The organism is Fundidesulfovibrio soli (assembly GCF_022808695.1).
Taxonomy (GTDB): Bacteria; Desulfobacterota; Desulfovibrionia; order Desulfovibrionales; family Desulfovibrionaceae; genus Fundidesulfovibrio; species Fundidesulfovibrio soli.
Map to the genome: position 1 here is coordinate 1 of NZ_JAKZKW010000012.1, position 56,771 is coordinate 56,771.

Sequence of the window (56,771 nt, forward strand, 5' to 3'; positions counted from 1 at the left end):
CCGGTCGATGTTCTTCAAAACCATCGGCAGGCTCCCCGGCGCGCTGGCCCCTCCCCAAGGCTGGCTGCCCTATGGTCCGCGAACACGGCCGGATAGGCTCCGGCCTGGCTGCCGGCCGCCCAGGCCAGCCAGACCGCACTTGATTTTTTCGCCAGTGGGGCTACACCCCGAAAGCCCCGCGGGGCGCAACCATTCACCCAAGGAGACCGCAATGGCCCGCAAAGCCTTATTGACCGCCCTGGCCCTGATCCTCGCCCTGGCCGTGCCCGCCTTCGCCCAGCAGAAGGCCGGAGACAAGAAGCCCGCCGCTTCGGGCGCCGCCTCAGGGGCCGCCGCCTCCGCCGCCCCCCGCGCCACCGTGAGCAACTTCGGCCAGCGCTGGAACGGCATGACCGACAAGGAGCGCGAGTTGTACCTGGAGGGCATGGCCTTCGCCTTCCGCACTGTCTGCATGAGCGCCGTCATGACCCTGGATTCTTCCAAGACCAGCCCCCAGGAAGCCGACAAGGCCTTCCGCGAGTGCTTCAGCGGCTGGTTCCCCTATCGCCCCTACGACGTGAAGCAGGCCATGAACGCCATCTACCAGGACAAGGCCAACAACATCATCCCCTTCGACATCGCCTACGGCCAGGCCCTGCTCAAGGTGAAGGGCGACCCCATCGAGGAAAACCTGAACAAGCTGCGCCAGGATCTGGCCAAGCGCGCGAAATAGCCGAAGGCCCGCAGCCGTGACCGCGCTGGATCTGCAGGTGGGCCAGGCCCTGGGCATCAGGCCCGAGGGCGAAGGCCCGGCCCCGGTTCTGGTGGGGGGCGGCTTCGAGGTGTTCTTCTTCTACGGGGGCCTCTCGCGGGAGGAGGTGCTGGGGTTCGCCACCGGCGCCGTCTCCTGCGGGGTCTACGTTGAGGACGCCATCCCGGTGCTGGTGCTTGATATCGAGAACTTCGGCGGGCTGGAGGTGGCCTTCAACATCTTCGTCGAACCCGAGGAGAAACGCCGCCAGTTCTTCGAAGCCACGCCCGCCGGGAGCACGGCGCACATCGTGCTCTGCGACCATCCCGGTTCGGTGGTGCAGGCCGTGCGCCTGATCCGGCCAGGGGTGCATGCCATCTCCGAGATCAAGAAGGCCTGTTTCGACCAGCTCACCCTCTACAGAAACCTCTCCCAGTGTTTCCAGGCCATGGGCCGCATCTACGAGTCCATCAGCCCGGAGGAGATGCGCCGCATGGTCACCATGCGCCCGGCCTGACGCGCCGGCGGGGCTACCAAAGACAGGACCCGGTGCGGCATCAACTGCCGCACCGGGTCCGTTTTTTTGTTCGCGGGTGGTGTCTTCCGGCGGCCTGGGCTGGCCGGAGTCAGCCCCATCAGGCCGTTTGCGGACGCCTCTGCCAGGAAGCTGGGGAGGCAGGCCGGGCCAGCGGAGAAGGCGCTCCGGGGAGCCCGGGGATCATGCGTTGGCCGAAACCTGAGGGTCCGTCGGGGCGTCTGGATTCATGGGCTCTCCAGTCCGGGGGGCCTCTGGAGGCTATTTGCCCTTGTAGGAGCGCTGCTGCTGGCGCAGGGCCTCGCGCATCACGTCCTGGTTGACGCGGTGCTCTTCAGCCTCGCGCACCAGGGTATCGAATTTGGCCTTGTACTCGGGGGAACTCTTGTCCATGCCGCTGTTCTCCAGCGCGTGGAGACGGTTCATGGCGTCGCGGTAGCTGGCGCGTTCCATGCGCATGGCCGCCTCGATCTGGTCGGGGAGCATGGAGGAGTAGTCCACCGTGTCGGCGAAGGCGGCGGTGGAGAGGGCCAGGGAGGCCGCGATGGCGGCGGCGATGAGCAATGTTTTCGCGGTGCGCATGGTATCCTCGTGAATGTCGGCGGTGCCCCATACTACCAGATAACAGCCTGCTCGGACAATGCGTTTTTTCGCCGCGCACGGCCCCGCGTCTGCGTTGCCCCGGAGGCAAGACCCCTCCTGTTCCTAATGATTGCGCCGAATCGGCCCGGCATGTTACCGGGAAATCGCAAACCGCAGAGCAAACGTTCTCGACCTTGACGTGGAGGTGTTCCGTGCGTCGCTTCATGACCTGCCTGCTGCTGGCGGGAACCTGCGTTCTGTGCTTGGCCCAGCCTCCGTGCTGCGCGCAGAACCGGATCACGCAGGCTCAGCTTGAGAAGCTGGCCGACAAGGTGAAGGCCCAGCGGGACGCCTACCTGCGTTTCGAGGGCGCCGAGCAGGAGGCCCTCCAAGACGGCCTGGCAGAGCGCGCGGCCGTGTTCCGCGAAGCCAAGCTCAAGGCGAAGGCGGCCTACCTGGCTCTCGACGCCGACCTGAAGAAGTCGCTCGAAGCCAAGAACGCCCAGGACAAGGCGGACCAGCGGGCGGCCATCGAGCACTGATCCCCCCGTCCCGCCGGGTCAGCCTTGCCGGGCGGCTTATGCTCCCGCCCGGCTCCCCCCGTCCCCCATCCGATGGGCCTTCGCCATCGTGCCATCTTTGCATCTTCACTGTCTTTCAGCGCCGGGCGTGACGCGTCCCATGCGCAACCGGACCGCCCCCGCTGCCGTTCCATCCGCTCGGGAGCCCGATCCCGGCCTGCGGACGCAACAATGGGGCGATGGTGATCCATTTGCCCAGGAACGACGCAATTGTACAATTTTAGGAATGTTTCGTCCGTCGCAATCCCTGCGTCAGTGGCGAGCTCTGGCTGGCAGCGGTGCTGCGCCGCATCGATCCAGACGATTCCGGGAGGATTTTGCGTCCTCATGGCGCTGCGAACGATTTCCCTTGCGTCCCTGTGGCAGGCTGCTAATAGTTCGGAAAAACATGTTTGTTTGCGGGGCACTGCCCTGCCATTAGTGAGGAGGGGAGGTTATTTTTCGCCCTGTTTGTGATCCAGGTCACATTTCCCGGGGGGCCCTTGAGCTAAGGTGTACACCAGTCGCAACCGCCCGGAGACAGGCCCGGGCAAGCCCAGAGGAGGACGCCGCATGAGCAATTCGCCGCCTAAGCATTCAGGGAAAACAAACTGGTTCGCCGTGGCCATGGTGCTGGCGGCGGTCATCGTGCTGGGCGCGGGCGGAGCCTACACCATGCAGGCCACGGATACGGCCGCGTTCTGCTCCAGTTGCCACACCATGAGCGAGGAGACCTGGACCTACCAGAACTCCGGGCATGTGAAGGTCACCTGCAACGACTGCCACGCCCCCAACAACCTGGCCGCCAAGATCCCCTTCAAAGCCGCCGCCGGGGCCAGCGACGCCTGGAGCACGGTGACCAAGAATATTCCGGACGTGATCCACGCCAACAAGCTCCACAAGGACGTCATCCAGGCCAACTGCCTGCGCTGCCACTCGGCCACCGTCTCCACCGTGGCCATGGACTCCAAGCCCTACTGCGTGGACTGCCACCGTTCCGTACCGCACAAGTCCCGCTCCCCCATATCCACAAGGAAGGTCGCCGATGGCTAAGAACAAGCTTTTGCTGGCGTTGCTCGCTGCTGCGGGCCTGAGCGTGATCCTGGTCGGCTGCGGCCAGCAGGCCGAGGCCCCCAAGCCTCCCGTATACAAGACCGGGCTCAAGAGCGAGGAGACCTCCAACAAGGCCTTCGAGAAGCTCTTCCCGGCCCAGTGGCTCACCTACCAGCGCAACAACCAGGACGACCTCAAGCAGCTCACCGACTACGGCGGCCCCGTTCCCTGGGACAAGAACGACACCGTGCACCAGCCCCCCAAGGGCAACCCCAAGGCGGGCCAGCCCTACCTGAAGAACCTCTGGCTGGGCTACCCCTTCAGCTTCGAGTACAAAAAGGCGCGCGGGCACACCTACGCCATACAGGACATCGAGAACACCGACCGCATCAACCGCTACTCCGAACAGGCGGGCCTGCCCACAACCTGCTGGAACTGCAAGACCAACAAGATGGCCGGGTGGGTGCAGGAATACGGCGACAAGGTCTGGACCATGGAGTTCAACTCCTTCCGCCAGAAGCAGGACATGAAGGACAACACCATCGGCTGCCCTTACTGTCACGACCCGGCGGACATGAAGCTGCGTATCTCCTCCATTCCGCTCAAGGAAGCTTTCAAGAAGCTGGGCGTGGATCTGACCAAGGCCACCCGAAACGAGATGCGGTCCTACGTGTGCGCCCAGTGCCACGTGGAGTACTACTTCCAGGAGGCCAAGTTCGGCGCGGCCAAGATGCCCGTGTTCCCCTGGACCAGCGGCGCCACGCAGGACAAGCCCTTCGCCGGCGTGGACCCCGAGAACATGTACGAGTACTACAAGGATCACGGCATCGTGGAGGACAAGGGCATGGAAGGCTGGTTCGCCGACTGGGTGCACCCCGTCTCCAAGACGCCCATGCTCAAAGCCCAGCACCCCGAGTTCGAGAACTTCATCAACGGCCCCCACGGGGCGGCCGGAGTGGCCTGCGCGGACTGCCACATGGCCTACACCCGCAACGTGGACCCCGATAAGAAGAAGATCAGCAACCACCAGTGGACCTCGCCGCTGCTCAACATCGATGGCACCTGCAAGCAGTGCCACCAGGACAAGACCGCCGAATACCTCAAGAGCCGCGTGCTCTTCGCCCAGAGCAGGGTGCACGACCAGCTGAACAAGGCCGCCGAATACGTGATCCGCGCCCACGAGGCCGTGCGCCAGGCCAACGAGTATAAGGGCGAGAAGAACCCCAACGCCGAGGCCCTGATGATCCAGGCCAAGGAGAACCTGCGCCACGCCCAGTGGATGTGGGACATCATCTCCGCCGAGAACTCCATGGGCGCGCACAACCCCGTGAAGTCGCTGGACACCCTGGCCCGCTCCCAGGAGTACGCCCGCCGCAGCGCGGATCTCTCCCAGCAGGCCACTAACTACGGCATCAGCAAGACCCTGGAAGGCGACGTCAAGACCCTGGTTCCGCCCATCCTGGAGTGGAGCCGCAAGATGCAGATGGACCCGGAAAATTTGAAGAAATACACCTGGACCACCTACCTCAAGGCGCTGCCCAAGGCCGATCAGGTCTGGGACGGCGACAAGAAGCTCACCGCCAACTAGCCCAAGAGTCAGCCTGAACCCGAGGCCCCCCGCGCAAGCGGGGGGCTTTTTTACGACTCTTCAGGTCGACAACCAGGCGCAAAAAAGTCATAGTCAATGGGAAGTTCCAGCGCCCCCGCCCCCCGAGGAGGCCGCGGCCGCGCAACGCATACGACGGGAGCAGGCTCACGGATGGAAAACAACGCGCACTCAATCCGCCTCTGGCTGGGATGCCTGATAGGCTCGGCGCTGCTCACGCTCTACGGCGGGCACGTCTGACCTTTCATGGAGTCTCTGCCCCCCGTGGAGCTGGGGGCGATCATCTTCGGGGCTTTCGCCGCGACGCTGTGCCTGCGCGGCCCGCTGCTCAGGCTGCTGGTGGACCCGCGCCACATCTTCGTCCAGGTCGGCTGGCAGTTCTGGGTGGACTTCGGCCTGGGACTGGCGGCGGGGCTCATGGCCATGGCCTTCAACACACTGGTCAAGGGTTTCCCGGTCTTCAGCGGGGTCAAGCTCTTCCTGGGCATGACGGCCGTGGCTTTCTTCCTTTCCATGGACGCGGCCCTGGGACGTCAGCGGGACATCATCGCCACGGCCTGCCGCAAGAGCTGGCACAAGCCTCCGGCGCGGGTGCGGCCCCTGGCCCGCAAGCTGGCCGTGGTGGCAACGGGCTCCACCCTGTTGGTGGCCGCGCTGCTCACCCTGATACTGAACAACGCCGTTGACTGGCTGGCCACGCACGCCGGCGGGGCCCAGGCCCTGGCCGTGGCCAAGCGCTCCGTCATGGTGGAGGTGGTCTTCGTGACCGCGGTGCTGGTGGGCGGGGTCATCGGGTTGATCCTGCGCTATTCCGAGAATCTGCGCAGGCTCCTGCAGGAGCAGACCGCGGTGCTGGACTCCGTGAGCCAGGGCCTGCTGGACCGCTTCATCCCCGTGGCCACGGCCGACGAGTTCGGGGTGATCGCGGCGCGCACCAACTCCATGATCGAGAGCCTGCGCCACCGCGTGAGCCTGATGAACGCCCTGGACCAGGCCCAGGCCGTGCAGCGGAGCCTGCTGCCGGGCAAGCTCCCCGTCCGGCCGGGGCTGGATATCGCCGCCGCGGCCGTCTATTCCGGCCAGACCGGGGGCGACTACTACGACTTCCTGGAGTTGGCGGGCGACAGCCTGTCCGTGGTGGTGGCGGACGTCTCCGGCCACGGCATGGACTCGGCCCTGCTCATGGCCTCGGCCCGTGGCTTTCTGCGCCAGGCAGCGCTGTGCCTCTCCGACACGTCGCGCATCGTGACCACCCTCAACCGCCATCTGGCGCGGGATGTGGCCGGGTCGGGCCACTTCATCACCATGTTCATGCTCGTGCTGGACCCGGCGCGCAAGACCCTGGAGTGGGTGAGGGCTGGGCACGATCCGGCTATCGTCTACGACCCCGCCACGGACGTTTTCAGCGAGCTCAAGGGCCGGGGTCTGCCCCTGGCAGTGGACCCCGAGAGCGCCTACCTGCCCGAGCGCATGACGGGCTGGCCCACGGGCAGCGTGCTGGTGCTGGGCACCGACGGCCTGTGGGAGGCCTTCGGCCCGGACGGCTCCATGTACGGCAAGGACCGGCTGCGCGCCGTGATCCGCGCCAACGCCGCGCTGCCCGCCCAGGCCATCATGGAAGCCATCGCCGAGGACTGGCGGCGGTTCCTGGACGGCGCGCCCCAGGAGGACGACGTGACCCTGGTGGTGATCCGCTTCGAGGGCTGACCGCGCCCCGTTTGACCGACACACCCAAGCCGCCAATTGAATCGGACGTAACACCAGGAGCCCAGAGCGTGAAGAAAGACATCCCGCAGCTGCACTTCATCCGCGCCATCGCCATGATCGGCATCTTCCTGCACCACCTCTTCCAGGGCATCGGCCCCCTGCGCGACGCCTACGCCGGGACGCTCCTGGGCGAGCTGTTCGTGGACCTGGCCCTGGGCGTGGTGGTCTTCAACGTGATGACCAGCTTCCTGCTGGCCATGCCCTACGTGGGGGAGAACCCCGCCCCGGTGCCCACGTTCAGGAGCTTCGTGCCCAGGCGGCTGTGGCGGCTGTGCCCGCACTACTACGTGGCCGTGGTGCTGGTGGTGCTGGGCAACGCGGTGGTCTACCGGGTCACCAACCCGGCGGACTGGCTGCCCTCGGCCCTGTACCACCTGTTCTTCCTGGACCCGCTGCGCACGCAGTCCTTCATGTCCAACACGGCGGCCTACTGGTGGCTGGGGCTGCTCATGCAGTTCACCCTGGCCTGGCCTCTGATCCTGAAGTTGGCCCGCCGCTACGGCCTGCCCAAGCTGACCATCTGGGCGACCCTGATCGCCTGGCCGCTCACGGAGGCGCTCAAGATGTGGGGCAGGGCGGCCCCGGGCGGCATCGGCGACACGCTGGCCTTCCTCTCCAGCTTCAACCTGCCTTCGCGCCTGCCGGAGTTCCTGATGGGCATGTGGATGGCGCAGCTGTGGAAGGAGCGCCCTGGCCGCACCTGGATCGTGGACAGGAACCTGGGCGCTTTGATTTTCGGCGCGTGCGGGCTGTGCCTGGTGTGGTCGCTGCTGGGATGGACGAAACCCTGGTTCGCCTCCCTGGCATGGACGCTGGCATTGTTTGTGGGGCTGTTCGCCACGCCCGTGGCCGAGCGCCTTGGGCAGCGGGCCTGGGTGCTGTGGCTCTCGGGCGCGTCGTACGCGATCTATCTGGTGCACCAGCCTGTTCTGAGCTACCTGGACGTGGCCTTCGCGTCGTTCGCGCCGTGGCTGAAGTTCGTGGCGCTCGGGGCGGTGGGCTGGCTGCTGAGCGTGAAGGAAGGGGCCTACGTGGACAGGGCCGCCGCATGGCTGACCGCCACGTTCGAGCCGAAGAAGGCGCGCTAGGGCGCGAATGGCCGGAGGCGATCCCCGCTCAGGCTTTTGAGGCGGGGGCGATGGGGAGCTTGGGATCCTTGGCTTTCTTGTTCCAGTGATCCTTGACCAGGCGGCAGGCCTCCTTGGGGAGGGTCCGCTCCATGAGAGTGAAATATCGGGAGCGGAATACGGCCAGCTCGTGGTAGCTGGAGGCCTGATCGATCAAGCTCATGAAGTGAGCTGCGTTCTGGGTCTCTTCCATGTCCGGGCGATATCGCAACCGGCGCGGCAAAGCAACAGTCCGTAGCGAACCTCTTGAATTGCGGGGCGTTCTTGACTATCGTGCCAGGCCTGCGGCATATGAGCGGCGACCGGTTGTTGTTTTCTTCCCCTTTATCGAATCCACGGCGGATCAAGATGCGTATCCAATGCCTGATGGCTGCCCTGGCGGCGCTGTTGTTCTTGCCTGCCCCAGGATGGGCGCAGCAGCTCTACGTTTCCGACGTGCAGGAGATCACGGTGCGGACCGGGCCCTCCATGGACAACAAGATCGTCCAGATGGTCAGGAGCGGGTCACGTATCGAAAAGATCCGGGACGAGGGCGAATGGGCCATGGTGCGCACGGACACCGGCAAGGAAGGCTGGGTGCTCAAGCGCTATCTTTCGCCGGACGCGCCCGTGAAGGTCCAATTCGAGGACTTCAAGGCCCGCAACGCCGACCTGGTGGAGAAGGCGGGCAAGGTCGAGGCCATCATCGGCAAGTACGAGGAGGAGAACAAGAACCTCCAGAAGAACCTGAGCGCCAGCCAATCCGAAGCCGCCAGGCTCAAGTCTGAGTACGAGGCACTCTCCAAGGCCAACGCCAACGTGGCCGAGATGACCAAGAGCTTCCAGGAGATGCGTGCCGCCCATGACGCCGCCAAGCAGGAGATGGAGCGCTTGCGCCGCGAGAACGAGACCCTGCGCGACATTTCCGACGTGAAATGGTTCCTGGCCGGGGCCGGCGTGTTCTTCGGCGGCTGGCTGTTCGGCTACCTGCTGGGCCGCTCCGCCAGGAAGAAGGCCAACCGGGCCTACTTGTAGGTTTTTCTCGGGGACCGCGCAGGCGGTCTCCGTTCCCACCCGTTCAGAAAGCGTTCCGCCCCCTGCGCGAAGCCAAGCGGGAGTGCAGAGGGCGAAGCCCTTTGCCCGCCGGAGGCCCCTCCCCCCACGTTTCCTCTCTAGCTCCCAGTTGGCTCCAACCACGCCGGGCGGACCTTGTACACGTCCGCCAGCAGATACAGCGACCCGCAGACCAACACCGTCCCCTCAAGTCCTCGCACCCGCTCCAGGGCTTCGCCCGCGTCCGCCACGGGCGTGGCGCTCGGCCCCAGGCGTGCGGCCAGTTCGTCCGGGGGCAGGGCGCGGCCGTGGGCGTCCAGCGCGGGCACCAGGATGGACCCGTCCGTCAGGGCGGCGGCCAGCGGCAGCATGGCCTCCAGGTCCTTGTCGGCCAGGCAGGCGAAGATCATGGCCGAGGGCCTGACGCCCAGGCTCTCAAGCGCGGCGCGCAGGCACTCCAGCCCGGGCAGGTTGTGGGCGCCGTCCAGCAGGAAGTCCGGCCCTGAATCTGTCGTTACCAGTTGCAGCCTGCCCGGGATGAATGCCTCCCGCGCGGCCCGGCGCAGCGCCGCAGGGTCGGGCTCCAGCACGTGCAGGTCCGCAAGGGAGCGCACGGCGGCCAGGGCCAGGCGCAGGTTGCCGCGCTGGTGCGGGCCGGGCAGGGCGGGCGCGTCCGGCCAGTCGGGCGGGATGGCCATGTCGGCAGCCCTGGTCAGGGGCGCGCCCGTGGCCTCGGCGTGGTTCTCGAGGATGGCCGCCGCCTCGGGAACCTGCTCCCCGGCGATGACGGGCACGCCCGGACGCATGGCCCGGGCCTTGTCCTGGGCGATGTGGGCCAGGGTGGGGCCGATGACGCGCTCGTGGTCCAGCCCGATGGGCGTGACGAGCAGCAGGTCGTGCCTGATGGCGGACGTGGCGTCGTGCGCGCCGCCCAGCCCGGCCTCGAACACGGCGGCGCGGCAGCCGGCGGCGCGGAAGATCCAGGCGGCCATCACGGTGAGCAGCTCGAAGTAGGTCAGGCGCAGCTCGGGCGAGACATCCGCCGAGACGCGCAGCACGGCCTCGGCGGCCTCCAGCCAGAGCTCGTCCGGCGCGGGTGCGCCGTCCACGCGGATGCGCTCCCTGGGGCTGACGAAGTGCGGCGAGGTGTACAGCCCGGCGCGCAGCCCGTGGGCCTTGAGCATGGCGGCCAGCATGGTGGAGGTGGAGCCCTTGCCGTTGGTGCCCACCACCTGCACGCCGGGGCAGGCGGGCCGCGTGAGCCCCAGCGCGGCCAGGGCGCGCTCCATGCGGGAGAGGCCCATGTCCATGTGGAAGAGTCCCAGGGAGTCCAGGCAGGCCTCGAACTCCGGGAAGGAGGAGAAACGGCGGGTGCTCAGGGCGTGCTCCGGGCGCGGCTAGAACTCGAAGGAGTCTTCCTCGCGCATGAGGTGGAAGGAGTAGCCGTCCAGGGCCAGGTGCAGCTCCTCCTGAATCTGTTCGGAGAAGGGGGCCTTCATGTGGTAGATGAAGACCTTGGGCTTGTAGGGCAGCTTGGCCAGCTCGGCGCGCAGCATCCTGGGCGTCAGGTGCTTGGAGATGCGGGCCAGGTCCTCCAGATGGTTGGGGAAGGACGCCTCGGTGACGATGTTCTTCACCGGCCGCTGCAGCGCGGCCAGGAAGGCCCACCAGCCGTCCGAGGGGCCGGTGTCCCCGGTGTAGGCGAAGGCCTCGTCCTCGCCGGGGCCGTGGATGATGAAGCCGCTGGCGTGCTTGGCGTGGTTCACAGGGCAGGCGGTCACGGTGAGGCCGCCGACCACCACGGGCACGCCCGGAGACATGGGCGCGTAGCTGAGCACCGGGGAATTGGCCGGGATCACGGTGAAGTCGGGCCAGATGGTGTCGTTGAGCAGATGCGTGGAGATGGCGTCCAGCACCTCGGGCATGGCGCGCAGATTCACCGGGGGGTGGTTGTGCTGGGCCACGAACTCGATGAGGTTGTCGGCCAGGAAGAGGATGTCCTTGATGTGGTCCAGGTGCGGGTGGGTGACGAAGATGTCCGTGATGCGCACCTGCTCCTCGAGGGAGAGGCTGGAGGTGACGGAGCCCGCATCCAGCAGGATGTGCCCGTTCACCAGAAAGGACGTCAGGTGATGGCCCGGCAGGTCGGACCCCGAACATCCGAGGACGCGCAGCTTCATGGAGCCTCCGTGAAGGAACGTTATGGGCGTGTTGTGAATCCTGGCGGGGCAAGTGTCAAGGCGGCGCGCCTTGACCAAGCCCTGGCCTGCGGGTAGGAGTGTGGCCCTGCGCGCCAGTAGCTCAGGCGGATAGAGCAGCTGCCTTCTAAGCAGCCGGCCGGGGGTTCGAGTCCTCCCTGGCGCGCCAGCCAAACCACGGGCTGCGATATAACGATCGCAGCCCGTTTTTATTGTCCTTCAGGGTGCAATTCGGGAAATCCGCATCGGGATTCTGGATCGCCAGCTCACGAACATCCGGCAGTGCGGAATATGGCTTTCCAGAAGCGCGCCAAACAGATAAGGCTTTGAACGCGCATTCCAGGGATGCCTGGGGCCGGTTACCCCACCTGTATTTACTGTGAAACGAAAGGAAAACGGCCCCATGATGAAGCGGATCGCCCTTGCTCTCGCATTGTTCGCGTTCGCCCTGGCCCACGCTGCCGCCCCGGCGGGCGCGGCGGGGTTCAATCAGTACGTCGGCTTCGGCGACAGCACCCTGGACAGCGGCTACTTCCGCTACCACACCACGGGCAGCGCGAGCATGGACCAGTCCGTGGCCGTCGCCGTGGCCAACGGCGCCACCGGCGGATGGGCGGGGCCCGGGCTCATGAACTCGCTCATCCTCGCGGGGAAGTTCGGCGTGTTCGGCGGAGCCATCGGGGGCGGGGGGAGCAACTACGCCAACGGCGGAGCCTTCACCCAGCCGCTGCGCGCCTCTGACAGGGACCCCTACCTTTCCGGCGTCGGCGCGCCCTCCAACGTCTCCACCATCCATCAGATCCAGAATTTCCTCGCTTCGGGGCCGGTCAACCCCAACGCCCTCTATGTCGTCAAAACCGGCGACAACGACACCACCTTCGTGCGCCTGATGCAGGCCCTGAACCCCAACTGGCTGGCCGAGAACCCGGGCTTCCTCCACGCAATCAGCACCAACCTGGCGGTGAGCGTCGCGACGCTGCAGGCCGCGGGCGCGCGCACCATCATGGTGCCCAACTCCTACAATTACGCCGAGAACGTCGGCCTGGGCGGAAACCTTCTGCCGGGCGTCAGCACCGAGCTGTACCTGCGCTCCTACGGCTACATGCTCGACCACTGGGCGACCCTGACCGCCGCAGGGGTGCGCTACATCCCCGCCGACATCGACAGCCTGACCAGGCTCATCGTGCGGCATCCGGCCCTCTTCGGGTTCACGCCGGCCTCGGTCCTGCCTTCCAACACCCTGGCCCCCACGCTCGCCCCCCTGATGGTGAGCTGGGCCGACGTCACGCCCGCCCAGACGCAGAGCACGCTCTTCATCGGCCAGAACGGCGTGCACTACACCCAGGCGGGCCAGCAGATCGAGGCCGACTACGAGCACAGCCTGCTCACCGCGCCGGTCCAGATGTCCCTGCTGGCGGAAGGCCCGGTGCAGGGAGGGCTTGCGCGCGCGGCCACCATCCAGGGGCAGATCGACCTCGCCGGGCGGCAGCGCGGGCCAAGCGGCGTGAACGTATGGCTCAGCAGCGGCGCCGGAGCCCTGAACATCAAAAATACGCCGGGCTTTTCAGACCAGTCCGGCACCCCTTTCACGGGCACGGCGGGGGCTGACTACCAGACGTCGTTCGGGCTCGTGCTGGGCGCGGCCTTCACCGCCGGAACCCAGACCCAGAATTTCTCCCAGAACGGCTATTACGACCAGAACGACCAGACCTTCAGCCTGTACACGGCCTACAAGGCCGGCCCAGTCTGGGGCAGCGTGGTGGGGAGCTACGGCCTGATCCAGGACAAGATCAACCGCCCGGTGACGCTGGGCATCTTCACCGACCAGAACAGCGCGAACACCACCGGCGATTCCCTGGCGCTGGCCGTGCGGGCCGGAGGCGACATCTGCCTGGGGCCCGTGACCACCGGCCCGGTGGCCGGCCTGGTGGCCCAGCAGGTGCGCATCAAGAGCTTCACCGAGTCCGGCACCAGCGGCGTCACTGCCCTGGCCTACGGGGAGCAGGTCAGGGATTCCCTGGTCGGCCAGCTCGGCTGGCGCGTGCTGGCCGACGTGGGCAACTGGCAGCCCTTCGCGGAAGTGAAATGGAACCACGAGTTCGCTGACAGGAACCGCATGGTGAAAGCCTCCCTCACCACCATCGTGGCCCCTTCCTACAAGCTGGACGCGGCCCCGGTGGCGGCCGACTGGGGCAGCGCGTTCGCGGGCGCATCCTACAAGATCAACGACCAGTGGACGCTGCGCGGCACGGCCTCGACCGTGTTCGGCAACTCGCAGGTGACCACCTACGGCGGCGAGCTGGCGGTGAGCGTCAGCTTCTAGCCGCCGACCCGCCAGCGGCCGGACGGCCCGGTCTCCCGAGGGCGCGCCATGGCGCGCCCGTCCGGGGAGGGCGCGGGCGCTGCCCCGGGGCCGGAGCCCCAATTCCTTGACTTTGCCCGGTGCCTCGTCCAAAAAACGGCTTCGCGGCCACGGCCCTGATGGCCGGCAGCCCGCCGGACCGTCCCCGCCCGCGGCGCCCGCTCCCGCGTGGCAGCCCCCCGGCCCTGAGCACGCCCTGTGATGAAGGATCGCGATGCTTTTCTCCTCCATTGAATTCATATTTTTCTATCTGCCCATCACGCTGGGGCTGTATTTCGTCCTGAGCCGGTGGTCCCACAAGTGGGGCATCGCCTGGATGGCGGCGGCCTCCATCTTCTTCTACGGCTGGTGGAAGGCGGGCTACCTGGTGCTGCTGGGCGCCTCCATCCTGATGAACTACTTCGTCGGGGAATCCATTCTGGACAGGAAGGCCGCCGGGAGCCAGCGCCAGGCCAAACGCATCCTCACCCTGGGCGTGGCCCTGAACCTGGCCCTGCTGCTCTATTACAAGTACACCAACTTCCTGGTGGGCGCGGCCAACGCCCTGCTGGGCGCGAACCTGCCCAACCCGCCCATTGAGCTGCCCCTGGGCATCAGCTTCTTCACCTTCACCCAGACCGCCTACCTGGTGGACTGCTACGCCCGGCAGGTGCACCGCTACGGCCTGCTGAACTACGTGCTGTTCGTCTCCTACTTCCCGCACCTGATCGCGGGGCCTATCCTGCACCACAACGAGATGATGCCGCAGTTCAACACCCGGAAGCGGCACTATTTCAACATGATGGACTTGGGCGTGGGGCTGACGCTCTTCGCCATGGGCCTGTTCAAGAAGGTGGTGGTGGCGGACAACATCGCCTACATGGCCAACATCGCCTTCAAGGAGAGCGCCGGCAAGGAGCTCATCCCCTTCTACATGGCCTGGAAGGGCTCCCTGGCCTACACGCTGCAGCTCTATTTCGACTTTTCGGGCTATTCCGACATGGCCCTGGGGCTCTCGCGCATGGTGGGCATCAAGCTGCCCGTGAACTTCCACTCGCCCTACAAGGCCCGCAGCGCCGTGGACTTCTGGCAGCGCTGGCACCGCACCCTCTCGCGCTTCATCCGGGACTACCTCTACATCCCCCTGGGCGGCAGCCGCAAAGGCGCGGTCCGCAAATACGTGAACCTGGCAGTCTCCATGTTCCTGGCCGGGGTCTGGCACGGCGCGGGCTGGACCTTCATCGTCTGGGGCCTGATGCACGCGGCCTACCTGATGGTCAACCACCTCTGGCGCGACCTCAAGAAGCTCCTGGGGTTCGGCCCCAGGGCGGGGGGAGGGCAGGGCAACCTGGTCACCAACGCGCTCTCCTGCCTGCTGACCTTCTTGGCCGTGAACTTCGCCTGGGTCATGTTCCGGGCGGACACCCTGCAGAGCGGGACCACGGTGATGCGCTCCATGCTCGACTTCGGCAAATGGCGGGACTACGCGGCCCTGAACGCCATGGACATCCGCGAGATGGCGGCGCTGGGCCTGCTGCTGGCGGCGGTGTTCATCCTGCCCAACACCCAGCAGGTGCTGCGCCGGTATTCGCCCGGCATCGGGCTGTACAGGGGCGAGCGCCACTTCCTGCTGCGGGGGCTGGTCTGGAAGCCCACGTTGGGGTGGGCCCTGGTGGTGGCGGTGCTGCTCACCGCGAGCGTGCTCACGGTGTTCACTTCCTTCAAGAGCCTCGAATTCCTGTACTTCCAGTTCTAGGACAGCCATGAAGCTCCGCCGCTACCAAGTGTACATGACCGTCGTGCTGCTGGTGTTCGCCGCCGCGGTCCTCTTCTTCACGGGGGCGTTCAACTTCGGCGGGGGGCGCACGCCCTACCTCTCGATCAAGCCCACCCCTCCCGGCGCGGACTGGTACATCGACCTGCAGTGGGGCCTGACCGAGACGCACTACTACGTGCTCTACCACGGCATCGGGCCCTCCGTTGACAACGCCCGCCAGGCCGACATCGTGCTCCTGGGCGATTCGCGCTCCCTGCTGGGCTTCGACTGGCGGCAGGTGGAGGCCTTCTCCAAGGCCCACGGCGTGCGCATCTTCAACCTGGCCATCGACGGGGCCACCGGCTGGGAGTTCCCCCTGGCCATCATGAAGAAGCACGGCATCCACCCCAAGGCCGTGGTGTTCACGGTGCCCTCCTTCGTGGCCAACGCCATGTTCCAGGCCGCCAAGGAGGCCATGGAGACCAGCTGGCTCACCAGCTTCAAGTACGTGCTCTCCGGCGAGACCCTCTGGCGGGTCAAGAACGCGGCGGCCCTGGTCTCGCAGCCGATGTACTCCTGGCTCTACCCGCGCCAGTCCTTCAACGCCACGTACCGCTCCACCATCAACGGCTGCTGGTTCCGCGACGACTGGCTGGACACCCCCCACATGCCCATCAAGAAGGCCGACGAGCCCTGCGTGCAGCAGTACGCCATGCCCGGCGAGCTGACGGAGGCCTTCAGGCAGTGGGGGACGTCGGTGGTCGTGGGCAACATCCCCAGCGGCGGCTGGTGCCCCGGCCAGGAGCAGGCCCTGGCCCGCCAGATCGGCGGGGAGGCCGTGGGCGTGGAGACGGACGACCTGCGCACCTACGACGGCTCGCACCTGGACAAGGCCAGCTCCGAAGCCTACACGAGGCGCTTCCTGGAGGGACTCGCGGGCACGGACGCCTTCAGGCGCATCGTTGCCGGGCGGCAGAAGTCCCAATAGCGCGGGCCAATAGCGCGGGCCAATATCGCGGGCCAAGAGCGTGGGCCGAGAGCGTGGGCCAAGAGCGCGGGCCGAGAGCGCGGGATTGACGCCCGGGGGTGAGATGATATGTCTCCCCCTGGCGCAGCGCCCGCCCCGCGCGCGGCGGCCCGCCAACACCACACCGAGACCGTAAGGACTTATGAACACGACAGCACCCCGGTCCCTCTCCGAGCAGGACCTCAAAGCAGCGTTGTCCGGCAAGCGCGTCCTGATTCTGGGCGGGCTGGGATTCCTCGGCTCCAGCCTGGCGGTGCGCCTGCACCGGCTCGGGGCGAAGCTGACCCTGGTGGACGCCATGATCGAGGAGTACGGCGGCAACCCCTTCAACGTGGCGGAGCTGGGCGAAGCCTGCGCGGTCAACTACTGCGACATCCGGGACCGCACCGCCATCGAGTGGCTGGTGCGGGGCCAGGACTACGTCTTCCACTCCGCCGCGCAGGTCTGCCACCTGAAGAGCCTGTGCGACCCCTTCCCTGATATCGACATCAACATCACGGGCACGGCCGTGCTCATGGAGGCCCTGCGCAAGCACAACCCCAGGGCCAAGGTCATCAAGCTGGGCTCGCGCGGGCAGTACGGCCCGGTGCTCAAGCTGCCCGCCACCGAGGAAAACCTCTGCCAGCCCAAGGGCATCTACGAGATCTCGCTGCTGGCGGCCGAGCACATCATCGGCTCCTACCAGCGCAACCACGGCATCCCCTGCGTGCTGGCCCGGCTGACCAACATCTACGGCCCCCGCGCCCAGATGCGCCACAACAAGTTCGGCGTGGCCAACTGGTTCATCCGCCTGGCCCTGGAGGGCAAGCCCATCCCGGTCTACGGCGACGGCCGCATCATGCGCGACTTCCTCTACATCGACGACTGCGTGGACGCCCTGCTGTACCTCTCCATCGTGCCCGAGGCCGAGGGGCAGACCTTCAACGTGGGGCACTCCAGGCCGTCCTCCTTCCTGGAGCTGGCCGAGGTCATCACCTCCATGACCGACACGCCCTGGGAGTTCACGCCCTTCAGCGCCGAACGCAAGACCCAGGAGCCGGGCGATTTCTTCTCCGACATCACCAAGATCCACAGCGTCACGGGCTGGTCCCCGGTGACGGAGCTGCGCGAGGGCGTGGCCAGGACCCTGGAGTACTACAGGGAGCACCTGCCCAAATACCTCTAGCAGCCTGTTGAAAGATTCCCGCTGGCTGCGTTGCCTCGAAAAAGCCAAACCCTCGCGTATGACAGATACGCGTCGGCCTTGGCTTTTTCGTGCGCCTTGCCAACGGGCTTTTTGAACAGGCTGCAAGATGCCCGGATGTTGCGGAGCGGGCCGATATAGGGCACTCCGTTCACACCAATTATGAAGAACCTCACCTCCCCGCGCGTCTGGCTCCCCGCACTGCTGTGCGTGGCGGCCGTGGCCGCGGGGCTCACCCTCTATTCGGATTTCTTCCTGGCGGTGCGCTGCTCCTGCGTGGAGCCGTTCAAGGCCACGCCCCTGGCCAAGGGGCAGCTGCTCTCCTGCTCCAACATCGCCCAGACCATCAGCTGGGAGAGGTCGTCCAACGTCACCCTGGCCAAGGGCGACGCGGAGGGCTGGGACGTGATCAGCCCCACCGACCCGCAGCAGCCCGCCGTGCTGGCCGTGGAGGTCTCGCGCGACCGGGACAAGGCCGTGTGGTTCCCGCGCATGTCCGGCGAGGACTGCTCCATCACCGTTCTCACCGAGGGCAACCGCCCGGTGGACCGCCTGCGCGGCTCGGCCGAGTGGTCGCCCATCGGGGCCAGGCGCTGGCTGAACCTGCGCTGCCTGCGCTACGGCGACGTGGACCACGACGACGTGGTGGAGCTGATCCGCATCCAGATGTACGGCAAATGGGCCCAGGTGTGGTCAAAACAGGGCAAGGTGTTCTTCTGATGCGCCACCTGAGGGAAAGGCTCGGCGCGTACGCGCTGTGGGCGATGCTGTGCGCGTTGCCGTTTCTGGGCGTGTACGTGCTGGTCCACCACGTGCTCAAGGCCTCCATCGCCGACCACTTCCCCTCCAACGGCGACCCCTGCGTGTTCTGGCACGAGATCGCCACCCTGGTGAGCGTGGGGCTCAAGGGCGGGTACTACGGCTACGAGGAGCTGACGGCCCCGGCCGCCAGGTTCGGCGTGGGCACCTTCGCCGCGCACAGCATGTGGTTCCAGATGCTCTACGCCGCCATCGGCAAGGTGGCGGGCTGGAAGCCCCAGACCCCGGTCTGGGTCAACATCGGCTTCCTGACCGCCGCACTGGCCCTGCTGCCCTGGCTCATGCGGGCTGGCGCGCGCTACATTCTGTTCTGCCTAGCCTTCTTCGGCACCTGCCTCTACCTACAGATGTTCACGCCGATCATGATGTCGGAGGCGTTCCAGTTCTCCGTGGCCATCGCGCTGGCCGGGCTCTTCTTCAGGCACATCGAGGCCGGCGGCAGGGCGGGTGCGTTCAGCGCTGCGCTCTGGCTGCTGATCGGCTGCGCGGGCCTCACCCGCTACAGCTGGGCCCTGCTGTTTTTCGCCTTCCACATGCCTTTCGACCGGATGCGCAGTCCCAGGGCCTGGGCCGTGGGCATGGCCAAGGCCGTGGGCGGCTTCGCCCTGTGCTTCGCGGGGTACGTGCTGTTCGCGGCCCCGTACCCCTACGAGCCCTTCCCCGGCAGCCGCTTCGGCATGGCCGTGTACTCAAGCCTGCTGCGCGGCGACGCCGGGCCGCTGGCCGCCCTGATCAAGACCAACTTCCTGGGCGTGTTCGAGCCGGAGCAGTTGAGCGCCCAGCTCATGCTCTTCTGGATGGTGATCGCCTACGCCTTCGCCGCGCCCCTGCTCACCCTCAAGGAGCGGACCGCCTCCGCCCCGGACGGCGGGAAGCTCGCCGGGCTGGCCGTCTTCCATGTCGTGAACCTGGGGAGCATCCTGGCCGCGTCGTTCTTCTACTACTACGCCGCCGTGGGCATGACGGGCCTGCGCCTGGGCATGCCCCATTTCGTGTGTTCGCTGCTGATTATGGCGCGCACCGTGCGGCTGCGCTGGCTCATGCCCGTGCTGGCGCTGCAGCTGGCCCTTGCCCCCGCGCTCATGACGGACATGCGCATGGTGGGCGGCACCGAGTACAGCGGCGTCACGGCCCGGGCCGGTGCCCACGAGCACCGGGAGCTCTTCAGCAAGATCACCTACCGCAAGGGCGCCCCCTCGCCCTGGTGCAACACGGCCCTGGTGTTCGGGAGCTACTCCACGGGTTCGGCCTTCATGTTCATCCCCCCCGAGATGGGCATCAACGACATGCGCTTCCCCGAGGACAAGAACTTCGCCGGGCCGCTCAAGTCGGGCTGGGTCCTGACGCGGGTGCCCGAGGCCAGGAAGATCCTGGAGCGGATTCCCGGCCTGGAGTTCGTGGGCGAGCAGGGCGCGTGGTCGCTGTTCCGCAACACCGCAACCGCGTGCGGCCCCGCCGGCGGCGCGCAGTAGCCCCGTCCCTCGCGCTCAACCCTCAAAGCGCGGCAACGGCATGAAGTTCCTCTCTCTTCTGAAACGCCACGCGGGCCTGATCATCAGCCTGGCGCTCTTGGCCTGGGTGCTCCACGTCGTGGGGCTGGAGGCCATCGTCCAGGGGTTTGGCAGCCTGAGCCCCGGATGGACCGCCGCGCTCTTCGGCCTCTACGCCCTGGGCCTGGCCCTGCGCGCCGCGCGCTGGTCCCGCCTGTTGGAGCCTGTGCTGTCCGTGCCTCTGCCTGCCTCCGCCCACATCATCCTGGTGGGCAACCTGGTCAACAACATCCTCCCGGCCAAGGCCGGGGACGTGGCCCGGGCCCTGCTGCTGAAGCGGCTGCGCGGGGTGGCCCTTTCCGCCGGGATCATGTCCGTGCTCATCGAGCGCATCTTCGACGTGCTGGCCCTGCTGCTCATCTTCCTGCTGGCCATCCTCTCGGTGCATGTGGAGCCGGGCTACCAGGGCGTCGCCCTGGGCATCCTGCTGACCGCCTCGGCCATATTCCTGGGCGCGTTGGCCGTGCTGGTGGCGCTCAAGACCGTGCCCGGAGTCACCGGCCTCTTGCTCTCCCTGGCCGCGAAGCTGCCCGCCGGTCCGGGCGCGAAGCTGGAGGGCCTGATCGGCTCCCTGCGGGACTCGCTGGCCTTCGTCCGCGCGGACGCGAATTTCGCCTGGTTCACGGCCCTGGGCCTCATGGTCTGGCTCGTGGAGGGCCTGACCTTCTGGGTGGGCTTCCAGGCTTTCCATGTGCCAGGCGGAGTGATGGAGGCCCTGCTCGTCTTCTCCCTGGTGAACTTCGGGGCCTTGCTGCCCTCCGCCCCCGGCAGCATCGGGGTGTACCAGGCCAGCGTGGTCTACGCCTTCGCCATGCTCGGGCTGCCCCTGGAGCCCGCGGTGCCGCTGTCGCTGGTGCTGCCGCTGGCGCAGATGCTCTTCAACTCGGCGCTGGGCGTGCTCTCCATGCGCGCCCTGGGGCTGGACGGCTCCTTCCTGCGCCTGGCCAAGGCGGAGCGCCGGGAGCGGTAGGCCCCGCGCCGCTGGACAAACCCGGGGCCGGGGTGCATACCGGCCCCGCGCGGAGGTTGCCAACTGCGCCGCGAATGGCATAAAACCGCACGCCAGCATGGGCGCCCCGCCCGCCCGCCCGCTGGCTGGCCGCGGCGCCGCCGCCCCGGAACCCATCGCCACTCTCCAAGGACACATGTTGTGAGCACCGCCCCGGACTATTTCGTGCATCCCCAAGGCATCTGCGAGAGCCCCCACGTGGGGGAGGGATCGCGGATATGGGCCTTCGCACACGTGCTGCCCGGGGCGCGCATCGGGCGCTTCGCCAACATCTGCGACGGCGTGTTCATCGAGAACGACGTGGTGCTCGGGGACAACGTGACGGTCAAGAACCACGTGGCCCTCTACGACGGCCTGCGCGTGGAGGACCAGGTGTTCATCGGCCCCGGCGTGAGCTTCGCCAACGACACCTACCCCCGCTCCAAGCGCTTCGTGGAGCATCCCCTGACGCGCCTCATGCACGGCTGCTCCCTGGGCGCGGGCTCCATCATCCTGCCCGGCGTCACCGTGGGTCCGTACGCCCTGGTGGGCGCGGGGGCCGTGGTCACGCGGGACGTGCCGCCCTTCACCCTGGTCAAGGGCAACCCGGCCCGGGCGGCCGGGCTGGTGTGCATCTGCGGCGCGCCCTTGAAGGAAGGGCCGGACGGATATTTCTGCACAGCGGGCGACTGGCGCGGGTCCGCCCCCAACCTGGACATGAAGTGCTCCCAATGCTGAATCTTCGCCCGCGAATCGCCGTCGTCGTTCCGGTGTACGGCAACGAGCAGAGCCTGCCCGAGCTGTACGAGCGCATCGTGGCCGCCTGCGACAAGGCCAACGTGGAGCTGACGCTCCAGTTCGTCAACGACCGCTCCCCGGACAACTCCCAGGCCGTCATCGAGGAGCTGGCCCGGCGCGACCCGCGCGTCTGCGGCATCCTGCTCTCGCGCAATCACGGCTCCTTCGTGGCCATCTCCGCCGGCCTGGCCCAGGTGGCGGGGCACGACGCGGCCGTGATCCTCTCCGCCGACCTGCAGGACCCGCCCGAGCTCATCGAGGACATGGTGGCCCACTGGCGCGAGGGCAAGAAGGTGGTGCTCTGCTCCCGGGCCGGGCGCGACGACCCTCTGGCCTCCCGCCTGTTCGCGCAGACCTTCCAGTGGCTGTTCAGGCGCATCGCCCTGAAGGACATGCCCCCCGGCGGCTTCGACTTCTGCCTGCTGGACCGGGCCGTGGTGGAGGTGCTGCTGCAATCCGAGGAGAAGAAGACCTCCCTGATGGGCCTCATCGTCTGGGCGGGCTTCGACCGGGCCGTGATCTCCTACCACAGGGCCCAGCGCAAGCACGGCAGGAGCATGTGGAGCCTGGGGCGCAAGATTTCCTACGCCCTGCAGTCCATCGTGGCCTTCTCCAGCTTCCCCATCAAGATTTTCGGGCTCATGGGCCTGGGGCTCACCGGGCTGTGCCTGGCGGCCATGGTCTACATCGTGCTCGGCTCCATGGCCGGGCTGATCACCACGCCGGGCTGGCCCTCCATCATGCTCTCGCAGCTGGCGGTCATCACGCTGCTCTTCGTGGGCTTCGCCACCATCGGCGGCTACCTCTGGATCAACCTGGAGCAGACCCGCAAGCGCCCCCTGTTCATCATCGACAAGACCGTGGGCCGCACGGGCCGCCCCGCGCTGGGCGAGGGCAGGGTGGCCTTCTTCGACATGGCGGCCGTGTCCCAGCCCATCGCCCCGCAGCTGGCCAAGGCCGCCACGGACGTGCTCGTAAGCCCCCAGATCATCCTGGGTCCCAACGTGGCCCGCTTCGAGCGCGAGTTCGCGGCCTGGCTCGGCGCGCGGCACTGCGTGGGCGTGGCCAACGGCACCGACGCCATCACCCTGGCCCTGTGGGCAGCGGGGGTGAAGCCCGGCGACAAGGTGGTGGTCCCCGCGCTGACGGCCCCGCCCAGCGCCGTGGGGGTGCTGCGCGCCGGGTGCGTGCCCGTGTTTGCCGACGTGGACCCCAGGACCCTCACGTTGGACCCCGACTCCCTGCGCCGCGCCGCGGCCCTGGGCGCCACGGCCGTGCTGCCGGTGCACCTCTACGGCGTGCCTTGCGCCATGGGCCCCATCCTGGGCGCCGCCTCGGACCTGGGCCTGACCATCATCGAGGACTGCGCCCAGTCCACCGGCTCCGCCATCAACGGCGTGTCCTGCGGGCTGTTCGGCAAGGCCGCCGCCTTCAGCTTCTACCCCACCAAGAACCTGGGCTGCTACGGCGACGGCGGCGCGGTCGTCACCGAGGACGGCGACATGGCCGAGCGGTTGCGCCGCATGCGCTTCTACGGGCAGGACGCCTCTGGCGAGTGCGTGATGACCGGCTTCAACTCCCGCCTGGACGAGATGCAGGCCGCGCTGCTCTGCGAGCGCCTGCGCGTGCTGGACAAGGACAACGCCGCCAGGAACGTGGTCGCCGCGTACTACGCCGACCGCCTCCAGGCCCTGAACCCCGTGCCCATGGTGCGCGGCCGCGCCGCGCACCTCTTCGTGGTGCGCCCGGCGGACCGCCAGGGCTTCAGGGATCACCTCAAGGCCAAGGGCATCGACACGGGCGTGCACTACCCCCTGGCGTTGAACAAACACGCCTACCTGGCGGCCAACTCCCTGGCCGTGGACTGCCCCAACGCCGAGGCCGCGGCGGCCAGCGTGGTCAGCCTGCCCTGCCACCCGGCCATGCACCAGGTGGAGGCCGAGCGCGTGGTCGCGGCCTGCCTGGAGTGGAGCGGAGGCGCCGGTGCCTGATCCGCAGGGCCAGGGCGGCGGCCGCCGCCAGGACGTGCTGGGCAACTACATGGCCGAATCCTCGGCCGGGGCCCTGGGCAAATACCTTGAGAGCCGCGCCCGCACGCCCCTGCGCTACGCGGCGGAACAGCTGGCCCAGTACCTCGCGGGCTGGGTGCCCGGCCTGCCGGGCATGGCCCTGCGCCAGCTGCTCTACCGGCCGCTTCTGGCCAAGGGGTCGAGCGCCCCGGTGATGGAGAGCGGCTCCGAGCTTCTGCACATGGACACGCTGCGCTTCGGCGGCAGCGTCTACGTGGACCGGCTCTGCCGCATCCACGGCTCCCGCGCGGGGATCACCCTGGGAGACTGCACGCGCGTGATGCGCGGGGCCTACCTCTGCGCCTACGTGTCCAACGCCCGCGAGGGCGAGGGCATCGTCACGGGCAAGCGCTGCTGGGTCGGCGTCAACGCCGTGCTGGCCTCGGGGCAGGGCGGCCTGACCCTGGGCGACGACGTGCTCATCGGGCCGGGGGCCGTGCTGGTCACCGGCGACCACGATTTTTCGCGCTGCGACATCCCGGCCACCAGCCGGGCCTACACCGGCACCCCCATCACGGTGGGCTCCAACGTCTGGATCGGGGCGGGCGCCATGATCCTGGGCGGGGCGCGCATCGGGGACAACGCGGTGGTGGCCGCCGGCGCGGTGGTCCACTCCGAGGTGGCCCCGGGCACGGTGGTGGGCGGGGTTCCGGCCAAAGTGATCAAAACCATAGCCACAGAGAGCAAGTGATGCGCGTTCTGCTCATGAACGTCCCCGACGCCAACGTCGGCAAGACCACCGACGACTGGGACATAGAAGCCACCGACATCGGCGTGTTCCCCCCCATGGGCATCCTCTACCTGGCCGGGGCCATCCGGGCCCTGGGCCGCCACGAGGTGAAGCTCGTCGACTGCATCCTGGACAAGCTCACCCCCGAGCAGGCCTCCCAGCGCGCCAAGGACTACGCGCCGGACGTGATCGGCCTCACGGTCTACACGCCCAACCTCTACGACGCCCTGATGCTCACCCGCAGCCTGCGCGCCGCGCTCCCCAAGGCGACCATCGTCTGGGGCGGGCCGCACACCATGCTCTTCCCGGCGGAGTCCATGGCCCAGCCCGAGGTGGACTACCTCATCACCGGCGAGGCCGAGGAGACCTTCCCCGCCTTCCTGGACGCCCTGGAGGACGGCAAGCCCCTCGACTTCATCCCCGGCGTCTGGATGCGCAAGGGCGGGGAGGTGGTCAACACCGGCGCCCCCGGCTACGTGCAGGACATCGACAAGCTGCCCTTCCCGGCCTTCGACCTGGTGGACTTCAAGCGCTATTTCAGCGCCATAGGCACGGGCCTGCCCGTGGGCACCATCTGCAGCTCGCGCGGCTGCCCCTTCCACTGCACCTTCTGCTGCAAGCCGTACTCCACCTACCGCTCCCGCAGCGTGGAGAACATCCTGGCGGAGATGGAGCTGTACCACGCCCAGGGCATCCGCGAGTTCTTCTTCTTCGACGACCTGTTCAACGCCTCGGCCAAGCGGGTCAAGACCATCGCCGAGTCCATCCTGGCCAAGAACTGGAAGGACGTGGTCTGGTCCTTCCGGGGCAGGGTGGACGCCGTGGACGAGGACATGCTGCGCCTGGTGAAGAAGGCGGGCTGCCGCCAGATCCTCTTCGGCGTGGAGGACGCCAGCGACGAGGGCCTCAAGGCCATCAACAAGAAGATCAGCGTGGCGCAGGTCTTCCGGGCCATGCGCCTGTGCCGCAAGGTCGGCATCACGACCTCCACCAACTGGATCATCGGCTTCCCCCACCACAAGACCCGCGAAGACATCGTGAAGCTGATCGACAACGCCGTGGCCATCGACTCGGACTTCGCCCAGTTCAACATCTGCATCGTCTACCAGGGCACGGCCATGTTCGACCTGGCCGTGGAGAGGAAGCTCTTCGACCCCGACATCTGGCGCAAGCACGCCCTGAACCCCATCCCCAACTTCGTGGAGCCCATCTGGGAGGAGCACCTCTCCCGCAGGGAGCTCTCGGAGCTGCTCAAGCAGTGCTACAGGCGCTTCTACTTCCGGCCCATGTCCATCCTGCGCAAGGTCTTGCGGGTGCGCCGCCTCTCGGAGTTCATGCTCTTCGCGCGCGGGGCGCTGACGCTTCTCGGCATCAAGGGCTACGCCCGCAAGAAGCACGTCCAGGGCCAGGAGAGCACGGCGCGCTAGCGCCCTCGCCTGGCGCTGCTGGTGTGAACCATGTGCGGTATCTGCGGCTTTCGGGCTGACCCCGGCTACGACCTCGACGCGATGCTCGCGTCCATCGCCCACCGCGGGCCGGACGGGCGCGGGGCATGGCGTTCGGGCGGCGTGGCCCTGGGCCACGCTCGGCTGGCCATCATAGACTTGGCCGGGGGCGCGCAGCCCATGCACAGCCGCGACGGGGCCGTGAGCCTGGTCTTCAACGGGGAGATCTACAACTACCGCCAGCTGCGCCGCGAGCTCGAGGCGTCCGGCCAGAGCTTCGACACCTCCTCGGACACCGAGGTCCTGCTGCGCATGTACGAGGCGCACGGCGAGCGGATGCTCTCGCGCATCGAGGGCATGTTCGCCTTCGTGCTGCACGACGCCCGGCGCGACCTGCTCTTCGGCGCGCGCGACCGCTTCGGCATCAAGCCCCTCTATTACACCTGGGACCAGGGCCGCTTCGCCTTCGCCTCCGAGATCAAGGCCCTGCTGGCCTGCGGGGCCTGCCGCCCGGTGGGCAACCCCAAGTCCGCCGCGCTGTTTTTGACCTTCCGCTTCATCCCCGGGCCGGAGACGGCCTTCGCCGACGCCTTGAGCCTTCCGCCCGGCACCTTCTTCCGCCAGAAGGGCAACCGCGCCCCCATTGTCGAGCGCTACTGGGACCTGCCCGAGGTGGAGCCCCGGACCAACGAGGAGGACGCCTTCGAGTGCTTCTCGGGTCTTCTGCGGGAGGCCGTATCCTCCCACCTGATGAGCGACGTGCCCCTGGGCGCGTTCCTGTCCGGCGGGGTGGACTCCACGGCGGTCACGGCCGCCATGGCCGCCTGCGGGCACAGGCCCCTGGAGACCTTCACCGTGGACTTCCGGGGCGCGCCCTCGGAGTCCGTGGAGGCCGAGCGCACCGCGCGCCACCTGGGCTGCGAGCAGCACACCGTGCTTGTGCCCCCCGAGAGCCTGGAGATGTTTCCCGAGCTGCTCTACCACCTGGACGCCCCCTTCGGGGACGCCATCCTGCTGCCGCTGTACCTGGTCTGCCTGGAGGCCTCCAAGCGGGTGAAGGTGGTCATGAGCGGCGACGGGGCCGACGAGACCATGCTGGGCTACATCCACCACGAGGCCCTGGCCAAGCTCGCGAGGCCGAGGATGCGGGCGCTGGCCCCGTTCATGGGCCTGGCCGCGCCCCTGGTGAACATGCTGCCCGTCTCCCTGCTGGACAAGGCCTTCAACTACCCCGACTCCATGGGCGTGCTCGGGCGCGAGCGCCTGGCGCGCCTGCTTGCGCGGGCGGGCTCCCCGGGCGGGGTGTACCTGCTGTTCGCCTCCGTGTTCGGTGAGGACGAGCGCGAGGCCCTGCTGGGCCCGGCCCTGGCCGGGGGCGAGGCCGACGCCCGCCGGGAGTTCCTGGAGCCGCTGCGCCGCCGCATCGACCAGGCCCCGGACCCGCTGGAGGCCGCCTACCGCCACGACCTGCGCCACTGGCTGCCCGACAACATCCTGACCAAGCTCGACAGGATGACCATGGCCGTGGGCATCGAGGGCCGCGTGCCCTACCTGGGCGACAGGCTGGCCAGCTTCGCCATTTCGCTGCCCAAGGCCCTCAAGATCAGGGGCGGACGCGGCAAATTGCCGCTGAGGACCCATTTCCAGCGCAACGTGGTCATCCCCGGGCGGCCCGAGGGCGGGAAAAAGGCGTTTTACTTTCCCCTGCAGGGCGCGTATCAAGACGCCTTGAACAATCTGGTCGCTAAATATCTGTCTCCAGGCGCGATCAATCCACACATCCTCGATCCCCGCGCCGTCGGGAGGGTCGTCGCCCGGGCCGGCTCCTCGCCGCTGCTCGGGTTCAAGCAGGTGTTCACCCTGCTTGGGTTCCAGATGTGGCAGGAGCGCTTCGGAATCCGCTGGGAATGACCCGGCGTAAGCGGGACCCATCCGAATGAAAACCCTGCTGCTCAACCCCATGACCAGCCAGGCCGGCAACGTCGTGCGCGACGTGCTCTACGGCTGCTGGTGCAAGGGCAACCGCATCGGCGGCGGCACCGTGCCGCCCTTCAACCTGCTGGTGATGACCACGCTTCTGCGCCGCGAAGGCCTGGAGGCGGACTTCCTGGACGCCCAGGCCCTGCAGATGAAGCCCGAAGAGGTGGGCACGCGCATCGGGGCCTACGGCCTGGTGCTCATGACCACCTCCACCATGAGTTTCCTGGAGGACGCCGGGTACCTGGCGCAGCTCAAGAAGCGCAACCCCGGCCTCGTCACGGCCGTGTTCGGCTCCCACCCCACGTTCATGCCCAGGCCCTGCCTGGAGCACCCCGGCGTGGACCACGTGGTCATGTTCGAGCCGGAGGAGACGGTGCTGGAGCTGGCCCGGGCCGTAAGCGACGGCCTGCCGACCGGTTCCATCCTCGGCCTGGGTTCGCGCGGGGCGGACGGACGGCCCCTGCTGAACGAAAAGCGCCCCTTCCTGGAGAACCTGGACTGGCTGCCCCACCCGGACGTGGACCTGCTGCCCAAGGGCATCCACTATTTCAACCCGCTGGTCAGGCGCATGCCCTACATGACCACCACCACCAGCAAGGGCTGCCCGGGCAAGTGCATCTTCTGCACGGCCCCCACCTTCGACGGCAAGGTCTTCCGCCGCCAGAGCTTCGAGCACGTGATGGACCAGTTGCGCTCCTTCGCCTCCAAGGGCGTCAAGGAGGTCTACTTCCGCGACGACACCTTCTTCGTGGACCGCCAGCGCGACCACGCCATCTGCCGGGCCATCATCGACGAGAAGCTGGACCTCACCTGGATCGCCAACGCCCGCGTGAACATGATCGATGAGGAGACCATGGCCCTGGCCAGAAAGGCCGGGTGCCACACCCTGAAGTTCGGGGTGGAGTCGGGCTCCCAGGAGGTCCTGGACGGCATCCGCAAGGGCTACAGGCTGGAGCAGGGCCTGGCCATCTTCAAGGCGGCCCGCCGGATCGGGCTCTCCACCCACGCCCACGTGATGATCGGCAACCCCGGCGACACCCGGGAAACGATCGAGATGACCATCGACTACGTGCTGGCGCTCAACCCCACCACGGCCACCTTCGGCATCTGCACGCCCTATCCGGGCACGCCCCTGTTCGAGCGCGTGCGCGAGCTGGCCCCCGAGATCGCCGACGGCAGCGCCACGGACCTCGCCCGGCTGCACACCGAGGGCATGTTCAACAAGCATTACTGCCGCGTGGACCAGGACGAGCTGCCCAAGCTGGTGCGCCGCGCCTACCGCCGCTTCTACCTGCGCCCGGGCTACTGGCTGCAATGCGCCCGGGAGCTCCTGCGCAACACCGACGACCTCAAGCGGGTGGCCCTGTCCTCGACACGCCTGTTCGAGTTCATATTCCGAGGGAAAGACTGATGGTGCCATTCAAAGAAGTCTCGGTCGTCATTCCGGCCTATAACGAGCAGGAGTCCATCAGCGGGATCATCGCGCGCATCCGCGCCGTGTCCGAGGATTTCGAGATCGTGGTCTGCTCCGACGGCTCCACGGACGACACCGCCCGCCTGGCCCGCGAGGCCGGGGCCGTTGTGGTGGAGCACCGCTACAACCTGGGCAACGGGGCCACCGTGAAGAGCGGGGCCAAGCGCGCCACCCGGCCCTACATGGTGGTCATGGACTGCGACGGCCAGCACCAGCCCGAGGACATCCCCAAGCTGCTGGAGCACCTGCCGGACTACGACATGGTTGTGGGCTCGCGCACCAAGCAGTGCCGCACCGACCCCGTGCGCGACTTCGGCAACGTCATGCTGCGCAAGGTGGCCGAGATCATCGGGGGCACCCCCATCATGGACCTGACCTCCGGGTTCCGGGCCGTGAAGCGCGAGCTCTACTTCCTGTTCGCGCCGCTGTACCCCATGCGCTACTCCTACCCCTCCACCATCACGCTGGCCTTCATCAACTCGGGCTACTTCGTGAAGTTCCTGCCCCTGCACACCATCGTGCGCCGGGAGCAGGGCACCAGCAACATCCAGCCCATGCGCGACGGCCTGCGCTTCCTGAAGATCATCTTCCGCCTGTTCATGCTCTTCAGGCCCTTCAAGATTTTCTTCCCCCTGGCGCTGTGCATGTTCGTGCTGGGCGTGGGCCTGGGGCTCTACCAGCTCATCATGACCTCCGGGGTGCACAGCATCGCCGTGGTGCTCCTGCTGGGCGGGCTGCTGTTCTTCATCAACGGCCTGCTTGCCGAGCAGATATCCCAGATACGCCTGAGCCTGCTCAACCAGCCGGGGCAGCACCCCATGGCCCGTTCCGACAGTTCCGGCGGAGCGCCCGATGCCTGAGCCGCGCGAACTGGAAGCCCTGTTCGCGGCCCCGGCCCTGGCCACGCTGCCCAGGGTGCTGGGCTTCATCGACCGCGACCCGGATTCCCCCACCTTCGGCTGCTGCGACAGGGCCTTCTGGCACTACCGCCTCACGGACCTGCCCAACAGCCGCGCCCAGGAGGCAGGGCTGCTCCTGGCGTTGGCCTGGGCCTACCCCAGTGAGGACAACCTTTTTCACGGTCGGGATGTGCTGCCGCAGTGGGTGCGGGGCGTCTGGAGCCACTGGCTGGCCACCCGCAACGCCGACGGCTCCACCCGCGAGATCTACCCCTTCGAGCGCTCCTTCTGCGCCACGTCGTTCTCCTCGGCGGCCTTCGTGGAGTGCGCGCGCCTGCTGGGCGCGGACAGCTTCGAGCGGGAGCTGCGCGAGGCCGAATCCACCTTCCTATGGCTGGGCTCCAACGCCAACCCGGACGTGGCCAACCAGATGGCCGCCTCCCTGCACGCCCTGCACGGCTACGCCGCCCTCACCGGGGACGGGCGCATCCGCAAGCTGGCCCGGGAGCGGGGGGAGGCCCTGCGCCGCCTCACGGACTCCTCGGGCACGTTCATCGAGTACGGCGGGCTGGACGTGGGCTACCAGACAATTACGCTGAGCAGCCTGATCTCGGTCATGGCCCTCACCGCTGACGAGGCCTGGCTGCCGGATGCCGTGCTAAAGGGCCTTGCCGCCGTGGAGCCGCGCATCGGGGAGCTGGGGCATGTGGACTGGCGGGGCAACAGCCGCCGCACCCAGTACGTGTATCCGCGCGCCCTGGCCGCGCACCAAAGCCCTGCCCTGGACCGGCTGGCCGACGGCCTGCGCGCCGGGACCCTGCCCACCCCCTGCTGGCTGGACGACCGCTACACCACGGCCTTCGCCGTGGACTACCTGCTCGCCGCCTCGGAGTTGCGCCCATGCTCATGAGCACGCCCAAACTCGTCGCCCTGCGGCTCTACAACATCACCCTGGGCCGCTTCGAGATTTGCACGCGCCTGCTGCGCAAGGCCCTGGTCTGGCGCTACGTCAAGACCAAGGCCCCGGGTTCGCGCTACTCCCCCACCTCCAAGTTTTTCGACATGTCCGAGCTGGGAGGGGACTGGCGCGGCCGCGCCGCCCCCAGGCGTTCGGGGAGCGGGGCCGGGGAGGGCAGGTGATCAAGGCCCCCTTCTGGAAGTGGGCCCTGTTCGCGGCGGTGCTGGGCCTGGGCGCGAATCTGCGCTGGAAGCTGCTGCCGCAGTCCGTCATGGACGGCTTCGACGTCTGGACCTACGCGCGCATCTCCTGCGAGTGGGCCCAGGGGCTCATCGCGCCCGAGGGCGCTTGGTCCAAGCCGGCCTACATGCTTTTGGGGGCCGGGGCCTCCAGGCTGCTGGGCTGCGGGGACGCGACCCTGCCCATGCTCTCCGCCGCGCTGGATACCCTCAACATGGCCCTGGTCTTCGGGGCGGCCCGGCTGGCGGGCCTGTCCTTCCTGCCGGCGGGCCTGGCCATGCTGCTCTACGCCTGCTGCCCGGCCATGGTCCTGCAGGCCCGCGACGGGCTGCCGCACATCAGCTCCATCACCTTCGTCCTGACTTCCTACTGCCTGCTTCTGCGGAGCACCCGGCTGGCCCCCGGGCGCGTGGCCGCCAGATACCTGGCGCTCCTGTCGGGGGGCTTCGCGGGCGGCTACGCCGGGCTGTGCCATCCCACGGTCCTGCTCTGGACGGTGTTCCTGCCCGTGGTGCCCGTGGCCTGGCACCTGCTGAACGGGCGCCGGATCGCGGCCGCCCTGGAGAGCGGCACGCTCTACGGGCTGGGCGCTGCGCTGCCATTCCTCGGCTTTTCGGCCCTGGTCAAGGCGGAGACGGACTTCGTACCCAGGATGGCCACCCTGTGGACCAGCATCTTCGGGCACGGCGACGAGCAGGTCTACATCAAGCAGTCCGTGAGCCTCACCTGGGACAAGCTGGCCCACTACGGGCGCGACATGGTCTACGCCCATGTGCTCACCCCGCCCGTGGCCTGGACCCTGGCGGGCATGCTGGCGCTCGGCGCGCTGGCGGCGTGGCTGCTGCGGGCCAGGGGCCTGCGCTGGAGGGCAGTGCCCGCCGTCATGTTCCGCCGCCCGGCCGCGCTCTTCGGCACCGCGCTGCTCACGGCGCTGGTGTTCGTTGGGCTGGTGGCGCGCATCAACGGCTTCGAGCAGTGGTTCATGGGCGACAGATTCTTCCTGCCTCTGATGCCCTTCGCCGCGCTGCTTGGCGCGGCGGCCCTGGAGGGCGCGGCCCGCGTGCTCTCCCCTTGGCTTGGCGGGCTGGCGGGCGCGGGGGGGGCGGCCGTGGCCGTGGCCACGTTCTTCACCGTGTTCCCCGCCTACATCTATGGGACGCCGCCCTTCCACAAGGCCCTGCGCGCCGCCTTGCAGGGGCAGGGCCTGCGCGTGGACGGAGACAGCCGCCTGCTCGTGTTCCCGGACCGTGGCGTGAGCCCCATCTCGGTGGATAGCCAGCTCACGCGCTCCGACGTGTTGACGTTCAAGCCCTCCACCCTGGACGAGGCCGGGTACGCCGAACTGGACGCCTTCATCCAGGTGAAGCGCGTGGGCCTCATCCTGTACTCCCCGGTGGTCTACACCTTCATCGCCGCCAGCGAGGGCCAGGCCCCCGCCTCCGAGTGGGACAAGCCGGAATTCCGCGCCCAGATGGAGGCCCAGGCCCAGTGGCTCTGGGGCTACCTGCGCTCGCGCGGCATCGCCCCCGCCTACTGCCAGGGGGAGGTCTCCGGGGATGGCGGGCCGCTGGTGCGGCCGGTGCGTGTCTTCTCCATCGGCAACCACGACTTCACCGCCCACCTGGACCTGCGGCAGGGACGCGACAACGCCTTCTGCCTCTTTGAAACCGGAGCGGGGAAATGACGGAGACCTTCGGCAGGGATGCCGACCATCTGGTGCGCCTGTGGCTGCGCGCGGGGAGCCTGGAGCGCTCCGGCAGGGCGGATGCGGCGGCCGAGGCCTGGAAGTGCCTGGCGCTGGCCGCCAGGGACCTGCTGGCGAACGGACCCCAGACCACGCCGGTGCGCCGGGCGCGCGCCCTGGCCGAGGAACTCCTGACGGAGCCGGGGCGGGCCGCCGAGGTCTCGGCCCGGTTGATCGAGGCCGTGGCGGGCCTTCGCGCCGCCGGAGACGAGGCCGACGCCCAGAGCGAAGCCCAGGCCCGGAGCGAGGCCGGGCGCTTCCTGCTGGGAGTGCTGGCCGTGCTGGTACTCGGGGGCTCCGTGCTCTTTTTCTCCAGATTCTACGAGCCGCTGCGCATGGCGCACACACGGGCGGACATGGCCGAGGTCGCGGCCTTCCTCGTCAAGGCGGGGCAGGGCGCCCCCAGCCTGGAGCAGCTCACCGCCAACGGCTGCAGCGAGTGCCCCTGCCGTGGGCGCGGCCCCGTGGGGGCGATGCCCCGGGGCGACATCTGCCGCACCAACTGGGACAAGGCCCTGCGCGAGGCCTACCGCGCCGTGCACGGCGGCGAGCCCGCCGGGCCGCACGGGGAGGACCTGATCCCAAGCTCCTGGAAGCGCGACGGCTGGGGCGGGCCCTACCTGCTGGACGAGAACGCCGGGACCCTGCGCTCGGCCGGTCCTGACGGCATCCCGGGCAACGCCGACGACCTCGTGCTCATGCTGCGGCAGCAATAACGGGCGGGCCGAGCCCTCTTCAGCCGGGGAATCCCCCGGAGCCACCCCCAAACCCCGACGCCCCCTCCTGGCGCGCCGCCAAGACGCAATAAGGGCCGGACCAGCCGGCCCGGCCCCATCAGCCTTGATTCATCCGTGCGCCGCCGTTCAGTCGTCCGCGCTGTTCAGCCCCGCTGCGGGTTGCGGATCTTCTGGTCTGAGCCCGAGTCCTTCTTCTCCATGTGCAGGTAGTCGTTGCGGGCCTTCTCCGCGAAACGTTCCAGGATGTTTGACAGGTCGGAGCTGGAGTTGACCTCCACGAAGCCCGGGTCGCCAAGCAGCCTTGTGCTCAGCGTGTAATAGGGCTTCACCTTCGGGGCGAGGCTGATGTCCTCGTTCTCGACCTCCACCAGGCCGCCGAGGGCCTGGCGCATGAACTCGGCAACCACCCGCGAGAATTGCCGCTCCAGGTCGAAGGTGTCTTCGCACTTGTCCAGCTTGTCCCGCAGCTCGTGGCGGAAGTCGTGTTCGAGGGAGGTGAAGGACATCTGCTTGTTCATGGCCCCTCCTGGAGTTTGTTCCCGCGCCGTCCGGGCGGGAAACTGGGTTTTCAACCAGAATAATGCTTACGGCCGGTGCGCGGCCATGTCAACAAGTGCCGAAAACGGCGGAAGCCCCCGGCATTTCGGCCGGGGGCTTCATGATGACGGCCCGGGAGGGAAGCTAGTTGCCCTGCAGGAGCAGCAGCTGGCTGGCCGCGCTGGAGAACCTGTTCCAGTTCTGGGAATTGAAGACGTTGATGCGCGGGCGGTAGCCCCCGTCGGGGCAGGCGGTCTGCACGGAGACGCCGCCGTTGGTCAGCCGCGTCTGGATGGCCGCCACGCCTTCGGAGGGGGCGCGCTGGCGCATGAGCGTCCAGGTGCCGGTCACGTGGGGTGTGGCCATGGAGGTGCCGTTCCAGGATTCGTAGCTGGTGTCAGAGTCTCCCGTCGATGAGGTGATGGAGCTGCCGGGAGCCCAGAAATCAACCAGGCCGGGGCCCCAGTTGTTGTACGAAGCCTCGAGGTCGCCCTTGGTCACCGCGCCCACGGTGATGGCCGTGGAGATGCAGCCCGGCGCGCCCACGCTGTCGCAGAATCCATCATTGCCCGAGGCGATGCAGGTGGCGATTTTCACGGAAACCAGGTTGTCGATGGCGGCCTTGCGGGGGGCGTTGGCGATGTCGCAGGCCGCGAAATACTGCCCGCCTCCGAGGCTCATGTTCACCGCGCCGATCTTGTAGGTGTTGCGCAGGGAATAGATGTATTCCAAGCCCAAAATCTGGTCGGAAGTGTATGACCGGACGTCCGACGTGGCCGGGAAGATCGAGAAGACGTTCACCGCGATGATGTTGGCGTCCTTGGCGATGCCGGAGAGCGTTCCGTCGGGCTTCTTGCCCGCCGCGATGCCGGAGACGTGGGTGCCGTGGTCCCACCCGGCGTAGGCGCTGCTGTAGTGGGCGGCCGCACCTGTGCCTGACATGGAGGCCTGCCCGTTGGGGCAGTTGGCCGAGGCCGAATAGCAGGCCTCCTGGATGGTCTTGCCTGTGAACATTTCATGGGTGCGGCGGATGCCGGTGTCCAGGATGGCCACGTACCAGCCCTGGCCCCGCCAGCCCTTGGCCCATACCTTGTCCGCGCCGATCATGGGTGCGGACTGGGCCAGCTGCGGGGTGTCGGGCGGCAGGTCGGCGGCGGGGGCGTCCAGGGCCCCGGCTTTGCTGCCGCTGCCCTTGACGGGCGGGATGAGGGGAGCCGCCTCGTCGATCTGGATATGCAACACGCGCGGGTCGGCCTTGAGGGCTTCCAGCGCGGCCTCGCTCACGGTCATGGCCATGCCGGGCACGGTCTTGAACACGCGCGCGGCTGCTGCGCCCTTGGCCAGGGAGGACGGATCGGCGTTCTGGGCCACGGCCTGGGCCACGGAGGCGATGCCCTGCTCCAGGGCGGCGTCCGCGGTGCGGGCGGCCTCGGCCAGGGCCGCTTCCGCCTTGGCCCCGGGCGGGTCGGCCTTGGAGTGGTCGACCGTGGCCTTGCGGGAGGCCCCTGTCAGCTCGGAGATGCCCGGCACGTCCAGGGTGACGATCACTCGGGCCTGGCCGGAAGAAGTGACGCTGGATTGGGGTATGTCCGCCCAACGCAGGCCCTTGTCGCCAGCCTGGGCCATAACCGGGACGAGCAGCAACAGAAACGTCGCGAATACTTTACGTAAGTTGTAAATCATGGACGCCTCCAGGAGATGTGAGACGGTTATTTACAACACGCCTATTCAAGAAATTTATATCTGAATTACGAGCACGTCCAGTGCCAGGACAGGCTCTTGGCACGGGGGAAGCGTCCTGTCCGCCCCTGCCTGAAGCCTCCGGCCCGCTTTGACGCGGCCCTCGGGATGCACTATTGCCAGAGCCCCATGAGCACCCTGATTTCCATCCGCGACATCGCCAAGGCCTACGGGGCGCGCACCCTGTTCTCGAACATCACCCTGACCCTGCACCAGGGCGAACGTGTGGGCCTCATCGGGGCCAACGGCTCGGGCAAGTCCACCTTGCTGCGCATCCTGGCGGGGTTCGAGAAGCCCGACTCCGGCGAGCGCATCCCGCGCAGGCAGGTGCGTCTGGCCCATCTGGCCCAGAAGGACGAATTCCCGCTGGACGCCACCGTTTCCGAGGTGGTGGCCGCGCCCCTGGCCGGGGAGGGCCTCGCCGAGGCCGAGTTGCACGTCAGGGTGGGGGCGGCCCTCTCCCGCACGGGGTTCACGGACCACGCCCAGAGCGCGGGGAGCCTCTCCGGCGGGTGGTGCAAACGCCTGGCCCTGGCCCGGGCCCTGGCCCAGGAGCCGGACCTGCTCCTGCTGGACGAGCCCACCAACCACCTGGACCTGGAGTCCGTGGTGTGGCTTGAGAAGATGCTGCGCGGGGCGCGCTTCGCCTACGTGGTCATCAGCCACGACCGCTGTTTCCTGGAGAACACGACCACCCGCACCATCGAGCTGGCCCGCTCCTACCCCGAAGGTTTCTTGAGCGTGGACGGCCCCTACAGCACCTTCCTGGAAAAGCGCGCCGACTTTCTGGCCGCCCAGGCCGGGCTGGAGGAGACTCTGGCCAACAAGGTGCGCCGCGAGGTGGAGTGGCTGCGGCGCGGCCCCAAGGCCCGCACCACCAAGGCCAAGGCGCGCATAGACGAGGCGGGCAGGCTCATGGGCGAGCTGGCCGAGACGCGCGAACGCAACATTCAGGTCGGACGTGCGGGCATAGAGTTCGGGGGCACCTCCCGCCAGACCAGGCGGCTCATGGTGGCGGAGGGGGTCTCCAAATCGCTGGGCGGGCGCGAGCTGTTCAGCGGCCTGGACATCGTGCTCTCCCCGGGCGTGCGCCTGGGCCTGGTGGGGGCCAACGGCAGCGGGAAGTCCACGCTGCTGCGCATCCTGGCCGGGGAGGACGCCCCGGACCAGGGCGAGGTGCGCCGCGCGCCGGCCTTGGAGGTGGCCTACTTCGACCAGAACCGCGCCCGGCTGGATCAGCAGCTCAGCCTCAAGGCCACCCTGGCCCCCCACGGGGACGCCGTGGTCTACCGGGGGCGCTCCGTGCACGTGGTCAGCTGGGCCAAGCGCTTCCTGTTCCGCCCCGATCAGCTGGACCTGCCCGTGAGCCTGCTCTCAGGCGGGGAGCAGGCCCGGCTGCTCATCGCGCAGCTCATGCTGCGCCCGGCGGACGTGCTCCTGCTGGACGAACCCACCAACGACCTGGACATCCCCACCCTGGAGATACTGGAGGAGAGCCTGCGCGACTTCCCCGGGGCAGTGGTGCTCATCTCGCACGACCGCTACCTGCTGGACACCGTGTCCACCGGCCTTCTGGGCCTGGACGGGCGCGGCGGGGCCGTGCCACTGGCCGATCTGGAGCAGTGGGAGCGCGTCCGGGAGGAGGCGGAGCGGGCCGAGACTCCAGGCCAGGCCCCGGCCCAGGCCAAGGCCCGCCCGGCCAAGCAGCCCGCCAAGAAGCTCACCTACAAGGAGCAGAAGGAATTCGACGGCATGGAGCAGGCCATCGCCCAGGCCGAGGAGGCCCTGGCCGCGCGCGAAGCCGAGCTGGCCGACCCTGCCGTGGCCCACGACCCCACGGAGCTGCAGCTGCGCATGGCCCGGCAGGAGGAGGCCCGGGCGGAGGTGGACAGGCTCTACGCGCGTTGGGCCGAGCTGGAGGACAAGCTGGCGGACTGAGTCCCCTCGCCCGGCAGGACATAATCCTTGTGTTTATATCGGGTTTGTTTATATATGTTGCTTTCTTGGGTGTTTGCGCGGCGGCCGGTGGGCGAACCGCACAGTCTCTATAACAGTTCGAGACATTCGTAACGGTCATGAACAACCCGCTTGTGTTCTCCTTGCTCGCAGGCATCATCTCCTTCTCCCTGTTCGTTCTGGTCAATGCGTTCCTCTATCTCAAGCACCGCGACAAGGCGCTGCTGTACTGGGCCTGCGCCTGGAGCTCCCTCACGCTGCGCAATATGGCAGTCCTGGGCGGCGTGTACTGGGGCAAGGGCCAAGGGCTGTTGCTGCTGGAGCAGGTGCTGGTTCTCTGCTCCTCGGCCCTGTTGCTGCTGGGCGTCTATGAGCTCATGGCCAAGAGGCCCGGGCGATGGTTCCACGGCCTGTTCGGGGCCGCGGCTGCCTGGGTCTGCGCGGGGGGAATCGTCCACATCCCCATGCCCTGGTTCTATGTGCCGACCTACGGCATCTTCGGGGTCGCGATGGTCATCGTCGGACGCACGATGCTCCGGAACACGCTTCCCGGCGGCGTTGGCGGGCGGCTGGCGGGGTGGGTGCTCATACTTTGGGGCCTGCACGCCCTCAACTACCCCATCCTTCGGCCACTGGGCCTCATCGCCCCCTGGGGTTTCATCATCGGCGGGGTCCTGGGGCTTCTCACTGCCCTGGCGCTCATCCTGGCCTATTTCGAGCGTCTGCAGCACGATCTGGCCATCGAGAGGGACCGCTTCCGCAGCCTGTTCCACACCCATACGGCGCCCATCCTGCTTTTGGATGCCGAAAGCCTGGACATTCTGGACGCCAACGAAGGCGCGGCGCGTTTCTACGGCTTCCGCCCGGCCGAGCTGCGCGGGATGGACTTCGCCGGCATCAGCGCCCTGCCCCGGGAGGATTTCGTCACGGGCCTCAAGGGCGCGCTCGGCGCGGATGGCGGCGGGTTCGTGGCGCCCCAGCGGCTCAGGAACGGGGAGCAGCGCTTCGTGGAGGTCTTCTGTTCCCCGGCCCGGGTGGACGGCCGGGCAGTGTTGTTCTCCCTGGTTCACGACGTCACCGGGCGGGTCCTGGCCCAGGACGCCCTGCGCGAGAGCGAGGCCAGATACCGCGCCGTGGTCGAGCGGGCCGGAGTCGGCATTGTGCTCATGGACGCCTCGGGCGTGGTCCGCACCTGGAACGCCAAGGCGGAGGAGATCCTCGGCGTACCGGCGGAAGAGGCGCTGGGGCGCCCCATCCGGGAGAGGGATTGGAAGGTCACCTGGGAGAACGGCGAACCCATGGCGGTGGAGGACTTCCCTTCCATGAGCACCTTGCGCACGGGAAACCCGGTGATCGGCGCCGTGTTGGGCGTCTCTCCGCCCTCAGGCGGGTTTCGCTGGATCACGGTGAACACCACGCCCGTTCTGATGGATGGCGAGGATGCGCCGAGGGCCGTCTCCATCACCTTCAGCGACGATACGCTCCGCCGGCGAAACGAGGCCGAGCTGCAGGAGGCCCGGCGAGCGGCCGAAGCTTCCAGCGAGGCCAAGTCCGAGTTCCTGGCCAACATGAGCCACGAGCTGCGCACGCCCCTCAACGGCATCATAGGCATGCTGCAGTTGCTGGAAACCAGTGCGCTCGATCTGGAACAGCGGCAACATCTCCACATGGTCCTCAAGTCGTCCCGGCGGCTGGCCAATCTGCTCGGGGACATACTGGACCTCTCCCGCCTGGAGGAAGGCCGCATCGGGCTTGAACCGGCGCCCTTCGCCCCCGCCTCCCTGGCGGCGGACCTGGAGGAGCTGTTCGCTCCGGCCGCGCTCGAAGCGGGCACCACACTGGAGTGCGTGGTGGCCCCGGATGTCCCTCCCACGCTGGCGGGCGACGAGCCCCGCGTGCGCCAAATTTTATTCAACCTCGTGGGCAACGCGGTGAAGTTCACGGCGCGCGGGCGCGTGCGGGTGGAGATCAGCCGCCTGCCAGGGACCGGGCCGCAGGAAGAGCGCCTGCTGTTCCTGGTGGAAGACACGGGGCCCGGCATATCCGACGCCAGACTCAAGGATATCTTCGACCCCTTCGTCCAGGGCGAGGGCAGCTACATCCGCCAGTATCAGGGGGCCGGGCTGGGGCTATCCATCGTGCGCCGCCTGGTGAAGCTCATGGGCGGGGCGTTGGAAGTGGAAAGCGAGGAGGGCCGGGGCACGCGCGTCTACCTTGTGCTGCCCTTCCGCTCATGCGGGAAGCCGGGGCGTTGCCTGCCTCCCGGGAGCCTTGTGGCGGCCGGGAATGCCTGAAACATGCCTGTGGACGGGGAGCGCCGCCAGCGGCGAGAGAGGGCGATTTATTCGGCAAGCCTGTGGACAGAACGGACATGATATGTCTTATTACCGGGGTGCTTTCACCGTGGTAAGGCAGTGTTGCGGCATCCGAAGCGACATTTTTTGACTCCGGCGGAGTATCCCCTTCTGGCCGGCCTGCGGACACCTCCCGAGGGTTCGCTGGCTGGAAGCGTCAACCAATCCGTGCCCGGCGAGGTAGACGATGCCACATGCCGACCCCGAGCGAGCGGAACTGCTCGCCGTCATTGAGGAGCTTCGAGCGAGCAACGCCCGGCTGGAGAGCGAGTTGCGCGCGTTACGCTCCCGTGACTCCGCCTGCCACGGCCCCGCCGAAGACCACCCCTCCCGCGATACGCTTGAAAGCAGGGAGGCCCTGTTCCGGGCCATGCTGCGCAACCTCCCCGTTGATTTCTGGGCGCGCGACCCCGCCCAGCGCATCATCATGCAGAGCCAGGAGTCCCTCCGCCTCTGGGGCGACCTCAGCGAAGGCTCCCCGGCGGACCTGAGCGTCGATCCATATGTCAGGGAAACCTGGCTCGAGAACAACCGTAGGGTCTATTCCGGCGAGACGGTCTGCTCTCAGAGGGAGTACGTGCTGCCGCTGGGCGGGCGGCGCATCTTCCACGAGGTGGCCACTCCCATCGTGGACCAGGGCCGGATGCTCGGCGTCATGGGGCTCAACATAGACGTCACCACAGCCCGGCTGGCCCAGGAAGCCCTGCGCGTCAGCGAGAGCCGCTTCCGCAATATCGTGGAGAGCGTGCGCCGGATCGCCATCCAGGGCTACGACGCGAATCGGCGCGTGATACTCTGGAACCAGGCCAGCGAGGAAATTTACGGCTACACGCAGGAGGAGGCACTGGGCCGCCAGCTGGAGGACCTCATCATACCCGGGCCAATGCGCGAAGGCGTGATCCAGGCCGTCACGGACTGGGTGGAGCGGGGCGTGCCAATCCCTCCGGGGGAGCTCGTTCTCAGGCACAAGGACGGCCATGACGTGCCGGTCTACTCCTCCCACGTGATGCAGCCGGGGCCTGGCGGCTCCAAGGAGATGTACTGCATCGACGTGGACCTTTCCGAGGTCCACCGCATGAACCTGGAGCTCAAGGAGGCCAAGGAGCAGGCCGAGGCCGCCAGCAAGAGCAAATCGGAGTTCCTGGCCAACATGAGCCACGAGGTGCGCACCCCGCTCAACGGCATCCTGGGCATGCTCCAGCTGCTCCAGACCACCGAACTGGACAGTGAGCAGGCCGAATACGTGCATACCGGCATCGCCGCGTCAGCGAGGCTGGCCCGCCTGCTCTCCGACATCCTGGACCTGTCGCGCATCGAGTCCAACCGTTTGAGCCTTGAAACAGCCAACTTCCGCCTGTCCGGCGTGACCGAGCCCATCCGCGACCTTTTCCGCCACGAGGCCAGGCGCAAGGGGCTCGAGCTGCTCATCGAGGTCTCCGAAGCCCTGCCCGCCTGGCTCACGGGCGACGAGCACAGGCTGCGCCAGGTGCTCTTCAACCTGGTGGGCAATGCCCTGAAGTTCACGGAAGCCGGTCACGTGGTTGTGGAGGTCTACCCCGGGGCCTCATGGCGCGACGGGTGCGGCCAGGATGTTTCACGCGTGGTGTTCACCGTGCGGGATACGGGCATCGGGATGCCGGAAGAGAAGATATCCGCCCTGTTCCAGCCCTTCACCCAGGTCAGCCAGTCCTACGTGCGCGACCATCAGGGCGCGGGCCTGGGCCTGGCCATAGTCAAACGCCTGGTGGCCATGATGGGCGGCGGCATCGCCATTGAGAGCGAGGAGGGCCAAGGCACGGCCGTGCACGTCTGCCTGCCGCTCAAGCCCGGAATCCCCCAGGCGGAGGAAGCCAGGCCCGCGCTCCGACTTGACGCTCCCCCACGGCTGCCCGAAGGGCTGCGGGTGCTGCTTGTGGAGGACGAACGGGTCAACCGTATGGCCATGCGCCGCATGCTGGAGAAGGAAGGCTGCCTCGTGGACGAGGCGGGCAACGGGGCCGAGGCGCTCAAGGCGCTGTCGGCCGGGGGCTGCCAGCTGGTGCTCATGGATATCCAGATGCCCGTGATGGACGGCGTGGAGGCCACACGGGCCATACGCGGGGCCGAGGCCTTCAGGACGCAGGCCAGGGTGCCCATCGTCGCGCTGACGGCCTATGCCATGACCGGAGACCGGGAGAAGTTCCTGGCCGTCGGGATGGATGCTTACCTGAGCAAGCCCGTGGAGTTGGATAAACTGCGCCAGGTGGTGGCCAAAGTGCTTGCGGCGCGCGGGGCCGGGCCGGCCGCGGGCCTCAACGCGTGAATTTCTCGGCCAGGATGTCCACGGCGCGCTCCTCGCAGGCCACGTAGCGTTCCTCATCGAAGAGGGCCTTGTGCCCCACCCCCTCGTGCAGCACGCACTCCTTCAGCTCCACGTGCCGGAAGGCGTGGCCCATGTGCGCCAGGTCGCCGAACCAGGCTACCCCGATATCCAGGATGCCGTTGCCCGTGTAGGGGTCGCCCACGTCCACGTAGGCCCCGAAGGGGCGGGCCGGCCCCTGGGGGCAGGTGACGGGGCGGGCTTTCTCCATGTCGATCAGGCAGCAGAACTCGTTGAGGCGGCACTCGGGCAGGGGCCAGGGGCGGCGCTTGAGCTCGTCCGTGGGGGCCTCGGTGTACTTGCGGCGGTACACGGCCGGGTCGATGGAGGCGTAGAGCGCCTCGAGCTGGGCGTAATCCGGCCGGTAGTCCAGGTAGCGGCCGGGGCCGCACAGCCCGCGCATGGCCGCCGGGCACAGCCAGCACTGCCCGATCTCGCCCGCGCCGGTGGCCTCCCCGATGTTCTCCAGCAGCAGCCCCACGGCGTCTCCAACGAACTCGCAGTCGTTGTGGATGATGAGCAGGTAGGGCTTGTCCGTTGCCTCGAAGGCGTACTGGTAGCGCAGGGTGTGGCGGTAGGCCGGGTCGGCCAGGCGTTCTGGGTCCACGGCGTAGCGCCAGTTGGTGGCCTGCGGCAGGAAGCGCCTGACGCGCCCCCCCAGCGCGGCCAGCAGCTCGGCCTGGCTGTAGTTGCTGTTGAGGGGGCCCGGCTCCTCGATGAAATAGATGGTCCCGATGTGGTGCCCGCTGTGGCGCAGCAGCGAAAAGAGCGCCAGTGCGGTCTGGGCCGGTTTGCCCAGCACGTTGATGGCGACGTCCACGATTGCGTTCGGCATGCCCCCCAATAACCACGAGCTGCCCTCCCCACAACCCCCGCCTGATCGCTCGTGCCCCAAAATGTTGACATGCGCTGGCTCTTCGGCAATGCACTCGGTGCGTGTAGTGCTAATAATTAGTGCTCTAACAAAGCCGGCCGGGCAGATCCCGCCCGGCGCACCCGGAGGGCATATGTTTTCGAGAGTTTACCGGCAGCGCGCGTCCGCCATGTGGGCGCTGCTGACCCTGATTTCGGTGCTGTCCCTGGCCGGCTGCGGCAAGGATTCCCCGGCCCAGGCCCCTGGCGGGATGCCCCCGCCGGAGGTCGTGGCGGCCACCGTGACCCGCGCCGACCTGCCCCTGCACATCGAGTACATGGCCCAGACCGCCGGCTCGCGCGAGGTGCAGGTGCGGGCACGGGTGGGCGGCATCCTGCTCAAGCGCGCCTATGAGGAGGGCAAGCGCGTCAAGGAGGGCGACCTGATGTTCGTCATCGACCCCGCCCCCTTCCAGGCCGCGCTGACCCAGGCCAAGGGCGCGCTGGCCCAGGCCGAAGCCAGGCTGGCCAAGGCCCGGCGCGACCAGGAGCGCATGGCCAAGCTCTTCAAGGAGGGCGTGGTCAGCCAGAAGGACCGCGACGACGCCCAGACCGACCTGCAGACTTCCTCCGCCGAGGTGGACGCCGCCAAGGGCAAGGTGCGCGAGGCCGCGCTCAACCTGGAGTACACCAAGGTCACCGCGCCCATCACCGGCATCACCAGCAAGGAGACCCGCTCCGAGGGCAGCCTGGTGGTGGCCAACTCCGAGACCAGCCTGCTGACCACCATGACGCGGCTCGACCCCCTCTACGTGAACTTCTCCATCCCGGGCTCCGAGTTCTCCCGCATGCGCAAGCTGCGCGCCGAGAACAGGATCGCCTTCGACAACGGCGACTTCCTGGTGACCATCGCCCTGCCCGACGGCGGGCAGTACTCCCGCACCGGGCGCATCAACTTCACCGACACCAGCGTGGACACCAACACCGGCGTGGTCAAGGTGCGCGCCGAGTTCCCCAACCCCGAGGCCGAGGTGCTGCCCGGCCAGTTCGTGCGCGTGCGCCTGAACGGCGCCCGCCTCAAGGACGTGATCGCCATCCCGCAGGCCGCCGTGCTTCAGACCCAGCAGGGCGCGCTCGTGTGGGTGGTGGGGGCGGACAAGGTGGTGCAGCCCAGGCCCGTGGTCCTGGGCGAGCTGATGGGCAACTCCTACCTGGTGGAGAGCGGGCTTGAGCCGGGCGAGCGCATCATCACCGAGGGCGTGATCAAGGTGCGCCCCGGCGTGCAGGTCGCGGTGCGCGGCGACGCCCCGGCAGCCCAGGGCCAGGGTGGCCCGGCCCCGGCCGCCGCGCAGGGGGCCAAATGATCTCGCGCTTCTTCCTTTCGCGCCCGGTCTTCTCCACGGTAATCTCCCTGGTCATCATCCTGGCCGGGCTGGTGTCCCTGCGGGCGCTTCCCATCGCCCAGTACCCGGACATCATCCCGCCCGAGGTCCTGGTGGCCACGGCCTATCCCGGCGCCAGCCCGGAGATCATCGCCCAGACGGTCGCCGCCCCCCTGGAGCAGCAGATCAACGGCGTCGAGAACATGCTCTACATGCGCTCCACCAGCGCGGGCGACGGCTCCGTGACCATCGCCGTGGTCTTCGCCGTGGGCACCGACCCGAACCAGGCCACCATCAACGTCAACAACCGCGTGCAGGCGGCCCAGCCCTTCCTGCCCGACGACGTGCGCCGCCAGGGCGTCACGGTGACCAAGAAGTCCTCCAACATGCTCATGGTGCTCTCCATGGACTCGCCGGAGGGCCGCTACGACACCATCTTCGTCAGCAACTACGCCCTGGTGAACGTCATCGACGAGCTCAAGCGCGTGCCCGGCGTGGGCGACGCCATGATCTTCGGCGCCAAGGACTACTCCATGCGCATCTGGCTGCGCCCGGACAAGCTGGCCCAGCTCAAGCTGACCCCGGCCGACGTGGCCGCCGCCGTGCGGGAGCAGAACTCCCAGTACGCGGCCGGGCGCATCGGCGAGGAGCCGCAGCCCGCGCCCGTGGACGTCAACTACATGGTCATCACCCAGGGCCGCCTGGCCACGGCCGAGGAGTTCGAGAACATCATCCTGCGCGCCGACCCCGACGGCTCCACCCTGCGCCTGAAGGACGTGGCCCGCGTGGAGCTGGGCTCCAAGGACTACAGCTTCGTGGGCAAGCGCATGGGCCACCCCACGGTGCCCATGGGCATCTTCCTGGCCTCCGGGGCCAACGCCCTGGACACCGCCGACCGGGTCAAGGCCAAGATGGACGAGCTCTCCAAGCGCTTCCCCGAGGGCGTGGGCTACGCCATACCCTACGACACCACCACCTTCGTGCGCGTCTCCATCCACGAGGTGGTCAAGACCCTGGCCGAGGCCATGCTGCTGGTCTTCCTGGTGGTCTACCTCTTCCTGCAGAGCTTCCGGGCCACGCTCATCCCCTGCCTGGCCGTGCCGGTCTCCATCATCGGCACCTTCGCGGGCATGTACATGCTGGGCTTCACCATCAACACGCTCACGCTCTTCGGCATGGTGCTGGCCATCGGCATCGTGGTGGACGACGCCATCGTGGTGCTGGAGAACGTGGAGCGCATCATGCGGACGCAGGGGCTCGGCCCCAAGGAGGCCACGGCCAAGGCCATGGAGGAGGTGACCGGCCCGGTCATCGCCATCGTGCTGGTGCTCTGCGCCGTGTTCGTGCCCGTGGCCTTCCTGGGCGGGCTCACCGGCCAGATGTACAAGCAGTTCGCCATCACCATCGCGGTGTCGGTGGTCATCTCCGGCCTGGTGGCGCTCACGCTCACCCCGAGCCTGTGCGCCCTGCTGCTTAAGCCCGTGCATGAGGAGCCGAACCGCTTCTTCAGGGGCTTCAACGCCTGGTTCGACAGGATCACCTCCGGGTACTCCTCCGGGGTCGCCTTCCTGCTCAGGCGGGCCGGGGTCGCGGTGCTGCTGTTCGCGGTGCTGTGCGCCGGGGCCATGGCCCTGTTCCGCATGACGCCCTCGGGCATGCTCCCCGACGAGGACCAGGGCTACGCCCTGGCCGTGAACATCCTGCCCGACGGCGCGGCCCTGCACCACACCCTGGAGCTGAGCTCCCAGCTGGACAAGATGAACCTGCAGGACCCCGTGGTGCGCAGCAACATCACCTTCTCCGGCTACGACTTCCTCACCGGGGCGTCGCGCTCCAACTACTCCACCTCGTTCCTGGACCTCAAACCCTGGGATGAGCGCACCAAGCCGGGCGAGAGCTCCTTCGACCTGGTGGGCCGCATCTTCGGGCGCGGCATGGCCCTGCCCCGCGGCCTGACCCTGGCCTTCAACCCGCCGCCCATCCAGGGCATGAGCAGCACCGGCGGTTTCGAACTCTATATCCAGAACCGCGGCGAAGGCGACAGCAAGGCCCTGGCCGGCATGCTGGACAAGGTCATGGCCGAGGGCGCCAAGCATCCCGAGCTGGGCAGGCTCTCCACCACCTTCGGGGCCAACGTGCCGCAGCTGCGCGTCAACCTGGACCGCAACAAGGCCAAGGCCCTGGGCGTGCCGGTGAACGCCGTGTTCGAGGCCATGCAGGCCACCTTCGGGGCCTACTACATCAACGACTTCAACAAGTACGGGCGCACCTTCCGGGTCATGCTCCAGTCCGAGGCCAACTTCCGCGACCGCCCCGAGGGCCTGCGCGACGTGTACGTGCGCTCCCAGCGCGGCGAGATGATCCCCCTGACCGCCCTGGTGGACGTGCAGCTCACCAGCGGCCCCGAGGTGGTGGAGCGCTTCAACGTGTTCCCGGCGGCCAAGATCATGGGCGGCCCGGCCCCGGGCTTCAGCTCGGGCCAGGCCATCGCGGCCATGGAGAAGGCCGCCGCGGCCGCGCTGCCCCCGGAATACACCCTGGCCTGGACCGGCACCGCCTACCAGGAGAAGCTCACCGGCGGCACCTCCAGCCTGGTGTTCGTGCTGGCCATCGTCATGGTCTTCCTGATCCTGGCGGCCCAGTACGAGCGGTGGTCCCTGCCGGTGGCGGTGGTCCTGGCCGTGCCTTTCGCCATGTTCGGGGCCATCCTGGCCACCTGGGGCCGGGGCCTGATGAACGACCTCTACTTCCAGATCGCCCTGGTGACCCTGGTCGGCCTGGCGGCCAAGAACGCCATCCTCATCGTGGAGTTCGCCACGGCCCGCCAGAAGAAAGGTATGGACGCGGCCCAGGCCGCCCTGGAGGCCTCCAAGCTGCGCTTCCGCCCCATCATCATGACCTCCCTGGCCTTCGTGCTGGGCTGCCTGCCCCTGGCCGTCAGCTCCGGCGCGGGCGCGGCCAGCCGCCACGCCATCGGCACCGGCGTGGTGGGCGGCATGCTCGGGGCCACGGTCATCGCGCCGTTCTTCATCCCGGTGTTCTACAAGATCATCGTCAACCTGGGCGCGCGCCTGCGCTTCAAGGCCGGGGAGGCAAGCAATGGTCACTAGCTGCCGCTGGCGCGACGAGAACCGCGACCCCAGGCACATCGGCCTGACCATCTACGAGGTGTCGCGGGCCTGGAAGGCGCGCCTGGACGAGCTGTTCAAGCCCCTGGGCCTCTCCAGCGCCACCTGGACCGTGATCTGGGCTTTGGCCCTCAACGAGGAGGCCATGACCCAGCGTGAGCTGGCCCAGGCCGTGTTCGTGGAGTGCTCCTCCCTGGTGCGGCTGCTGGACAGGCTGGAGAAGGACGGCTGGGTGCGCCGCGTGAGCGACGCGGCGGACAGGCGCGTGAAGCGCGTGGTGCTCACGGAGAAGGCCGAGCCCGTGCTGGAGGAGTTCGAAAAGGTGGCCCACGGCTTCAGCGACTACGTGCTGGACGGCATCTCCCAGGGCAGGCTGGAGGCCGCCCACGGCGTGCTCATGGAGATCAAGCGCAAGTTGGACCGCAACGCCTGAGCCTCGCAGGCCTGAATAACGCGAAGCCCCCGCGCCGGAATACGGCGCGGGGGCTTTTTTTCAGCGTCAGCAGGTGTGAACGCGGCTCACGGCACGGCCCGGCGCAGCCAGGGCGTGCGCTGCAATCCCCAGGTCAGCAGGGCTGAGAGGATGAACACCACCAGTGCGGTGAGCAGCGGGCCAACCCAGGGGTTCACGGTGGTCCAGTCCAGCCCTTGCCCGGGCTGCACAAGCAGGGGCAGCGCGCCCGTGACCAGGAACAGTATCAGGGCGTGGGCCAGGAAGATGCCGAAGGAGAGTCGGCTCACGGTCTGGATGGCCTTGCTGGCGAAGCCCAGCCCGGCGCAGCCGTCCTGCTTGAAGAGCAGGAAGGCCGACACGGCCGCGAGCATCGAGAACGGCTGGTGGTAGTTGAAGAAGCTGTCGGGCAGCATGTCCGGTGATTTGTCGCAGACGTACTCGCCCACCACGTTCACCCCGGTGAAGGCCAGGAAGGCCAGGGCAAGCGTGACGCGCCCCCCCGGCACCCGCACCGTGCGCTGGTGCAGCACGTGGCCGAGCACGAAATATCCCAGGTAGTGGGGCATCACGGCGCTGGTCAGGAAGGTGTTCAGGTCGTGCTGCCAGAGCAGGCGGGTGGCCAGGTTCAGGGCGGTGATCCCGAAGAGGAGGCCCACGAACAGCGGGCCCAGGGGCGTTCGCGGGTCGGAGAAGGCGGGCTTGAGGAAGGGCACCATGAGGTACACCCCTGCGATCATGTACAGGAACCACAGCGGCCCGGCCCAGAGCCCGGTGAGCAGGCGCTTGCCGAAGCTGATCAGGTTGGGCGCGCTGGGCTCGACGATGCAGGTGGCAAGGTAATAGACGGCGGACCAGATCACCAGCGGCCAGGCGATCTTTGCGAAGCGCTTGCCGAAGAACTTGCCCAGGCGCAGCGGGCGCGGGTCGCCCAGGAGCAGCGCGCCGCTGATCATGATCAACGTAGGCACGCAGAACATGCACAGGGCGGAATAGATCAGCCCGGGCAGAAGTTCGGCCATGTCGGAGGAGCCGAGCAGAGGCATGGCGCAATGCAGCAGGACCACGCCCAAGATGCTGATGCAGCGAAGCGTGTCGAGATACAATACCCGTTGAGGTACCTGGTTCGTGGTGCAGGAGGTCATTCCAGTCATGAACAGGGGGTTATGAAAAATGTTTGGGGAACGCAAGCGCAATGCGCATCGTTAGAGACGAGGAAAGCAACGCTCGCGTTTCAATGCGGCAGGAATGAATCGGACGTCGGTGAGGCAACGTCCAGGGAAGGGGCCCGGCCTGGGAAACATCCGGCCGGACCCTTGGTGAACAGGGAGGGGGAGTCCGTCTCCAGCAGGAGCTACGTTGCGGCCCCTGGCTGCCGCGTGGCCCGGAAGACTCCGGCGGCGCAGGCCGCCAATACGGTCCCGCCCAGGACGAAGGCCCCGGCGCTTCCGGCCAGGGCGGCGGCCATGCCGCCCAGCAGGGGGCCGGTGCTGTGGCCGATGTCCATGATGGAGCCCAGGAGGCCCATGGCCGCGCCCCGGTGCTCGCGCGTGCTGGCGTCGGCCACGAAGGCCTGGCTGGCCGAGGTGGCCACGGAGAGGGCCAGGCCCAGGCCCACGGCCAGGACCGCCAGCCCGGCCAGGTTGCTGACCCAGGGCACGGCGGCGCAGCACAGGGCCGTGAGCGCCGCCCCCGTGAGCATCTGGCCCGTGCGGCCCGCGCGGTCGGAGAGGCGGCCGAAGAAGGGCTTGGTCAGGGCCACGGCCAGCACCTGGGCCGAGAACAGCGCCCCCGTGACCCAGGCCGGGTTGCCCCGCTCCAGGCTGACCAGGGGCAGGAAGGTCTCGAAGATGCCGTAGGCGAAGAGGATGCCGGCCTCCAGGACGCACCCGGCCAGGATGGAGCGGCTGGCCAGCGTCTCGCGCAGGCTCTGGAGCAGGGGCGGGCGCTGCCTGGGAGGGGATTTCTCCACCAGGGCGGGCAGCCGCCAGGAGATCAGGAACACGCCGATGCCCGCCACCCCGCAGAGCACGTACACCGCGTCGAAGCCCAGGCCCAGGGCCAGGCCGCCCAGCAGGGGGGCGATGAAGCGCCCCGCCAGCGTGGCCGAGGAGAACGCCCCCATCTTCTCGCCCCGGTCCTGCTGGTGGGCGTCGGCCACGGCGGCCATGGCCACGGGCAGGAAGATGCCGGTAGCCAGCCCGTGGTAGAAGCGGGCCAGGGCCAGGCCCCACACCCCGTCCACCAGCAGGTAGGCGAAGGGGGCGCTGGCGAACACCAGGGCGGAGAGCGCCAGCATGCGTCGCCGCCCGAAGGCGTCGGAGAGCAGCCCGCCCGGGATGCTGATGAGCACCCCGGCCAGCGGGGAGACGGCCCCCACCAGCCCGATGCCCTGCGGCCCGGCCCCCAAGTGGGCCGCGAAGAGCGGCAGCACCGGGTTCTTGGACATGGTGCTGGAGAGGATGGCCAGCAGCCCGGCCGCGCAGAGCATCCTGAAGGGCGAGAGCCTCATTGCTCGGCCTCCTCGGGCACCCTGGCCAGGAACAGGGGTATGGCGGCCAGCAGCACGCAGGCCATCAGCGGGAAGGTGGTCTTGTAACCCAGCCAGGCCACCAGCAGGCCCGAGAGGATGGGGCCGGAGGCGTGGCCCACGTCGAAGATGGTGCCGAAGGCGCCCATGGCCGAGCCGAAGTGGCGCTGGCGGCACATGTCAGCCACCAGGGCCGCAGAGGAGGAGGCCACCAGCGCTTCGCCCAGGCCGAAGACCAGGCAGGCGCAGGCCAGGCCCCAGAACCCGCCCTGGAAGGGGATCGCCGCGAAGGACAGCGCGCACAGGGCCAGCCCGCCCGCGATGAGCGGCCTGCGCCCGCGCGAGTCCGAGAAGCGGCCCATGAGCGGCTTGGAGAGCATGGTGGTGACGATCTGCACTCCCCAGAGCAGGCCCGCCTGGAACTCGGAGAGCCCGGCCACGGTGACGGCGTACACTGGCATGAATGCCTCCAGCGCGCCCATGGCCATGTTCTGCGCGGCCTCCACGCAGGAGGTTGTCACGATGCGACGGTCCGAGAGCACCTCGCGGATTCCTTCGGCGAAGCGGCTCAGCCGCTCGCGGAAGCCCAGGCCCTGCTCCACGTTCTCGTGGATGCCCAGGGTGCGCAGGCCCAGGATCAGCGCGGCCATGCCCGTGAGCGCGCTCAGGGCGAACACGGCCCGGAACTGCCAGAGCACGGGCCCGCCGGAGTGGCCCACGTCCAGGAGCAGGCCGCCGATGGGCGCGCCCAGCAGCCCGCCCACGATGCCCACGGAGCTGAACCAGGAGAGCATCTCGCCCTTGCGGGCCCCGGCGGCGTCCGCCACCACGGCCATGGCCACGGGTCCGTAGACCGCCGTGGCCAGGCCGTGCAGGAAGCGCACGACAAGCAGCGCCCCGTAGCTGTCGATGAACAGGTAGCAGAAGGGCATCACCCCGAACACGGTCAGCCCGGCCAGCATGGTGCGCCTGCGGCCCACCACGTCGGAGAGCGCGCCCGAGGGCAGCTTGAAGAAGATGCCCGTCACGGTGGAGATGCCCACGGCCAGGCCGATGGCCTCCGGGCCCGCGCCCAGGAACAGGGCGAAGAGCGGCAGCACGGGGTTGCGCGCCAACGCGTAGGAGAAGCGCGCCAGGAAGCCAACGGCGCAGAGGTTGCGGAAGGTGTTCATGGGTGTGCCTTGTGGCCGCTCCTAGTGCTTGGGCGCGGAGCGGTCGAAGTAGATGGACTTGCCGTGGAAGCCCACGGGGATGCCCATGACCACGCTGGCCTCGATGAAGCCCAGGGCCCGGGCCGCCGCCCCCACGCGCTGCTGCACGCGGTTGTCCAGGTTGAGCAGGGAGGCGGTCTTGGCGGCGGAGGCCAGGGCGCAGCCGATGTCCATCATGCGCATGACGCAGTGCGGGCCAGAGTAGCCCATGGGCGTCTCCGAGGTGGTGCGGGTCTGGGCGAAGTCCTTGCAGGTGGCGTGGCCGCAGGCCCCGCAGTCGTACCCGGCTGTTGGGGAACCGGACAGCCCCACCAGCACAAGGGCCTGGCATTTGGCGATGTTGTCGGCGTCGCGGAGCCAGTAGGCCTCGTTGCTGCTCTTGGGGGCGTAGTCGCGCATGGCCTGGGCGATGCGCTGCAGGTCCGCCTCCTGGCTGATCACGGCGATCTCCAGGAAGTCCTTGCCGCCCGCCTTGGGGGCGGTGCGGGCCGAGGCGGCCATCAGGTTGGCGACTTGGATGGCGGTGTCTTTCATGATGATTCTCCATTGGGGGTTTTGCAGGCCGCCAGCAGGGCGTCGAAGAACAGCATGGCCTGTTCCGTGCGGCGAAGGCTGTCCGGGTTGAGGCTCACGATCCCGTCCAGGGTGAGCTTCACTCCGGGGGCCTCGGGCGGTCCCGCGTCTGTTTCGTCCATGTCGATGGAGTGGATGATGTCGCGCAGGCGCGCGGGCAACTCACGCTCCAGCCTGAAGGATGCGCAAAGCACCTCGAAGGTGGTCATGCGGCCCACGTGGGTGAACTCGGCCTCGGCCATGTCGAAACGGACCACGCCGGGCTGGGCCTGGGGGCTTGAATCGGCGGGCGCGAATTCGAGGCCCGCCTCGGGGTCCACGAAGCGGCGCACCAGCCAGAAGGAGGCCAGGCGGTCGATGTAGGGGTCCTCGCGGGTGAGCCAGGTCTTGCCGCGCCAGTCGGCCGGGTCCTGGGCGGGCAGGACGCCGCCGTCCCGGTCCGCGCGCTTCCCCGAGCACAGGGCCTCGCCCTCCGCGGCCAGGGCGCGCACGCGCTCGCCGCGCCCCCCGGGGAAGAAGTCGATGGCCGCGAGGGCCTCGATGCGCTTCTCGATGCGCTTGAGCCCCGCCTTGCAGGCTTCCTTGCCCGATCCTGCATCGGCGTCCTCAGGGGCGTCCCGAACCGCGTCCAGCAGGGCGGTCAGCTCGCGCTCAAGGGCGGCCCAGTCGGCGTCGCGGGCCTGGGTGAACAGCCGGGCCAGCTGCGCGCCGGTCATGTTGGAGGGCGGGGCCGTCTCCAGGAAAAGTGCCTCGCCGCCCAGGCCCTCCACCTCCTTGACCAGCCAGGTCAGCTGCTCGTGGTGGCGCGTGCTGGCGGGCAGGGCGTAGAAGGCGTTCTTGACGAGCACCGCCCCCATGGAGTTGAGGCGCCGCCAGACACGCATCCGGGCGGTCTGGCTGCGGGCCGAGAGCGTGAACGAGAAGAAGTACCAGCGAAAGTTGACGTAGCTCATGTGACATAAAATGTCACAGGTATAACAAATGTCAAGCCGGGGGAGTCGAAAAAAACTCGCGTCATCCGGGAATCCAGGCGGCGCGTCCTGCGCCATGTGCGTTCCGGCAGAGGGGGCGGCGGACCCGTGGCGCGGAGGAAGTTCCGCACCCACGAGGGATCACCCCGGGGGGTGAGCTTGTCGTCATGCGGTTCTGGAAGCGCCGCGCCCAGGGATCGCCTGTGGACGGCCCTGTGGTATTGCAGTAGCGGTAACTAGCTAGGGCGGCACGCAAAGTCATTGCCGCAGGGCTGGAATGACCTTCGTATGTGCGGAATAACCAGAAACCAAAGGGAAGGTGGTCATGAGGTCATTTTTGTTCGGTGCCGTTGTAATCTGTCTGATGGCAGCGCCGGTCATGGCCAAGAAGAGCGCGCAGCCGCAGAACATCGATTTCGGGAGCTACACCTGCTCGGAGTTCCTGCAGGAGGTCTCCACCTCCGACGCCGAGACGGCCGGCTTCATCCTCATGTGGCTGGACGGCTACCTGAGCGGCGTCAGCGGGGACAACGTGCTCAACTGGAAGAATCTGGACATCTTCACGGACAAGTTCCTGAATTATTGCACCGCCCACCCCAAGGCCAACATGCTCGAAGCGGCCAAGAAGGTGGGAATCTCGCGCTAGCCCCTTCAGGTCGGCACATAACAGGAAAAGGGCCTCCGGATCGCTCCGGGGGCCCTTTCGATGTTCCTGGCTCGCGGCGCGGCCGCTAGAACTTGTACTTGATTCCGGTCATCACCTTGAAGGCGTCGCCCCTGCGCGCGGCTTCGGTGAAGCGGTGGCCCCAGACCGAGGTCTGGAAGCTGCCGTGGGACCAGCCCGTATCCAGGATCAGGGCGAGGTTGGAGTAGATGTCGTACTGATTGTCCAGGCTTATGCCCACAGCGTACTCCTTGTCGCTCAGGTCGCGGCCCATCTGCACGTAGTTGCCCGTGCCCTGGCTGGCGTTGGCGGCGCGCAGGGCGGCGGGGCTGTTGGTGCCGTGGGCGTAGCTCACGGTGATCCTGTGGGTGAGGTTCTGCATGAAGGAGATCTTGTCCAGGGCGGCCACGAAGCCGTAGGCGCCCACGGGGTTGATGTTCATGAACTCGTTGTTGAAAGGCTGGTCGCCGTCGAAGAGGAAGGAGTTGGACGGGCACCAGTAGTCCACCACCGAGGGCAGCCGCTCCGAGCCGTTGCGCGCGGAAGAATCCTCGCCGGGGGAGTACCAGATGGTCAGCTGCGGGGTCACGCTCGCGAACCCGGTGTATTCGGCAGCCAGATCGACGAACAGGCCGTGGCGGCGGAACCTGGCCCGGTCGGTGTCGTTGCCGGACCCGTAGACCACGTCGGCGTAGAACTTGAACGGGTCCAGGGCGGTGAGGGCGAAGGTGGAGCCAACCCACCAGTAGGCGTTCTGCGAGTTGCGCCAGGTGGCCGCCGTGCCCATGGACGCGGCGGAGAGCAGGTTGGTGGCCAGGGTCTCGTTGGAGTAGCCGCCGTTGCCCACCTGCACGGAGCCGTAGCCCGCGTTGCGCCCGGCCACGGCCAGCATGGCCCAGGGCGTGGCCTGGAAGCCCTCCAGCGTAACGGGCAGGGTCAGGATGTAGCCGTCAAGCTCGTCGGGAACCTGGGTGGTGGTCAGGTCGAAATCCTTGTTGGCGTCCAGCAGCCGGGTGAAGCCGCCCACCAAGGAGAACTGCTCGGAGAAGGGCAACTTGACCATGGCCGCCGTGGTGCGGGTGCCGCCGAACACGGGGTTGGCGTCCAGCCAGCCGGCGGAGGTGGGCAGCTCCATGTCCTGCTGGCCCACGGTGAACTCCACCTGCGTGCCGGGCAGGCGGAACTGCATGTAGGCCTGGTAGACCTTCAGCACGGTGGTGGGGTTGTCCACGGTGAAGGTGCTGGCGCCCCAGGGGATGTCGCCGCTCTTCCAGGAGAGGCGGAACCTCAAGGCCTCGTTGGCGATGAAGTCGGCGCGCACGCGCACGCGCTCGAACACGGTGAAGGCGTCCTGGGTGCGGGTGCCGTTGTAGTTCCATCCGGTGTACTGCGGCTTTTGCCAGAACGCGCCGTAGACGCGCACGTCGCCGGAAAGCTTGACCTCGGTGGCTGAGGCGGCGGCCGCCAGGGTGCATACGAGGCAGAGGGCAAGGGCGAGGCTGCGGAGGATGCGGTGCATGGCCGGGGGCTCCTGTGTAATTCGGATGGCCCCTGGTGTACGTTCCTTCGCTGGGCGAAGCAAGCCCGCAGAGGCCCGTCAGCCCAGGATTTCCAGCCTGGGGGCGCGGGGAATCACCCCGTGCTCGGCCATGCTGGCGAAGAAGCGGTTCAGGCCCTCCTGCTCGGGCGCGCCCAGCTCGTAGCTCAGGTGGTCGAAGTAGTTGCGCAGCTGGGACCTGGTCATGCGGGTGTGGGCCAGGCTGGCCAGCTCCACCACCTTGTCGATGGCGGCCACTCCGGCCTCCTTGGAGCGGCGCAGCAGGGCGGCAGCGGCCAGCATCCCGGCGCGGTCCGCATTCCAGGATTCGCGCCTGGCCACCCAGACCCCGAACACGAAGGGCAGGCCGGTCCAGTCGCGCCAGAGTTCGCCCAGGTCGATCTGAAAGGGGAAGCGCTCGTCCGAGCGCAGGCTGAGCGCCTCGTCCCCGATGGCCAGGACGGCCTGCGGCGTCGCGCCCGCGTCAAGCGACTCCCGGATGGAGCCGGGCGCGGCCAAGAATTGCGGCCGGATGCCGTATACGTCGCTCAGCGCGATGCGCAGGAGCACGGCCGAGGTGTGCGTCTCCGCCGTGACC

The 56,771-nt window shown here is 68.0% G+C and carries 47 protein-coding genes and 1 tRNA gene (1 of these 48 running past the window's edge); 34 read left to right on the forward strand and 14 right to left on the reverse strand.

All coding sequences use genetic code 11. The annotated features are described in order from the left end of the window. The first annotated feature begins 211 nt into the window (after positions 1 to 211). On the forward strand, positions 212 to 712 hold the full coding sequence (locus MLE18_RS11275) for a hypothetical protein (protein ID WP_243438904.1): 501 nt from the start codon (positions 212 to 214) through the stop codon (positions 710 to 712). Between the two features lie 16 nt (positions 713 to 728). Beyond that, positions 729 to 1,247: a hypothetical protein gene (locus tag MLE18_RS11280; RefSeq protein WP_243438905.1), complete on the forward strand. Its 519-nt coding sequence runs from the start codon at positions 729 to 731 to the stop codon at positions 1,245 to 1,247. A 279-nt stretch (positions 1,248 to 1,526) separates the two neighbouring features. Here the strand turns inward: MLE18_RS11280 and MLE18_RS11285 are convergent, their stop codons facing one another. Beyond that, a complete protein-coding gene (locus MLE18_RS11285; protein ID WP_243438906.1) occupies positions 1,527 to 1,847 on the reverse strand; it encodes a hypothetical protein in 321 nt (106 codons plus the stop codon). Between the two features lie 212 nt (positions 1,848 to 2,059). On the opposite strand from MLE18_RS11285, the gene MLE18_RS11290 reads away from it, so the two are divergent. The 5 genes from MLE18_RS11290 to MLE18_RS11310 all read left to right on the forward strand — a co-directional run bounded on the left by MLE18_RS11290 (position 2,060) and on the right by MLE18_RS11310 (position 7,921). Next, the gene (locus MLE18_RS11290; RefSeq protein WP_243438907.1) at positions 2,060 to 2,389 is read left to right on the forward strand and encodes a hypothetical protein; all 330 of its coding nucleotides are present in this window, start codon (positions 2,060 to 2,062) and stop codon (positions 2,387 to 2,389) included. Between the two features lie 591 nt (positions 2,390 to 2,980). Continuing rightward, positions 2,981 to 3,460: a cytochrome c3 family protein gene (locus tag MLE18_RS11295; protein WP_243438908.1), complete on the forward strand. Its 480-nt coding sequence runs from the start codon at positions 2,981 to 2,983 to the stop codon at positions 3,458 to 3,460. Continuing rightward, entirely contained in the window at positions 3,453 to 5,048 is a 1,596-nt protein-coding gene (locus MLE18_RS11300; protein ID WP_243438909.1) for an ammonia-forming cytochrome c nitrite reductase subunit c552, read from the forward strand. The genes MLE18_RS11295 and MLE18_RS11300 overlap by 8 nt, the downstream gene beginning before the upstream one ends. Positions 5,049 to 5,312: 264 nt before the next feature. After that, complete coding sequence (locus MLE18_RS11305) at positions 5,313 to 6,773, forward strand: PP2C family protein-serine/threonine phosphatase (protein ID WP_243438910.1); 1,461 nt, start codon at positions 5,313 to 5,315, stop codon at positions 6,771 to 6,773. 68 nt (positions 6,774 to 6,841) lie between these two features. After that, positions 6,842 to 7,921, forward strand: a complete 1,080-nt coding sequence (locus MLE18_RS11310) for an acyltransferase family protein (protein ID WP_243438911.1) — start codon at positions 6,842 to 6,844, stop codon at positions 7,919 to 7,921. A gap of 28 nt (positions 7,922 to 7,949) precedes the next feature. Here the strand turns inward: MLE18_RS11310 and MLE18_RS11315 are convergent, their stop codons facing one another. Beyond that, positions 7,950 to 8,123 carry a hypothetical protein gene (locus MLE18_RS11315; RefSeq protein WP_243438912.1) on the reverse strand — a complete coding sequence of 58 codons (174 nt, stop codon included), beginning with the start codon at positions 8,121 to 8,123 and terminating at the stop codon, positions 7,950 to 7,952. 185 nt (positions 8,124 to 8,308) lie between these two features. On the opposite strand from MLE18_RS11315, the gene MLE18_RS11320 reads away from it, so the two are divergent. Continuing rightward, a complete protein-coding gene (locus tag MLE18_RS11320) occupies positions 8,309 to 8,974 on the forward strand; it encodes a TIGR04211 family SH3 domain-containing protein (RefSeq protein ID WP_243438913.1) in 666 nt (221 codons plus the stop codon). Positions 8,975 to 9,111: 137 nt separating this feature from the next. Here MLE18_RS11320 and MLE18_RS11325 read toward each other — a convergent pair whose 3' ends face one another. Next, positions 9,112 to 10,302 (reverse strand): bifunctional folylpolyglutamate synthase/dihydrofolate synthase, encoded by a 1,191-nt coding sequence (locus tag MLE18_RS11325; RefSeq protein WP_243438914.1) that lies wholly within the window; start codon positions 10,300 to 10,302, stop codon positions 9,112 to 9,114. An 87-nt stretch (positions 10,303 to 10,389) separates the two neighbouring features. Further along, the gene (locus MLE18_RS11330) at positions 10,390 to 11,172 is read right to left on the reverse strand and encodes a 3',5'-cyclic-nucleotide phosphodiesterase (RefSeq protein ID WP_243438915.1); all 783 of its coding nucleotides are present in this window, start codon (positions 11,170 to 11,172) and stop codon (positions 10,390 to 10,392) included. A 110-nt stretch (positions 11,173 to 11,282) separates the two neighbouring features. On the opposite strand from MLE18_RS11330, the gene MLE18_RS11335 reads away from it, so the two are divergent. The 19 genes from MLE18_RS11335 (at position 11,283) to MLE18_RS11435 (ending at position 33,907) form a co-directional block, all read left to right on the forward strand. After that, positions 11,283 to 11,359, forward strand: a tRNA-Arg gene (locus MLE18_RS11335). A 234-nt stretch (positions 11,360 to 11,593) separates the two neighbouring features. After that, positions 11,594 to 13,513 (forward strand): autotransporter outer membrane beta-barrel domain-containing protein, encoded by a 1,920-nt coding sequence (locus tag MLE18_RS11340; protein WP_336605578.1) that lies wholly within the window; start codon positions 11,594 to 11,596, stop codon positions 13,511 to 13,513. Between the two features lie 253 nt (positions 13,514 to 13,766). Continuing rightward, a complete protein-coding gene (locus MLE18_RS11345; RefSeq protein WP_243438916.1) occupies positions 13,767 to 15,287 on the forward strand; it encodes an MBOAT family O-acyltransferase in 1,521 nt (506 codons plus the stop codon). Between the two features lie 7 nt (positions 15,288 to 15,294). Then, entirely contained in the window at positions 15,295 to 16,275 is a 981-nt protein-coding gene (locus MLE18_RS11350) for a hypothetical protein (RefSeq protein WP_243438917.1), read from the forward strand. Positions 16,276 to 16,456: 181 nt separating this feature from the next. Beyond that, positions 16,457 to 17,479, forward strand: coding sequence for an NAD-dependent epimerase/dehydratase family protein (locus MLE18_RS11355; protein ID WP_243438918.1), 1,023 nt, complete (start codon positions 16,457 to 16,459; stop codon positions 17,477 to 17,479). A 180-nt stretch (positions 17,480 to 17,659) separates the two neighbouring features. Continuing rightward, positions 17,660 to 18,217 carry a hypothetical protein gene (locus tag MLE18_RS11360; protein WP_243438919.1) on the forward strand — a complete coding sequence of 186 codons (558 nt, stop codon included), beginning with the start codon at positions 17,660 to 17,662 and terminating at the stop codon, positions 18,215 to 18,217. Next, complete coding sequence (locus MLE18_RS11365; RefSeq protein ID WP_243438920.1) at positions 18,217 to 19,788, forward strand: hypothetical protein; 1,572 nt, start codon at positions 18,217 to 18,219, stop codon at positions 19,786 to 19,788. Before MLE18_RS11360 ends, MLE18_RS11365 begins: the two co-directional genes overlap by 1 nt. A 40-nt stretch (positions 19,789 to 19,828) precedes the next feature. Continuing rightward, positions 19,829 to 20,836 (forward strand): lysylphosphatidylglycerol synthase transmembrane domain-containing protein, encoded by a 1,008-nt coding sequence (locus MLE18_RS11370; protein ID WP_243438921.1) that lies wholly within the window; start codon positions 19,829 to 19,831, stop codon positions 20,834 to 20,836. Positions 20,837 to 21,016: 180 nt separating this feature from the next. Continuing rightward, a complete protein-coding gene (locus tag MLE18_RS17980; RefSeq protein WP_336605579.1) occupies positions 21,017 to 21,592 on the forward strand; it encodes an acyltransferase in 576 nt (191 codons plus the stop codon). Then, positions 21,586 to 23,643, forward strand: a complete 2,058-nt coding sequence (locus MLE18_RS11385; protein ID WP_243438922.1) for a DegT/DnrJ/EryC1/StrS family aminotransferase — start codon at positions 21,586 to 21,588, stop codon at positions 23,641 to 23,643. The genes MLE18_RS17980 and MLE18_RS11385 overlap by 7 nt, the downstream gene beginning before the upstream one ends. Continuing rightward, entirely contained in the window at positions 23,636 to 24,412 is a 777-nt protein-coding gene (locus MLE18_RS18130; protein WP_336605580.1) for an acyltransferase, read from the forward strand. Before MLE18_RS11385 ends, MLE18_RS18130 begins: the two co-directional genes overlap by 8 nt. After that, a complete protein-coding gene (locus MLE18_RS11400; RefSeq protein ID WP_243438923.1) occupies positions 24,412 to 25,878 on the forward strand; it encodes a B12-binding domain-containing radical SAM protein in 1,467 nt (488 codons plus the stop codon). Before MLE18_RS18130 ends, MLE18_RS11400 begins: the two co-directional genes overlap by 1 nt. 30 nt (positions 25,879 to 25,908) lie before the next feature. Then, positions 25,909 to 27,807, forward strand: a complete 1,899-nt coding sequence (asnB, locus tag MLE18_RS11405; protein ID WP_243438924.1) for an asparagine synthase (glutamine-hydrolyzing) — start codon at positions 25,909 to 25,911, stop codon at positions 27,805 to 27,807. 25 nt (positions 27,808 to 27,832) lie between these two features. Further along, positions 27,833 to 29,287, forward strand: a complete 1,455-nt coding sequence (locus MLE18_RS11410; RefSeq protein ID WP_243438925.1) for a B12-binding domain-containing radical SAM protein — start codon at positions 27,833 to 27,835, stop codon at positions 29,285 to 29,287. Then, positions 29,287 to 30,210 (forward strand): glycosyltransferase family 2 protein, encoded by a 924-nt coding sequence (locus tag MLE18_RS11415; RefSeq protein ID WP_243438926.1) that lies wholly within the window; start codon positions 29,287 to 29,289, stop codon positions 30,208 to 30,210. The genes MLE18_RS11410 and MLE18_RS11415 overlap by 1 nt, the downstream gene beginning before the upstream one ends. Continuing rightward, entirely contained in the window at positions 30,203 to 31,159 is a 957-nt protein-coding gene (locus tag MLE18_RS11420; RefSeq protein ID WP_243438927.1) for a hypothetical protein, read from the forward strand. Before MLE18_RS11415 ends, MLE18_RS11420 begins: the two co-directional genes overlap by 8 nt. Next, the gene (locus MLE18_RS11425; protein WP_243438928.1) at positions 31,150 to 31,389 is read left to right on the forward strand and encodes a hypothetical protein; all 240 of its coding nucleotides are present in this window, start codon (positions 31,150 to 31,152) and stop codon (positions 31,387 to 31,389) included. The genes MLE18_RS11420 and MLE18_RS11425 overlap by 10 nt, the downstream gene beginning before the upstream one ends. Further along, entirely contained in the window at positions 31,386 to 33,131 is a 1,746-nt protein-coding gene (locus MLE18_RS11430) for a hypothetical protein (protein ID WP_243438929.1), read from the forward strand. The genes MLE18_RS11425 and MLE18_RS11430 overlap by 4 nt, the downstream gene beginning before the upstream one ends. Then, positions 33,128 to 33,907, forward strand: a complete 780-nt coding sequence (locus tag MLE18_RS11435) for a hypothetical protein (protein WP_243438930.1) — start codon at positions 33,128 to 33,130, stop codon at positions 33,905 to 33,907. Before MLE18_RS11430 ends, MLE18_RS11435 begins: the two co-directional genes overlap by 4 nt. A 164-nt stretch (positions 33,908 to 34,071) precedes the next feature. Here MLE18_RS11435 and MLE18_RS11440 read toward each other — a convergent pair whose 3' ends face one another. Both MLE18_RS11440 and MLE18_RS11445 read right to left on the reverse strand, forming a co-directional pair. Next, entirely contained in the window at positions 34,072 to 34,446 is a 375-nt protein-coding gene (locus tag MLE18_RS11440) for a hypothetical protein (RefSeq protein ID WP_243438931.1), read from the reverse strand. Between the two features lie 163 nt (positions 34,447 to 34,609). After that, a complete protein-coding gene (locus MLE18_RS11445; protein WP_243438932.1) occupies positions 34,610 to 36,148 on the reverse strand; it encodes a S8 family peptidase in 1,539 nt (512 codons plus the stop codon). Between the two features lie 186 nt (positions 36,149 to 36,334). Between MLE18_RS11445 and MLE18_RS11450 the strand changes: the two genes are divergently transcribed. From MLE18_RS11450 to MLE18_RS11460, 3 genes are all read left to right on the forward strand, one after another. Continuing rightward, complete coding sequence (locus MLE18_RS11450; protein WP_243438933.1) at positions 36,335 to 38,143, forward strand: ABC-F family ATP-binding cassette domain-containing protein; 1,809 nt, start codon at positions 36,335 to 36,337, stop codon at positions 38,141 to 38,143. A gap of 137 nt (positions 38,144 to 38,280) precedes the next feature. Next, positions 38,281 to 40,455, forward strand: a complete 2,175-nt coding sequence (locus tag MLE18_RS11455; RefSeq protein WP_243438934.1) for a PAS domain-containing sensor histidine kinase — start codon at positions 38,281 to 38,283, stop codon at positions 40,453 to 40,455. Between the two features lie 247 nt (positions 40,456 to 40,702). Beyond that, a complete protein-coding gene (locus MLE18_RS11460) occupies positions 40,703 to 42,817 on the forward strand; it encodes a PAS domain-containing hybrid sensor histidine kinase/response regulator (RefSeq protein WP_243438935.1) in 2,115 nt (704 codons plus the stop codon). Here the strand turns inward: MLE18_RS11460 and MLE18_RS11465 are convergent. Continuing rightward, on the reverse strand, positions 42,807 to 43,709 hold the full coding sequence (locus tag MLE18_RS11465; RefSeq protein ID WP_243438936.1) for a hypothetical protein: 903 nt from the start codon (positions 43,707 to 43,709) through the stop codon (positions 42,807 to 42,809). The genes MLE18_RS11460 and MLE18_RS11465 overlap by 11 nt on opposite strands. 172 nt (positions 43,710 to 43,881) lie before the next feature. On the opposite strand from MLE18_RS11465, the gene MLE18_RS11470 reads away from it, so the two are divergent. The 3 genes from MLE18_RS11470 to MLE18_RS11480 are packed head-to-tail and all read left to right on the forward strand — an operon-like array spanning position 43,882 to position 48,669. Then, the gene (locus MLE18_RS11470) at positions 43,882 to 45,090 is read left to right on the forward strand and encodes an efflux RND transporter periplasmic adaptor subunit (protein WP_243438937.1); all 1,209 of its coding nucleotides are present in this window, start codon (positions 43,882 to 43,884) and stop codon (positions 45,088 to 45,090) included. Next, entirely contained in the window at positions 45,087 to 48,218 is a 3,132-nt protein-coding gene (locus tag MLE18_RS11475) for an efflux RND transporter permease subunit (protein ID WP_243438938.1), read from the forward strand. The genes MLE18_RS11470 and MLE18_RS11475 overlap by 4 nt, the downstream gene beginning before the upstream one ends. Further along, the gene (locus MLE18_RS11480) at positions 48,208 to 48,669 is read left to right on the forward strand and encodes a MarR family winged helix-turn-helix transcriptional regulator (protein WP_243438939.1); all 462 of its coding nucleotides are present in this window, start codon (positions 48,208 to 48,210) and stop codon (positions 48,667 to 48,669) included. Before MLE18_RS11475 ends, MLE18_RS11480 begins: the two co-directional genes overlap by 11 nt. Positions 48,670 to 48,755: 86 nt before the next feature. Here MLE18_RS11480 and MLE18_RS11485 read toward each other — a convergent pair whose 3' ends face one another. From MLE18_RS11485 to MLE18_RS11505, 5 genes are all read right to left on the reverse strand, one after another. Beyond that, the gene (locus MLE18_RS11485; RefSeq protein ID WP_336605581.1) at positions 48,756 to 49,841 is read right to left on the reverse strand and encodes an acyltransferase; all 1,086 of its coding nucleotides are present in this window, start codon (positions 49,839 to 49,841) and stop codon (positions 48,756 to 48,758) included. 200 nt (positions 49,842 to 50,041) lie between these two features. Continuing rightward, positions 50,042 to 51,199: an MFS transporter gene (locus MLE18_RS11490; protein ID WP_243438941.1), complete on the reverse strand. Its 1,158-nt coding sequence runs from the start codon at positions 51,197 to 51,199 to the stop codon at positions 50,042 to 50,044. Further along, entirely contained in the window at positions 51,196 to 52,389 is a 1,194-nt protein-coding gene (locus MLE18_RS11495) for an MFS transporter (protein WP_243438942.1), read from the reverse strand. Before MLE18_RS11495 ends, MLE18_RS11490 begins: the two co-directional genes overlap by 4 nt. Before the next feature lie 21 nt (positions 52,390 to 52,410). After that, positions 52,411 to 52,962: a ferredoxin domain-containing protein gene (locus MLE18_RS11500; RefSeq protein WP_243438943.1), complete on the reverse strand. Its 552-nt coding sequence runs from the start codon at positions 52,960 to 52,962 to the stop codon at positions 52,411 to 52,413. Continuing rightward, positions 52,959 to 53,954, reverse strand: coding sequence for a chromate resistance protein ChrB domain-containing protein (locus tag MLE18_RS11505; protein ID WP_243438944.1), 996 nt, complete (start codon positions 53,952 to 53,954; stop codon positions 52,959 to 52,961). The genes MLE18_RS11500 and MLE18_RS11505 overlap by 4 nt, the downstream gene beginning before the upstream one ends. 343 nt (positions 53,955 to 54,297) lie before the next feature. Here MLE18_RS11505 and MLE18_RS11510 point away from each other — a divergent pair, with 343 nt between their 5' ends. Continuing rightward, on the forward strand, positions 54,298 to 54,618 hold the full coding sequence (locus MLE18_RS11510) for an HdeA/HdeB family chaperone (RefSeq protein WP_272881622.1): 321 nt from the start codon (positions 54,298 to 54,300) through the stop codon (positions 54,616 to 54,618). An 85-nt stretch (positions 54,619 to 54,703) separates the two neighbouring features. Here MLE18_RS11510 and MLE18_RS11515 read toward each other — a convergent pair whose 3' ends face one another. Together MLE18_RS11515 and MLE18_RS11520 are read right to left on the reverse strand one after the other, a co-directional pair. Further along, positions 54,704 to 56,155 carry an outer membrane homotrimeric porin gene (locus tag MLE18_RS11515; protein WP_243438946.1) on the reverse strand — a complete coding sequence of 484 codons (1,452 nt, stop codon included), beginning with the start codon at positions 56,153 to 56,155 and terminating at the stop codon, positions 54,704 to 54,706. A gap of 78 nt (positions 56,156 to 56,233) precedes the next feature. Continuing rightward, positions 56,234 to 56,771, reverse strand: the 3' portion of a protein-coding gene (locus MLE18_RS11520; RefSeq protein WP_243438947.1) for a menaquinone biosynthetic enzyme MqnA/MqnD family protein. It continues 290 nt past the right edge of the window; 538 of the gene's 828 nt are visible here — the last part of the coding sequence; its start codon lies off the right edge, out of view — the gene reads right to left on this strand; the stop codon is at positions 56,234 to 56,236.

Coding starts and splice junctions, on each gene's coding strand:
- MLE18_RS11455 (WP_243438934.1), top strand. CDS start 38,281: ATGAACAACCCGCTTGTGTTCTCCTTGCTCGCAGGCATCATCTCCTTC.
- MLE18_RS11495 (WP_243438942.1), bottom strand. CDS start 52,389: ATGAACACCTTCCGCAACCTCTGCGCCGTTGGCTTCCTGGCGCGCTTC.
- MLE18_RS11300 (WP_243438909.1), top strand. CDS start 3,453: ATGGCTAAGAACAAGCTTTTGCTGGCGTTGCTCGCTGCTGCGGGCCTG.
- MLE18_RS11275 (WP_243438904.1), top strand. CDS start 212: ATGGCCCGCAAAGCCTTATTGACCGCCCTGGCCCTGATCCTCGCCCTG.
- MLE18_RS11345 (WP_243438916.1), top strand. CDS start 13,767: ATGCTTTTCTCCTCCATTGAATTCATATTTTTCTATCTGCCCATCACG.
- MLE18_RS11435 (WP_243438930.1), top strand. CDS start 33,128: ATGACGGAGACCTTCGGCAGGGATGCCGACCATCTGGTGCGCCTGTGG.
- MLE18_RS11460 (WP_243438935.1), top strand. CDS start 40,703: ATGCCACATGCCGACCCCGAGCGAGCGGAACTGCTCGCCGTCATTGAG.
- MLE18_RS11505 (WP_243438944.1), bottom strand. CDS start 53,954: ATGAGCTACGTCAACTTTCGCTGGTACTTCTTCTCGTTCACGCTCTCG.
- MLE18_RS11510 (WP_272881622.1), top strand. CDS start 54,298: ATGAGGTCATTTTTGTTCGGTGCCGTTGTAATCTGTCTGATGGCAGCG.
- MLE18_RS11425 (WP_243438928.1), top strand. CDS start 31,150: ATGCTCATGAGCACGCCCAAACTCGTCGCCCTGCGGCTCTACAACATC.
- MLE18_RS11415 (WP_243438926.1), top strand. CDS start 29,287: ATGGTGCCATTCAAAGAAGTCTCGGTCGTCATTCCGGCCTATAACGAG.
- MLE18_RS11365 (WP_243438920.1), top strand. CDS start 18,217: ATGCGCCACCTGAGGGAAAGGCTCGGCGCGTACGCGCTGTGGGCGATG.
- MLE18_RS11325 (WP_243438914.1), bottom strand. CDS start 10,302: ATGGACATGGGCCTCTCCCGCATGGAGCGCGCCCTGGCCGCGCTGGGG.
- MLE18_RS11515 (WP_243438946.1), bottom strand. CDS start 56,155: ATGCACCGCATCCTCCGCAGCCTCGCCCTTGCCCTCTGCCTCGTATGC.
- MLE18_RS11320 (WP_243438913.1), top strand. CDS start 8,309: ATGCGTATCCAATGCCTGATGGCTGCCCTGGCGGCGCTGTTGTTCTTG.
- MLE18_RS11315 (WP_243438912.1), bottom strand. CDS start 8,123: ATGAGCTTGATCGATCAGGCCTCCAGCTACCACGAGCTGGCCGTATTC.
- MLE18_RS11445 (WP_243438932.1), bottom strand. CDS start 36,148: ATGATTTACAACTTACGTAAAGTATTCGCGACGTTTCTGTTGCTGCTC.
- MLE18_RS11340 (WP_336605578.1), top strand. CDS start 11,594: ATGATGAAGCGGATCGCCCTTGCTCTCGCATTGTTCGCGTTCGCCCTG.
- MLE18_RS11420 (WP_243438927.1), top strand. CDS start 30,203: ATGCCTGAGCCGCGCGAACTGGAAGCCCTGTTCGCGGCCCCGGCCCTG.
- MLE18_RS11350 (WP_243438917.1), top strand. CDS start 15,295: ATGAAGCTCCGCCGCTACCAAGTGTACATGACCGTCGTGCTGCTGGTG.
- MLE18_RS11370 (WP_243438921.1), top strand. CDS start 19,829: ATGAAGTTCCTCTCTCTTCTGAAACGCCACGCGGGCCTGATCATCAGC.
- MLE18_RS11480 (WP_243438939.1), top strand. CDS start 48,208: ATGGTCACTAGCTGCCGCTGGCGCGACGAGAACCGCGACCCCAGGCAC.
- MLE18_RS11450 (WP_243438933.1), top strand. CDS start 36,335: ATGAGCACCCTGATTTCCATCCGCGACATCGCCAAGGCCTACGGGGCG.
- MLE18_RS11465 (WP_243438936.1), bottom strand. CDS start 43,709: ATGCCGAACGCAATCGTGGACGTCGCCATCAACGTGCTGGGCAAACCG.
- MLE18_RS11400 (WP_243438923.1), top strand. CDS start 24,412: ATGCGCGTTCTGCTCATGAACGTCCCCGACGCCAACGTCGGCAAGACC.
- MLE18_RS11355 (WP_243438918.1), top strand. CDS start 16,457: ATGAACACGACAGCACCCCGGTCCCTCTCCGAGCAGGACCTCAAAGCA.
- MLE18_RS11285 (WP_243438906.1), bottom strand. CDS start 1,847: ATGCGCACCGCGAAAACATTGCTCATCGCCGCCGCCATCGCGGCCTCC.
- MLE18_RS11330 (WP_243438915.1), bottom strand. CDS start 11,172: ATGAAGCTGCGCGTCCTCGGATGTTCGGGGTCCGACCTGCCGGGCCAT.
- MLE18_RS11470 (WP_243438937.1), top strand. CDS start 43,882: ATGTTTTCGAGAGTTTACCGGCAGCGCGCGTCCGCCATGTGGGCGCTG.
- MLE18_RS11475 (WP_243438938.1), top strand. CDS start 45,087: ATGATCTCGCGCTTCTTCCTTTCGCGCCCGGTCTTCTCCACGGTAATC.
- MLE18_RS11485 (WP_336605581.1), bottom strand. CDS start 49,841: ATGACTGGAATGACCTCCTGCACCACGAACCAGGTACCTCAACGGGTA.
- asnB (WP_243438924.1), top strand. CDS start 25,909: ATGTGCGGTATCTGCGGCTTTCGGGCTGACCCCGGCTACGACCTCGAC.
- MLE18_RS11385 (WP_243438922.1), top strand. CDS start 21,586: ATGCTGAATCTTCGCCCGCGAATCGCCGTCGTCGTTCCGGTGTACGGC.
- MLE18_RS11410 (WP_243438925.1), top strand. CDS start 27,833: ATGAAAACCCTGCTGCTCAACCCCATGACCAGCCAGGCCGGCAACGTC.
- MLE18_RS11490 (WP_243438941.1), bottom strand. CDS start 51,199: ATGAGGCTCTCGCCCTTCAGGATGCTCTGCGCGGCCGGGCTGCTGGCC.
- MLE18_RS11295 (WP_243438908.1), top strand. CDS start 2,981: ATGAGCAATTCGCCGCCTAAGCATTCAGGGAAAACAAACTGGTTCGCC.
- MLE18_RS11440 (WP_243438931.1), bottom strand. CDS start 34,446: ATGAACAAGCAGATGTCCTTCACCTCCCTCGAACACGACTTCCGCCAC.
- MLE18_RS11360 (WP_243438919.1), top strand. CDS start 17,660: ATGAAGAACCTCACCTCCCCGCGCGTCTGGCTCCCCGCACTGCTGTGC.
- MLE18_RS11305 (WP_243438910.1), top strand. CDS start 5,313: ATGGAGTCTCTGCCCCCCGTGGAGCTGGGGGCGATCATCTTCGGGGCT.
- MLE18_RS11500 (WP_243438943.1), bottom strand. CDS start 52,962: ATGAAAGACACCGCCATCCAAGTCGCCAACCTGATGGCCGCCTCGGCC.